General features: G+C 55.5%; 50 protein-coding genes and 1 pseudogene. 31 read left to right on the top strand and 20 right to left on the bottom strand.

Features of this window, described 5'->3' with window-relative positions; genetic code table 11:
* From grpE to B2T33_RS03025, 3 genes are all read left to right on the top strand, one after another.
* A partial coding sequence (grpE, locus tag B2T33_RS03035; RefSeq protein ID WP_286791125.1) for a nucleotide exchange factor GrpE occupies nt 1–651 on the top strand: 651 nt, incomplete at its 5' end.
* 128 nt (nt 652–779) lie between these two features.
* Complete coding sequence (locus tag B2T33_RS03030) at nt 780–1,526, top strand: NAD-dependent deacylase (protein WP_197146298.1); 747 nt, start codon at nt 780–782, stop codon at nt 1,524–1,526.
* Between the two features lie 72 nt (nt 1,527–1,598).
* Complete coding sequence (locus tag B2T33_RS03025) at nt 1,599–2,534, top strand: DUF3800 domain-containing protein (RefSeq protein WP_197146299.1); 936 nt, start codon at nt 1,599–1,601, stop codon at nt 2,532–2,534.
* A 158-nt stretch (nt 2,535–2,692) separates the two neighbouring features.
* On the opposite strand, the gene B2T33_RS03020 is transcribed toward B2T33_RS03025, so the two are convergent.
* Complete coding sequence (locus tag B2T33_RS03020; RefSeq protein WP_197146300.1) at nt 2,693–3,379, bottom strand: ArsR/SmtB family transcription factor; 687 nt, start codon at nt 3,377–3,379, stop codon at nt 2,693–2,695.
* A 90-nt stretch (nt 3,380–3,469) separates the two neighbouring features.
* Here B2T33_RS03020 and B2T33_RS03015 point away from each other — a divergent pair, with 90 nt between their 5' ends.
* Nucleotides 3,470–3,799 carry an NIPSNAP family protein gene (locus B2T33_RS03015; RefSeq protein WP_197146301.1) on the top strand — a complete coding sequence of 110 codons (330 nt, stop codon included), beginning with the start codon at nt 3,470–3,472 and terminating at the stop codon, nt 3,797–3,799.
* Entirely contained in the window at nt 3,796–4,143 is a 348-nt protein-coding gene (locus B2T33_RS03010; protein ID WP_197146302.1) for an antibiotic biosynthesis monooxygenase family protein, read from the top strand. Before B2T33_RS03015 ends, B2T33_RS03010 begins: the two co-directional genes overlap by 4 nt.
* A gap of 23 nt (nt 4,144–4,166) precedes the next feature.
* Here the strand turns inward: B2T33_RS03010 and B2T33_RS03005 are convergent, their stop codons facing one another.
* Nucleotides 4,167–5,129, bottom strand: coding sequence for a DMT family transporter (locus B2T33_RS03005; RefSeq protein ID WP_197146303.1), 963 nt, complete (start codon nt 5,127–5,129; stop codon nt 4,167–4,169).
* 245 nt (nt 5,130–5,374) lie between these two features.
* Between B2T33_RS03005 and B2T33_RS03000 the strand changes: the two genes are divergently transcribed.
* The 9 genes from B2T33_RS03000 (at nt 5,375) to B2T33_RS02960 (ending at nt 13,626) form a co-directional block, all read left to right on the top strand.
* The gene (locus B2T33_RS03000) at nt 5,375–6,313 is read left to right on the top strand and encodes a LysR family transcriptional regulator (RefSeq protein ID WP_008888717.1); all 939 of its coding nucleotides are present in this window, start codon (nt 5,375–5,377) and stop codon (nt 6,311–6,313) included.
* Nucleotides 6,314–6,372: 59 nt separating this feature from the next.
* Nucleotides 6,373–7,383, top strand: coding sequence for a UDP-glucose 4-epimerase GalE (gene galE / locus B2T33_RS02995; RefSeq protein WP_286791124.1), 1,011 nt, complete (start codon nt 6,373–6,375; stop codon nt 7,381–7,383).
* 125 nt (nt 7,384–7,508) lie between these two features.
* Nucleotides 7,509–8,348 carry a glycosyltransferase family 2 protein gene (locus B2T33_RS02990; RefSeq protein WP_286791123.1) on the top strand — a complete coding sequence of 280 codons (840 nt, stop codon included), beginning with the start codon at nt 7,509–7,511 and terminating at the stop codon, nt 8,346–8,348.
* Between the two features lie 166 nt (nt 8,349–8,514).
* Nucleotides 8,515–9,039 (top strand): inorganic diphosphatase, encoded by a 525-nt coding sequence (gene ppa, locus B2T33_RS02985; protein ID WP_008888719.1) that lies wholly within the window; start codon nt 8,515–8,517, stop codon nt 9,037–9,039.
* Nucleotides 9,040–9,210: 171 nt separating this feature from the next.
* Nucleotides 9,211–9,756, top strand: a complete 546-nt coding sequence (locus B2T33_RS02980) for an O-acetyl-ADP-ribose deacetylase (RefSeq protein WP_286791122.1) — start codon at nt 9,211–9,213, stop codon at nt 9,754–9,756.
* Between the two features lie 27 nt (nt 9,757–9,783).
* Nucleotides 9,784–10,326: a L,D-transpeptidase family protein gene (locus B2T33_RS02975; RefSeq protein WP_064787896.1), complete on the top strand. Its 543-nt coding sequence runs from the start codon at nt 9,784–9,786 to the stop codon at nt 10,324–10,326.
* Between the two features lie 69 nt (nt 10,327–10,395).
* On the top strand, nt 10,396–11,370 hold the full coding sequence (locus B2T33_RS02970; protein WP_008888722.1) for a DUF2333 family protein: 975 nt from the start codon (nt 10,396–10,398) through the stop codon (nt 11,368–11,370).
* A gap of 427 nt (nt 11,371–11,797) precedes the next feature.
* Nucleotides 11,798–12,367: a NifU family protein gene (locus tag B2T33_RS02965; RefSeq protein ID WP_008888723.1), complete on the top strand. Its 570-nt coding sequence runs from the start codon at nt 11,798–11,800 to the stop codon at nt 12,365–12,367.
* A gap of 269 nt (nt 12,368–12,636) precedes the next feature.
* Complete coding sequence (locus B2T33_RS02960; protein ID WP_008888724.1) at nt 12,637–13,626, top strand: glucosaminidase domain-containing protein; 990 nt, start codon at nt 12,637–12,639, stop codon at nt 13,624–13,626.
* A gap of 83 nt (nt 13,627–13,709) precedes the next feature.
* Here the strand turns inward: B2T33_RS02960 and B2T33_RS02955 are convergent, their stop codons facing one another.
* The 3 genes from B2T33_RS02955 to B2T33_RS02945 all read right to left on the bottom strand — a co-directional run bounded on the left by B2T33_RS02955 (nt 13,710) and on the right by B2T33_RS02945 (nt 17,749).
* Entirely contained in the window at nt 13,710–14,168 is a 459-nt protein-coding gene (locus B2T33_RS02955) for a hypothetical protein (protein ID WP_286791120.1), read from the bottom strand.
* 289 nt (nt 14,169–14,457) lie between these two features.
* Nucleotides 14,458–16,725 carry an NADP-dependent malic enzyme gene (locus B2T33_RS02950; protein ID WP_008888727.1) on the bottom strand — a complete coding sequence of 756 codons (2,268 nt, stop codon included), beginning with the start codon at nt 16,723–16,725 and terminating at the stop codon, nt 14,458–14,460.
* A gap of 523 nt (nt 16,726–17,248) precedes the next feature.
* The gene (locus B2T33_RS02945) at nt 17,249–17,749 is read right to left on the bottom strand and encodes a hypothetical protein (RefSeq protein WP_286791118.1); all 501 of its coding nucleotides are present in this window, start codon (nt 17,747–17,749) and stop codon (nt 17,249–17,251) included.
* A gap of 173 nt (nt 17,750–17,922) precedes the next feature.
* Here B2T33_RS02945 and mutS point away from each other — a divergent pair, with 173 nt between their 5' ends.
* The 4 genes from mutS to trpS all read left to right on the top strand — a co-directional run bounded on the left by mutS (nt 17,923) and on the right by trpS (nt 26,820).
* Nucleotides 17,923–20,646 carry a DNA mismatch repair protein MutS gene (gene mutS / locus B2T33_RS02940; RefSeq protein WP_286791116.1) on the top strand — a complete coding sequence of 908 codons (2,724 nt, stop codon included), beginning with the start codon at nt 17,923–17,925 and terminating at the stop codon, nt 20,644–20,646.
* A 178-nt stretch (nt 20,647–20,824) separates the two neighbouring features.
* Nucleotides 20,825–23,566 (top strand): [protein-PII] uridylyltransferase, encoded by a 2,742-nt coding sequence (locus B2T33_RS02935; protein ID WP_008888732.1) that lies wholly within the window; start codon nt 20,825–20,827, stop codon nt 23,564–23,566.
* A gap of 540 nt (nt 23,567–24,106) precedes the next feature.
* Nucleotides 24,107–25,657 carry a murein biosynthesis integral membrane protein MurJ gene (murJ, locus tag B2T33_RS02930; RefSeq protein WP_197146311.1) on the top strand — a complete coding sequence of 517 codons (1,551 nt, stop codon included), beginning with the start codon at nt 24,107–24,109 and terminating at the stop codon, nt 25,655–25,657.
* A 161-nt stretch (nt 25,658–25,818) separates the two neighbouring features.
* Nucleotides 25,819–26,820: a tryptophan--tRNA ligase gene (trpS, locus tag B2T33_RS02925; protein ID WP_197147753.1), complete on the top strand. Its 1,002-nt coding sequence runs from the start codon at nt 25,819–25,821 to the stop codon at nt 26,818–26,820.
* Nucleotides 26,821–26,903: 83 nt separating this feature from the next.
* Here the strand turns inward: trpS and B2T33_RS02920 are convergent, their stop codons facing one another.
* Nucleotides 26,904–28,373 carry a hypothetical protein gene (locus tag B2T33_RS02920; protein WP_197146312.1) on the bottom strand — a complete coding sequence of 490 codons (1,470 nt, stop codon included), beginning with the start codon at nt 28,371–28,373 and terminating at the stop codon, nt 26,904–26,906.
* Between the two features lie 171 nt (nt 28,374–28,544).
* A complete protein-coding gene (ribA, locus tag B2T33_RS02915) occupies nt 28,545–29,702 on the bottom strand; it encodes a GTP cyclohydrolase II (protein WP_063086835.1) in 1,158 nt (385 codons plus the stop codon).
* 405 nt (nt 29,703–30,107) lie between these two features.
* Between ribA and B2T33_RS02910 the strand changes: the two genes are divergently transcribed.
* Nucleotides 30,108–30,797: a response regulator transcription factor gene (locus B2T33_RS02910; protein WP_008888737.1), complete on the top strand. Its 690-nt coding sequence runs from the start codon at nt 30,108–30,110 to the stop codon at nt 30,795–30,797.
* A 230-nt stretch (nt 30,798–31,027) separates the two neighbouring features.
* Here the strand turns inward: B2T33_RS02910 and B2T33_RS02905 are convergent, their stop codons facing one another.
* The gene (locus B2T33_RS02905; RefSeq protein WP_197146313.1) at nt 31,028–31,723 is read right to left on the bottom strand and encodes a YggS family pyridoxal phosphate-dependent enzyme; all 696 of its coding nucleotides are present in this window, start codon (nt 31,721–31,723) and stop codon (nt 31,028–31,030) included.
* A gap of 69 nt (nt 31,724–31,792) precedes the next feature.
* Here B2T33_RS02905 and B2T33_RS02900 point away from each other — a divergent pair, with 69 nt between their 5' ends.
* Together B2T33_RS02900 and B2T33_RS02895 are read left to right on the top strand one after the other, a co-directional pair.
* Complete coding sequence (locus B2T33_RS02900) at nt 31,793–32,443, top strand: thiamine phosphate synthase (protein WP_286791113.1); 651 nt, start codon at nt 31,793–31,795, stop codon at nt 32,441–32,443.
* Nucleotides 32,444–32,461: 18 nt separating this feature from the next.
* Nucleotides 32,462–33,682: a glycosyltransferase family 9 protein gene (locus tag B2T33_RS02895; RefSeq protein ID WP_286791112.1), complete on the top strand. Its 1,221-nt coding sequence runs from the start codon at nt 32,462–32,464 to the stop codon at nt 33,680–33,682.
* Nucleotides 33,683–33,794: 112 nt separating this feature from the next.
* Here the strand turns inward: B2T33_RS02895 and B2T33_RS02890 are convergent, their stop codons facing one another.
* Nucleotides 33,795–34,835, bottom strand: coding sequence for a porin (locus B2T33_RS02890; protein ID WP_064780465.1), 1,041 nt, complete (start codon nt 34,833–34,835; stop codon nt 33,795–33,797).
* Nucleotides 34,836–35,378: 543 nt separating this feature from the next.
* Nucleotides 35,379–36,458: a porin gene (locus B2T33_RS02885; RefSeq protein ID WP_286791111.1), complete on the bottom strand. Its 1,080-nt coding sequence runs from the start codon at nt 36,456–36,458 to the stop codon at nt 35,379–35,381.
* A 77-nt stretch (nt 36,459–36,535) separates the two neighbouring features.
* Here B2T33_RS02885 and B2T33_RS02880 point away from each other — a divergent pair, with 77 nt between their 5' ends.
* From B2T33_RS02880 to holA, 4 genes are all read left to right on the top strand, one after another.
* On the top strand, nt 36,536–37,258 hold the full coding sequence (locus B2T33_RS02880; protein WP_339658444.1) for a DUF3576 domain-containing protein: 723 nt from the start codon (nt 36,536–36,538) through the stop codon (nt 37,256–37,258).
* Nucleotides 37,259–37,263: 5 nt separating this feature from the next.
* A complete protein-coding gene (locus B2T33_RS02875; RefSeq protein ID WP_286791110.1) occupies nt 37,264–37,926 on the top strand; it encodes a hypothetical protein in 663 nt (220 codons plus the stop codon).
* The gene (locus B2T33_RS02870) at nt 37,923–38,429 is read left to right on the top strand and encodes an LPS assembly lipoprotein LptE (RefSeq protein ID WP_286791109.1); all 507 of its coding nucleotides are present in this window, start codon (nt 37,923–37,925) and stop codon (nt 38,427–38,429) included. Before B2T33_RS02875 ends, B2T33_RS02870 begins: the two co-directional genes overlap by 4 nt.
* A gap of 61 nt (nt 38,430–38,490) precedes the next feature.
* Nucleotides 38,491–39,522 (top strand): DNA polymerase III subunit delta, encoded by a 1,032-nt coding sequence (holA, locus tag B2T33_RS02865; RefSeq protein ID WP_286791108.1) that lies wholly within the window; start codon nt 38,491–38,493, stop codon nt 39,520–39,522.
* 251 nt (nt 39,523–39,773) lie between these two features.
* Here holA and B2T33_RS02860 read toward each other — a convergent pair whose 3' ends face one another.
* The 7 genes from B2T33_RS02860 to B2T33_RS02830 all read right to left on the bottom strand — a co-directional run bounded on the left by B2T33_RS02860 (nt 39,774) and on the right by B2T33_RS02830 (nt 47,303).
* The gene (locus B2T33_RS02860) at nt 39,774–41,006 is read right to left on the bottom strand and encodes a ParB/RepB/Spo0J family partition protein (protein WP_286791107.1); all 1,233 of its coding nucleotides are present in this window, start codon (nt 41,004–41,006) and stop codon (nt 39,774–39,776) included.
* Nucleotides 41,003–41,830: a ParA family protein gene (locus tag B2T33_RS02855; protein WP_008888748.1), complete on the bottom strand. Its 828-nt coding sequence runs from the start codon at nt 41,828–41,830 to the stop codon at nt 41,003–41,005. The genes B2T33_RS02860 and B2T33_RS02855 overlap by 4 nt, the downstream gene beginning before the upstream one ends.
* Nucleotides 41,827–42,417 (bottom strand): 16S rRNA (guanine(527)-N(7))-methyltransferase RsmG, encoded by a 591-nt coding sequence (rsmG, locus tag B2T33_RS02850; protein ID WP_232308285.1) that lies wholly within the window; start codon nt 42,415–42,417, stop codon nt 41,827–41,829. The genes B2T33_RS02855 and rsmG overlap by 4 nt, the downstream gene beginning before the upstream one ends.
* A gap of 469 nt (nt 42,418–42,886) precedes the next feature.
* Nucleotides 42,887–44,788 (bottom strand): tRNA uridine-5-carboxymethylaminomethyl(34) synthesis enzyme MnmG, encoded by a 1,902-nt coding sequence (gene mnmG / locus B2T33_RS02845; protein ID WP_286791106.1) that lies wholly within the window; start codon nt 44,786–44,788, stop codon nt 42,887–42,889.
* Nucleotides 44,789–44,932: 144 nt separating this feature from the next.
* Entirely contained in the window at nt 44,933–46,306 is a 1,374-nt protein-coding gene (gene mnmE / locus B2T33_RS02840; RefSeq protein WP_197146318.1) for a tRNA uridine-5-carboxymethylaminomethyl(34) synthesis GTPase MnmE, read from the bottom strand.
* A 398-nt stretch (nt 46,307–46,704) separates the two neighbouring features.
* Nucleotides 46,705–47,028, bottom strand: a complete 324-nt coding sequence (locus tag B2T33_RS02835; protein WP_286791105.1) for a (2Fe-2S) ferredoxin domain-containing protein — start codon at nt 47,026–47,028, stop codon at nt 46,705–46,707.
* A gap of 14 nt (nt 47,029–47,042) precedes the next feature.
* A complete protein-coding gene (locus B2T33_RS02830) occupies nt 47,043–47,303 on the bottom strand; it encodes a DUF6489 family protein (protein ID WP_008888754.1) in 261 nt (86 codons plus the stop codon).
* A 342-nt stretch (nt 47,304–47,645) separates the two neighbouring features.
* Here B2T33_RS02830 and B2T33_RS02825 point away from each other — a divergent pair, with 342 nt between their 5' ends.
* Both B2T33_RS02825 and B2T33_RS02820 read left to right on the top strand, forming a co-directional pair.
* Complete coding sequence (locus tag B2T33_RS02825) at nt 47,646–49,685, top strand: thioredoxin domain-containing protein (protein WP_286791104.1); 2,040 nt, start codon at nt 47,646–47,648, stop codon at nt 49,683–49,685.
* A gap of 5 nt (nt 49,686–49,690) precedes the next feature.
* Entirely contained in the window at nt 49,691–50,179 is a 489-nt protein-coding gene (locus tag B2T33_RS02820) for a methylated-DNA--[protein]-cysteine S-methyltransferase (protein ID WP_286791103.1), read from the top strand.
* Between the two features lie 23 nt (nt 50,180–50,202).
* Here B2T33_RS02820 and B2T33_RS02815 read toward each other — a convergent pair whose 3' ends face one another.
* Nucleotides 50,203–50,595: a VOC family protein gene (locus B2T33_RS02815; protein ID WP_286791102.1), complete on the bottom strand. Its 393-nt coding sequence runs from the start codon at nt 50,593–50,595 to the stop codon at nt 50,203–50,205.
* 100 nt (nt 50,596–50,695) lie between these two features.
* On the opposite strand from B2T33_RS02815, the gene B2T33_RS02810 reads away from it, so the two are divergent.
* The 3 genes from B2T33_RS02810 to B2T33_RS02800 all read left to right on the top strand — a co-directional run bounded on the left by B2T33_RS02810 (nt 50,696) and on the right by B2T33_RS02800 (nt 53,005).
* The gene (locus B2T33_RS02810) at nt 50,696–51,154 is read left to right on the top strand and encodes a hypothetical protein (protein ID WP_286791101.1); all 459 of its coding nucleotides are present in this window, start codon (nt 50,696–50,698) and stop codon (nt 51,152–51,154) included.
* Nucleotides 51,155–51,269: 115 nt separating this feature from the next.
* Nucleotides 51,270–52,244, top strand: coding sequence for a quinone oxidoreductase family protein (locus tag B2T33_RS02805; protein ID WP_286791100.1), 975 nt, complete (start codon nt 51,270–51,272; stop codon nt 52,242–52,244).
* 104 nt (nt 52,245–52,348) lie between these two features.
* Entirely contained in the window at nt 52,349–53,005 is a 657-nt protein-coding gene (locus B2T33_RS02800) for a 2OG-Fe(II) oxygenase (protein ID WP_286791099.1), read from the top strand.
* A gap of 59 nt (nt 53,006–53,064) precedes the next feature.
* On the opposite strand, the gene B2T33_RS02795 is transcribed toward B2T33_RS02800, so the two are convergent.
* On the bottom strand, nt 53,065–53,658 hold the full coding sequence (locus B2T33_RS02795; RefSeq protein WP_286791098.1) for an HD domain-containing protein: 594 nt from the start codon (nt 53,656–53,658) through the stop codon (nt 53,065–53,067).
* 101 nt (nt 53,659–53,759) lie between these two features.
* Here B2T33_RS02795 and B2T33_RS02790 point away from each other — a divergent pair, with 101 nt between their 5' ends.
* Nucleotides 53,760–54,065 carry a hypothetical protein gene (locus B2T33_RS02790; RefSeq protein WP_286791097.1) on the top strand — a complete coding sequence of 102 codons (306 nt, stop codon included), beginning with the start codon at nt 53,760–53,762 and terminating at the stop codon, nt 54,063–54,065.
* 107 nt (nt 54,066–54,172) lie between these two features.
* Here B2T33_RS02790 and B2T33_RS02785 read toward each other — a convergent pair.
* Nucleotides 54,173–54,490, bottom strand: a pseudogene (locus B2T33_RS02785) (transcription termination factor Rho); the annotation flags it as partial.

Below are 54,490 nucleotides of genomic sequence, written 5' to 3'. Positions count from 1 at the left end.
AGGTTAGCCATGTCGGAAACCGCAAAGAACACTCCGGAAGATCTGCAGGACGTCAATGCAGAGGAAACCGCTTCTGAAGAGGTCGCAGCAGAGGCGACTGAGGAAGTTGTTGAGGACGCCGCACCCCAGGACCCGATCGCCGCACTTGAAGCCGAAGTCGCGGAACTGAAAGACCGTCTGCTACGCCAGGCCGCCGAGGTGGAAAACACCCGCCGCCGCGCGAAAAAAGACGTCGAGGATGCCGGTAACTACGCCATCACCAAATTTGCCCGCGACCTTTTGGATGTCAGCGACAACCTGCGCCGCGCGCTTGATGCCGCGGGCGATACATCCAATGCCGATCCGGCGATGAAAACCCTGTTTGACGGGGTTGAAATGACCGAACAGGCATTGCAAAAGGCGCTTGAAAAGAACGGCATCGAAAAGCTTGAACCGCTGGGCGAAAAGCTTGACCCGAACAAACATCAGGCCGTGTTTGAACTGCCGCATCCGGAATATCCGGACGGCCACGTCGCACAGGTCATGCAGGCCGGTTACGTGCTTAAGGGCCGTTTGCTGCGCCCCGCCATGGTTGGCGTGACCAAAAATCCGGGTGGTGAAAAACCAAGCCAGACCGACACCCCGGGCGGCAACGTCGATACCTCCGCCTGAGGACATTAAAGACGATAAATCGGTTTTAGCGGATCGGGTTTAAATACAGCCTCGCCAGACATACTTGGCGAGGCTGTTTTATTTGCATTAGGCTACCGGTACTGATCACCAGCACAGGACCGCACACCATGCCGCTTCGCCCCGACCTGATCGACATCCTGCGCGATGAAAAAGCCACGATTGTCATTCTGACCGGGGCTGGCATTTCCAAGGAAAGCGGACTTCATACCTTTCGCGATCCCGATGGCATCTGGGCAAGATACGATATTTCCGAGGTCGCAACGCCCGAGGCCTTCGTGAGTAATCCCAATCTGGTGCATCATTTCTACAACGACCGCCGCGCTGGCTTGCATGACCAGACGGTTCAACCCAATGCCGCCCATCTGGCCCTGGCAAGGCTAGAGGCCGAATGGCCCGGTGACGTGTTGCTGGTCACCCAGAACATTGATGATCTGCATGGTCGGGCCGGGTCCAAAAACCTCATCCACATGCATGGCGAGCTTTTGAAAATCCGCTGTAATTACTGTGATCTGCTCACCGATTGGCCGGGTGACCTTGCCAAGGAAACCCCGTGCCCAAGTTGCGGCAAGGCTGGTGGATTGCGCCCGCATGTGGTGTGGTTTGGCGAAATGCCGCTTGAGATGGAACGCATTTATGCTGCCCTTGGCGATTGCGGGCTTTTCATCTCGATTGGGACATCGGGCAATGTCTATCCGGCGGCCGGATTTGTGCAAGTCGCCCACGAGGAAGCCGGGGCTGAAACGGTCGAGCTCAATCTCGAACCCAGTTCGGGTGCCACACTGTTTGATCACAGCCGCTATGGCCCTGCCACCGAACTGGTTCCGGCCTTTGTTGAGGCACTTCTTACACAATAAAAAGTTTATTGCATATAAACAAAAAACTACCGAAGGTAAGCAGTTAATAATTCAGTGCGTTGCGAGACTTAGATGGAATACTCCTACGTCGCTTATATCGATGAGGCAGGTGACGACGGTCTTAGAGTTGTTAAACCTAACCATCCAAATGGCTCTAGTGAATGGCTGATAATTTCAGCTGTAGTGGTACGAGCAAAGAATGAGAAATCTGTGCCAGTTTGGGTCAGAGATATTCGAGATGGACTTTGGCGACATAATCGACCTGATATCCACTTCGCGAAGTTGACACCAAACAAGAAGAAATTTGTTTGCGAAGAAACAGCGAAACTAGATGCACGCTTTTTCGTTGTAGCCTCGAATAAAAGAAACATGCAGGGCTACAGAAACCCAATGGCTGAGAAGATTCCCTCAAAAAATTGGTTCTACTGCTGGATGACTCGAGTATTGCTTGAAAGAGTTACGGATTTTGTCTTTTGGCATGCAAAGAAGACTGCCAATCCGAACTGCAAACTGAGAATTGAATACAGCGAGCGAGGCGGTCTCTCATACTCACAAATGAAAGCCTACTATTCGTGGCTAAAGTGGAAGAGCGATGCCAGCGCAAACTTCCTGTCTTTGGGAGATTTGAAATGGCCCGTCATGGATGCTGGACTGCTTAAAGTATACAACCACAAACAAAGAGCGGGCTTACAACTCGCAGACATCGTTGCGAGCTCTTTCTTTAAAGCAATGGACGTATACGACACCAAAGAGTGCGATCCACAGTTCGCAAAAGCACTGAAGCCACGAATGGCACATTACAGAGACACAAAAGATGGCTTAATTTCGGGATACGGGCTGAAGCTACTGCCTGGTTTTAAAAGGCTTGAACTGCTACCCGAGCAATCTGAGATTTTCAGATATTACGGCTACCCAAAAGAATGGTGGGACCCGGACCCGTCTAATCCAAGAGCTTATAGGTCATTTTCAAATCGTAACAACCGTCCACATGAACGCCATCGTAATTGATTACGACAACCCGAGCTAACCGGCGCCCCACTTTTTAGAATGTAGCACAAATAAGTGATTCACGCAATTGAATCAGTAACTTAACGAAATCGCTACTAATCACTTGAAAAGAATCGACTAATTCGGATTAACCCGAAAACTGCGAGAACAAGTCATCCTTACTTTTCACTCGTGAGTATTCTTCGGAATGATTTCTCGCCCGCATCACTAAATCGCACAATCCGCGACTCCGGCATCCGTCGGGCCCAACCCAAATCATAGAACCGGTCGAGCAAGGCCGCCCCGAATGATCCGGCCAGATGCGATTGCCGGGCACTCCAATCAAGGCATTCCCGGCATAACGGCCGACGCTTGGCCCGCAAGCCATCCAAATCAATGCCAAACGTGTTGGCAAAATCGATCCCGGCCGGGGTCAGGGCAACACCATTGATGTTGCTTTCAATCAGTTTGCGTTTGGCAAGGCCGTCAAACAGCGCAACCCCCATGTCACCCGCCAGATGGTCATAACAAACGCGTGCCTTGCGCAGTTCCGGATCCTTGGGCCCGGTGCGCACGCGGTTATGCCCGACCCGGTTGGCAATCCCCATCAGGACTTCCAGTGCCTCGACAATATCAGGGCCGCTGAGCGTGAAATAACGATGTCGCCCCTGTTTGCGCGGCACAACAATCTGACCGGCTTCAAGCTTTGCCAGATGAGAGCTTGCCGTTTGTGGCGTCACACCGGCTTCTTGCGCCAATTCGGCCGCAGTTAACGCACGGCCACTCATAAGTGCTGTCAGCATATTTGCGCGCGCCGGATCGCCAAGCAATGCGGCCACGCGGGCGATATCGGGTCCTTCTTTCATAGTTCGATGCTAATCGAAGCATTAATGCGCAGCAATCAGGATAATAGGTCGCGTCACCCAACAAGATGTTTCTCCTGAAAGGACGCTGTCATGATCACCTGCTTCATTCGCTATGAAATCGACCCGTACAAGAAAGACGCCTTCATGGAATATGCCCGAAACTGGGGGCAGGCTATTCCGCGTTGCGGGGCGGACCTTGTCGGCTATTTCGCCCCGCATGAAGGATCGGTCTCGACCGCCTATGGTATCTATCATTTGCCCGATTTGGCATCCTATGAAGCCTATCGTGCGCGGTTGAAAGATGATCACTTGGGCCGCGAGAACTACGAATTTTCCCGGCGCGAGAAATTCATCCTGCGCGAAAAACGCCAGTTTCTCAAAATTGCCTCCACCCCGCATACGGAGCTGATCAAACCATGATTGCCGTCATTTTCGAGGTCACACCGCACGATGGACGCTATGACGATTACCTTGCGATTGCCGGTGATCTCAAACCCGTGCTTGAAACCATGGATGGCTTTATTTCAATCGAACGGTTTCAAAGCCTGACCAATCCCGGCAAGGTTCTATCGCTGTCCTTCTGGCGCGATGAGGACGCAATTGCCGCCTGGCGCAATCTGGGCGACCACCGCACCGCCCAGATCAAGGGACGTCACCAGATTTTTGAAGATTACCGTTTACGCGTGGCTGGCGTGATCCGTGATTACGGCCTTCATAACCGCGATCAGGCCCCGGATGACTCCCGCGCACAACATGATCGCTGATCTGTAACGTCGATTATCGGGGCTCAGGCCTTTGCAGGTTTCGGGGATGCTTCTTCATCCCCGATTTCGCTACTCTCGGCAAATTCGGCAAATTCTTCTTCGACAGCATCTTCGACCGCTTTGGCACCGCCCTTGTAATCAAGCAACATCACGGCCAGCACGACAATGCCTGCCCCGATGAAAATCACCGGCATCGGCAGCATGTCAAAGAAGATCAAATCCATTGCGACCGAAAATGGCAGGGCGGTGTATGCCGCAGGCGACACCACACTGGCATCCGCAACCCGGACAGCACGCAACACCATATAGTTGGTCAGCATGGCAAAGAAACCGGCACCCGACGCATAAAGCCAATCGGCCAATGACGCCGGATACCAGGTGATCATCGCAATCGGCACCCAGATCGCAACCGCGATGATCTGAGGCCAGAACAGCATGGAAAAATTGGTTTCGGTCCGGGTCAGCACCTTGGCAAACAGGGTCTGGGCCGAAAAGCAGAACGCCCCGATCAGGGCCGCGGCGACACCCAGCGGCACACCAAAGCCATCCATGCGCGGGAAACACATCACCCACACGCCAACGAGGCCCAGAAGGGTTGCGATGATTTTGCGCGGGGTCAGTTTCTCGCCCAGAATCACCACCGCCAACATGACGGTCAGCAATGCCTCAATAAACAGATAGGCGTTGACCTCGGCGATGCTCATCTGGCGGAGCGCGAAGAACACAAAGAACAGCGACCCGTACCACAAAACGCCACGCGCAATATGCGCCACCGGGCGGCGCGTTCGGATCTGGCGCGTGCCGATAAACATGGTGATGACCAAGAACACCGCAACGGTGGTCAGAGCACGCATCGCAAGAATCTGCGAGGTTGGCACATCATGCGAGACGAGCTTGGCACAAACATCGACAAAAACGCCCGATGCCATGGCAGCCGTCATCCACAGGACACCGCGGAAATTTCCGCTCAGTCGCGTTGCGGTCATGGTCAATCCCGGTTTCGAGGAATATTGGGGTTTCCGGCAGTTGGGGGGAGGCTGCTTACGTGGTGGCGCAAGGAGGCATAAGTCATTACGGCCGGAAACCCTGTATGACGATGATATTGCCTGCTTGTTTGGAAAAATACGAATGAAGCTTTTTCAGCCATTGTTGAGATTTTTTTGGCCCACTTTTCGATCAGGCCTGATAGACAGAATAAAAGACAGTAATGCTCTCCGGATGGAAACCCACGATGCGCAGAAAGCTCCCACCGTTGCGCGCCCTTGTCGCCTTTGAAGCCACTGCACGCCACCAAAGCGTGAAGGGGGCCGCAGAAGAATTGCATGTCACGCAAAGTGCGATAAGTCATCAGCTCCGCCAGCTTGAAGAAAACCTTGGCGTGGTGCTGTTTACCCGCAAGGGCCGTGGATTGACCCTGACCAAGTCGGCAGAGCTGCTTTTGCCCCGCCTGACAGAGGCGCTTGATGGCATTGCCGATATCACCGGCGAAGTCGGCCCGGACAAGGGCAAGGCAATCCGCATCGGGGCGCTGGCGACCCCGGCCCTCACTGTGCTGTTGTATGAGCTTGATAACCTGCGCGACCGGCTGCCCGCCGATATTCCGGTACAATTTCGCAAGATCGAATTTGATGACGGTCTTGATCCGCTTGAAATTGATCTCGCCCTTCAGATCGCGCCAAAGGACCTGCCCGGTCCCGAAGACTGGATTACCGAGCTTCTCACACCCGAAGTCTATACCGCCTTTGCCGCCCCGGAATGGCTGGCAAAGCGCGGCTATGATGCCAGCAATGTTGACGTCGCGACACTCGGCCCGCGCGATATCCTGTTGATCGACAGTGACAGCGAACAGTTCTCCCAGATCGAACAATGGTTCAAGGATGCCAGCTTCTCGCTCGCGGATTGCTGGACCTTTAGCCACCATATCTGGGCGCTTGAGGCCGCACGTGCCGGTCAGGGCATCGTTGCCAGCACCGATGTTGTTGCCCGCAATTACGTTGAGCGCGGTGAACTGGTGCCGCTTAATTTCCCGGATTTCATTTCGCACTGGTGGTATCGCCTGCTGATCCGCCCGGCCCGCGAAAAAGACCCGATCGTCATCGAAGCCGCCAACTGGATCCGCGAACTGATCAACCCGAAAACCGCATCCCTTGCCCGCAAAAAGGTGATGTGAGCATATTTTTTCCGCGGGTTCTTTCACCCGGCTCAGGAACAAAGTAGTAATTCCATTTCATGCAAAACATTTTGATAACAGGCGGTGCGGGATATATCGGATCGCACATTTGCATCAAGCTTCGCGAAAGTGGCTACCAACCGGTTGTCTTTGATAACCTTTCAAATGGTCACCGCGATGCTGTTTCCCCAGATGTGCCGTTTATCCACGCCGATATTCGCGACAGTGCTGCCTTGAACAAGGCCTTTGACGATTTCAAGCCTGATGCCGTCATTCACATGGCCGCCCTGATTGAAGCTGGCGCGTCAATGGTCGAACCGGCCCGGTTTTATGAAGTCAACACTGTCGGGGCATTGAACCTGCTCGAAGCGATGCGGCGCAATGGCTGCAACCACATTGTGTTTTCGTCAACGGCTGCTGTCTATGGCAATCGGGATGATGGGCTGCTCTCCGAGACGCTCGAGGTCCGGGCGGAAAATCCCTATGGCCGCTCAAAAGCCATGGTCGAAACCATGCTTAGGGACTACGCCGAAATATACGGCTTTCACGCCATTGCCCTGCGCTACTTCAATGCTGCGGGCGCCGACCCGGAAGGCCGTACGGGCGAAAGGCATGATCCGGAAACCCATCTTATCCCGCTGGTTTTGCAAACTGCTGCCGGTCAACGCGACCATATCAAGATTTATGGCACGGACTATGACACGCCAGATGGAACCTGCATTCGCGACTATATTCACGTTGATGATCTTGCCAGCGCCCACGTCAAGGCGCTTTCGCATGTCATCGCGTCCGAGAATGCTGCTTTCGATGCCGTCAATATCGGCACAGGCGAAGGCTGTTCCGTCAAAGAGATCATCGAACTTTGCAAAGAGATCACCGGTCAGGATTTCAGCGTGATAGAAGATGCGCGTCGCCCCGGAGACCCTGCCAAACTGGTTGCAAACCCGGCCAAGGCGCAAAACATGCTTGGTTGGCGCGCCAACTATCCGTCCCCACGCCAGATCATCGCGCATGCCTGGGCCTATTGTCAGAAAAACATGAGAAAACCCGGTAAACCAGACGCTCAGTGATCTTTACAGGCGCGTGAAAGTATCAATTCTGTATTGATCGTCAGAGCAGTCGGAAATACTGTCTGCTCACACTGATTTGGTGCTTCCTGAAGCGGACACCACAAGCAACATTTAGGGGTATTTTAGTGCATAAGGTCTCAGTCATCGTTTCGACCTATAATTGGCCGGAGGCGCTGGAAATGGTTTTGCAATCGCTGATCGACCAGAAGGACGATAACTTCGAGGTGATCGTTGCCGATGATGGCTCAGGGCCGGAAACCGCGCAGACCATTGCCAAGATGCAAAAAAAATCCCCGGTGCCGATCAAACATTTCTGGCAGGAAGATCAGGGATACCGGCTGTCGCGCGTGCGCAACGGCGCCATCGCGATGTCCGAAGGTGACATCATTGTGTTTACCGACGGTGATTGCTGCCTGATGTCGAACTTTGTCTCAAGCCACCGCGAAGCGGCCGAAGCAAACTGCTTTGTGACAGGCAAACGTGTTTTCCTAAAGGAACGCTTTACCAAGCTTGCGATGAAGAACCGTCTCCGGTTCCACAAATGGCCACGTGCGATCCTTTTCATGCTGGGCCTGACGGGCAATTGCAATCGCCCATTTCAGTTCATTCCGATCCCGCAAAGCCAGAAAAGCCTGTGGGAGCACGCCAATTGCTGGAAGAAAGCACAGGGGTGCAATATTGCGGCCTTCAAGGATGATATCTTAAAGATTGGTGGCTTCGACGAAGCCTATGAAGGCCATGGGTTGGAAGATTCAGATTTCGTACTCCGCATGATCCGGGCGGGTATCCGTCGCAAAAATGTTGAATATACCTCTCCTGTCTTGCATCTCTTCCACGGTCGTTCGATACCCAGCCGTCATGCAAACGCATCAAAGAACCCGGGTTATTTCAATAATCTTGAGGCAGAAGCAGACCGCTTCACGCCTGTGAAAAGCTCTTTGCTGCCGGTTGCCGAAACCGCCTAGGGTTTCTGATCAAAAGTATCATTTCCTGCCCCCTTGGAAGCGACGACGTTTCGCGATAAAAGGTCGGCATCATTTTCCTTCGGATGCGTCTTTGCATCTTAGAAGCTCATATCAGCCGCCCTGGTGATCGGGGCATGCGTTCAAAAAGCGAAAGGGATTTTCCCAGATGGATCTCAGCAAGATTGCCGTTGGCAAGGATGTTCCGTGGGACGTAAACGTCGTCATCGAAATTCCGCAGGGCGGACCGGTCAAGTATGAAGTCGATAAAGACTCCGGTGCTGTCTTTGTGGACCGTTTCCTGCACACCTCGATGTATTACCCGGTCAACTATGGCTTCATCCCCAACACGCTTGGCGAAGATGGCGACCCAGTTGACGCCATGGTCATGTTCCGCGAGCCGGTCGTTGCCGGTTCTGTCATCCGTGCGCGTCCGATCGGTGTTCTGATCATGGAAGACGAAGCCGGTCAGGACGAAAAACTGATCTGCGTTCCGCATGACAAGATCGACCCGTATTACACCGACATCAAATCCCACGAAGATCTGCCGCAGATCCTGCGCGATCAGATCCAGCACTTCTTCGAGCGTTACAAAGACCTCGAAAAAGGCAAATGGGTTAAGGTCACCGGTTGGGAAGGTGCTGAAAAAGCTGCCAAACTGATCGAAGAAGGTGTTACCCGCCTCGGAAAATAAGCCGCATTCAACCCGTCTTCGGACAGGTACCGGATTTAAAATGCAACGCTCCGTCAGATTTGGCGGAGCGTTGTTTTTTGACTTATCGGTCGCGTAACACTACTTTGGTGCAGGGGTGCCACCCTTACAGGTTGGTATTGAGGGAAGAATTCACGTTTCAGGATACTATTCGTGACCCACAAAAACGTGCCCGACAAAACCCATGCCATCAGAATTACCGTCGGCGACATCACCACACTTGATGTCGATGCCATCGTCAATGCCGCCAACGAGGCCCTGTTGCCTGGCGGCGGTGTGTGCGGCGCGATCCATCATGCGGCGGGCGCCGAACTGGCAAACGCCTGTCGGCCGCTTGCCCCCTGCCCGACGGGTGACGCCCGAATCACACCGGGATTTAACCTGAAGGCCAAATACGTCATCCACGCCGTCGGCCCGGTCTGGCATGGCGGGGACCATGGTGAAGCCGATCTGCTGGCAAGCTGTTATTGCAATTCAATCTTGCTGGCGGTCGAGAACAATCTGGCCTCTGTGGCGTTTCCTGCCATATCCACCGGGATATTTGGCTATCCGGAAGACCAGGCAGCCAAAATCGCCGTATCAACCATTTGTGAGCTGACTGGCGAATTGGCGCGAATGCCACAAATTTACCTTTGTTGTTTCTCATCATCGGCGCGTCAGCATATTGAAGCTGCGTGCCAGCACTATGCCAGCACATGATCGAATTCGATAAGGTCCATCAATAGAATGCAAAGCGACGCTGCTGCACCTTCGCCGTCCCAACCGCTTGAACTGTTTGCTTCGCCAGACGGTGTGCTGAGCGTGGGTGAACACACATTTCGCTGTGCCCTTGGGATCAATGGCGTGATTGATGCCGACCAGAAAACCGAAGGCGATGGCAAAACGCCGGCCGGTCGCTGGCAGCTGCGCTATGTGATGTATCGTGCCGATCGCCGGCCCAGCCCGCGCACCAAGCTTCCGGTCACCACCATTTCATTTTCCGACGGCTGGTGTGATGATCCCGGTCATCCCGACTATAACTGCCCGGTGCGCCTGCCGTTTGATGCCAGCCATGAAAAGCTGTTTCGCAAGGATGATCTCTATAACATCATCGTCGTTCTGGGCCATAATGATGACCCGCCCGTGCCCGGAAAGGGATCGGCGATCTTCATGCATATCGCCAAACCCGATTATGCTGGCACCGAAGGCTGTGTTGCCTTGGCCGAGAAGGATCTCGAGACACTGCTTGGACTGGCGACCTTTGAAACGTTCATCACCATCACTGCGTAAAATCATGGACTTGCCGTTTGGGTGCACAGCGCCTAGGTTCAATTGCCGGATCAATTCACAGGACAAGTCATGATTGAAGACGATTATCTCTATAAAAAAGGCGGCGTTGCAGGATTTGGTTCCCGACTGAAAGCTATTTTCGGTTCGGGCAAGTTCTGGGTGCGCAGCCTTGGTGTGATCGTTCTGATTGCCGTGATCTATTATCCGGCAGGCATGGCGATTGTGCATCGTATTGACGACAACCCCGACTTTATCGGCAATTACAAGGGCGGCAGTCATGCGGTCAACACCGCCGCAGCCCTGATTGATCGCGAGGTCAACCAGAACCGCTGGACCGCCAACGACCCGTTCTTCCTGCCAAGTGCGGCCCTTGATAACATGCCGAACTTCCAGACCGGGATTGTCTATGCCCTGTCGCGCTTTGCGATCGAGCTTTCCGATCAGATCGGGCGCGCCCGTGGGTCAAGCCAGGTCGACCCGGATCTGGATGACGCCGCCGGCCTTTTGAAATTCCGTGGCGACAAATGGGTGTTTGATCCCAGTGTTTCGCTGCTGCCCGGTGTCACGTCCGAACAACAATACCGTCAGGCAATTCGGTCCCTGCAAAACTACAATACCCGTCTGACCAACGGAAATGCGGTTTTTGAACGCCGTGCCGACAACCTTCAGGAAACACTGAACCGCATTGCCAATGACCTTGGCTCGGCCTCTGCCCTGATTGATGATAAGGTGGAAAATCCGTCGATCTTTGATCGCACGGCCGATGACGTTTTCTATGCCACCAAGGGTCGCCTTTATGCCTATAGCCTGATCTTGCGCGATCTTGGCACCGACTTCGAACAGATCATCAATGAACGCCAGATCGCATCGGTCTGGGCAGAAATGATCGGATCCCTGCAAGCGGCCGCCGCACTTGACCCGATGGTGGTTGTGAACGGCTCGGCCGATGGCATCGTCTTCCCTAACCATCTGGCGGGGCTTGGTTTCTATCTTTTGCGGGCCCGTACCCAGATGCGCGAAATCAGCAGCATTCTGCAACGTTGACGTCAATGTGATTACGAAACACGCCATCCGGAATACCTGAGTTGCGCGCTGCGACTTGATCTTTTGTGGTTTTTGCCCCATTTAGGGCCTAACCAAATGAAATAGAGATTGTTGAGTGGGCTCTAGGGTCTGGACCCGCTGATATATATGCAATGGTTGCTCAGAGTTGTGTGGATACGCGAAGCAAGGCAGCAGGAAGATATGCATCTTGCAATGCCTTGCGACAAAGTAGACCGCGCAACTCCGATCAATCCGAAGGACAGCTACAAGGCTTGCGAACTCCTGCGTCAAACCCCTTGACCGGGATTTCCCGCCCGCTCTACGGGCCTTTCCTTGTATTTCGCAAGCCTTGTAGCTGCCATTACATGTATATCAGCGGGTCCAGATCCTGAAGTCCCGACAATCAGAGTGAGAGGACAAGCCGAAAATGTTCATTCAGACCGAACCAACCCCGAATCCGGCGACACTCAAATTCCTTCCGGGTGAAGAAGTCATGGGCCGTCTTGGCACGGCCAACTTCGTCAAGGGTGACGAAGCCATCAAATCGCCGCTTGCCCGCAAGCTGTTTGAAATTGACGGCATTGCCGGTGTCTTCCTCGGCGGTGATTTCATCACCATCACCAAGGATGACTCCAAGGACTGGCAGACCCTGAAACCGCAGATTCTTGGCGGGATCATGGAACACTATACGTCCGGTCAGCCGGTTCTTGATCAGGATTCCAACGCCGCCACCGGTACCAGCTCTGCTGCCGAAGGTGATGATGAGCTTGTCAGCCAGATCAAGGAACTGCTTGATACCCGTGTGCGCCCGGCCGTGGCACAGGACGGTGGTGACATTGTCTTCCACCGTTTTGAAGATGGCGTGGTTTTCCTTGAGATGCACGGCGCATGCGCCGGCTGCCCGAGCAGCACCGCAACGCTCAAGATGGGCATCGAAAACATGCTGCGTTATTACGTGCCCGAAGTTCAGGCCGTCGAACCGGTCATGGCTGACTGAGCCTGACTTGGTTATCGGACACCTCACCGACAAGATGGCGTCCGACCATCCGGTGAACTGACCGCGCACGGATTTACGAGTCGTTAACAAATTCAGACGCCCGGCGTGAACTTTAACCCGCGCCGGGCGTAAAAATTATGCGCTGAACGAAAAGGTTTTCTTGGCGTTTTCAACTCTCGGAGATATTGCCCGTTGCGATCATCGCGCGCGGCAGGCATAGATAACCTCCACTTGGGATGGACAGTTCGACTGATCCTGGAGATTCAACAATGACTAGCGCAAAAACAAACAGTTACAGGAATGTTGCGCTCGCTTCGATTTTCGGAGCGGTTGTTTTCCTGTATATTGGGCTTTTCGCCGGAATTGATCTTTCTCCAACTCCGGAAGGTTTCGAGACAGAAACCGTCGAAGTCACGGCAGATGAAGCCGTTATCAAAAAGAAGAAAACGGTTTATCGCCGCGGTCCTGAAGTCATCGCACTCAGCCAGTATTTCAAAAGCATCGGCTATCACCTCAATGAGGTAGGCGAAGTTCCGCGCGTCTATATCAAGCGCGTGCCCGAAGGCCTTGGCGAACTGGCATCAGTTGAAGAGCGCAAACAGCTTTTCCTGAAAATCATGTTGCCGCTGGCCATGCGCGTGAACGAAGAAATCACCGCGCGCCGTGAACGCCTGATGGCCATTCAGGCCAAGGGCATTTCCGGCACCCCGGTCAGCCAGGCCGATCAGCAATGGGTCAATCAGCTGATGAAGCGCTATCGCGTGACCGATGGCGGCATCAACGCCCTGCTTGAACGCATTGACGTTATCCCGACCTCCCTGATCCTTGCCCAGTCGGCAGAGGAAAGTGGTTGGGGCACGTCACGCTTTGTGCGCAAAGGCAACGCCCTGTTTGGTCAATGGGCCTGGGGCGACGATGAAGGCATCGTGCCGAAGGATCGCGAAGATGGCAAAACCCACGTCATCAAGGCCTTTGGCAGCCTGATGGACAGTGTGCGGGCCTATGCACGCAACATCAACTCGCACCCGGCCTATCAGGAATTGCGCGAACGTCGCGCAACCCTTCGCGCTGACGGCAAGTTTATCAGTGGCTGGGAACTGGCCGAGACCCTGACAAAATATTCCGAGCGCGGCGAGGAATATGTCGACAGCCTGCATGCGATCATGAGTGTGAACGGGCTGAACGAGCTTGATGGTCTTGATTTTGCGGCAGGCGACGTCCCACCGCCGCCAAAGGTGCTCGCCGCCCTTGAGGAATAATCCCAAGGGACAAAGCCAGAAAACCAAATAAAAAGGGACCCGAACGGGTCCCTTTTTATTTGGTTCGGATATCAGCAGACCCGTTATGGCCGTCCGCGATAAATCCAGCCCTTTTCCGATTTCAGCAACCGGATTTCATCCTCGACCACCCGACGGTCGCCCACCTTGTATTCGCCTTCCTTGAGCGTCAGCATCTTGGTTTTCACCAGATCAAGCGCATCGCGCACCGTGCTGCCAACATCATCCATCGTTCCGGCCGCCTTGCCCTTTTCGGTCACGTCATCGGCAAAGTCGGCAACCGTGCGATCAAACACCAGCTCATAACGCACCATGACAAGCACTTCGTCATCGTCTTCGGAAATGCTGTTGGTTTTGGTCACGTTTTCAACATGGCCGACCTTGGCATAGGGATCATCGCGAAACCGTTCGATCACCGCCGTGGTGATTTCATCGGCTGTCGGTCCGCTGACCTGTTCATCTTCGCAGGCGGCAAGCAGCGGCAAAAACATGATAGCGGCGAAAAACCGGGTCAACTGGCCCATAAGCGATTCCTGTTTTCTGGGTTTTGGCTTGAATTGCGGACTATTGCCTCTGTGATGTGGCAAAAATCGGGTCGGATGTCGCAGAACACGCCCCAAAACGTCTATATGCGCATCCAGCTGTCAGGTTATCACCCATCCACCCAAAATACGCCGACCGAATTATTTCGTTGTGTTGGCTCCGCGGATCGGCGGTCCTGCATGCCCCGCCCGGCAGATCTGGATATCCGAACAAAAAAGGCGGAGCCTGAAAAATCAGCCCCGCCTTTCTGATCTTTGGTTTTGGCTCGGCTTAGCCGTGCTCTGCCTCGTGGGCGGCAAGGGCCGCAAGGTTCACCAGATCGTTCACGGTTGCCCCCATCTGGGCGATCTGGGCCGGTTTTTCCAGACCGATCATCACCGGACCAACCACCGTGCCACCACCAAGCTTATCCAGAAGCTTCGAGGCTGTGGTCGCCGCATGCAGTGCCGGCATCACCAGAACGTTGGCCGGACCCGACAGACGGCAGAACGGATAAAGCTTCAGAAGCTCGGTATCGAGTGCCACATCAACCGCCATGTCGCCATCGAACTCGAAATCGACATTGCTGCTTTCAAGGATGCCCACGGCTTCGCGGATACGGTCGGTATCCTCGCTATACGGGTTGCCGAAGGTCGAGTGCGAAACCATCGCCACACGCGGCTCATGCCCCATCTGACGGGCCTTGGCGGCCGCCTGGATGGCGATTTCGGCCAGTTCCTCTGCATTGGGCAGGTTATGCACACGGGTATCGGCGATGAACACCGTCCGGCCCTTGGCAATCGCGATTGAAAGCCCCATCGGGATTTCACCCGGTTTGGCATCGATCACACCAGCAACATCGGCGAAGCTGCGATTGAAGTTCCGGGTAAGACCGGTGATCAAACCATCGGCATGACCCTGTGCCACCATGACAGAGGCAAAGACGTTGCGCTTCTGGTTGACCATGCGCTGGCAATCACGCCACAGGAAGCCCTTGCGCTGCAGGCGCTGATAGAGGAACTCGGCATATTCCGCATTATGCTTGGAAAGGGCCGCGTTGCTGATTTCAACACCATCAAGGCTTTCAATACCAAGCTTCTTGGCACTTTCATGGATGCGGTCTTCGCGCCCGATCAGGATCGGCGTGCCGTAGCCCGAATTGCGATACGCCACCGCTGCGCGGATCACCGTTTCTTCCTCGCCCTCGGCAAAGGCGATGCGTTTCGGGTGCGCACGGACATAATCGGAAATCAGCTGCAAATGGGCTGCCGTCGGATCAAGACGACCACGCAGCTGATTTTCATATTCTTCCATGTCAATGATCGGACGACGCGCCACACCGCTATCCATCGCGGCCTGGGCAACCGCCTTGGGCACGGCGGTAATCAGGCGCGGGTCAAACGGGGCCGGGATGATGTATTCCGGACCATATTGCAAACGACGCCCGGAATAGGCCGCGGCCACTTCATCTGGCACGTCTTCACGGGCAAGCGATGCCACCGCGTGGGCTGCGGCAATCTTCATGTCCTCGTTGATCGTGGATGCCTGAACATCAAGCGCGCCGCGGAAGATATACGGGAAGCCCAGAACGTTGTTGATCTGGTTGGGATAGTCCGAACGCCCGGTGGCGCAAATTGCGTCATCACGAATAGCAGCAACTTCTTCCGGGGAGATTTCCGGATCCGGGTTGGCCATGGCAAAGATGATCGGCTGTTTGGCCATGCTTTTGACCATGGCGGACGTCACCGCGCCCTTGACCGACAGACCAAAGAACGCATCGGCCCCCTTCATCGCATCGTCAAGCGACCGTGCATCGGTATCCGCCGCATGGGCTGATTTCCACTGGTTCATGCCGTCTTCACGGCCCTTGTAGATCACCCCGCGCGAGTCACACATGATCACGTTGTCATGGGCAACACCCATGCTTTTGACCAGCTCGCAACAGGCAATCGCGGCCGCACCGGCCCCATTGATGACAAGCTTGATGTCTTCAAGTTTGCGACCCGTCAGGTCACAGGCATTGATAAGCCCCGATGCCGCAATGATCGCCGTGCCATGCTGGTCATCATGGAACACCGGAATGTCCATAACCTCGCGCAGGCGCTGTTCGATGATGAAGCATTCCGGCGCCTTGATGTCTTCAAGGTTGATCCCGCCGAATGATGCGCCGAGGAAACGCACGCAATTGACGAACTCGTCGACATCTTCGGTCGACACTTCAAGATCGAACCCATCCACATCGGCAAAGCGTTTGAACAGAACCGCCTTGCCTTCCATCACCGGCTTGGAGGCCAGCGCACCAAGGTTGCCAAGGCCAAGCACGGCGGTGCCGTTGGAAATGACCGCAACGATGTTGCCCTTGGAGGTGTAATCATAGGCAGTCGCCGGGTTCTTGGCGATTTCAAGACACGGCACCGCAACACCCGGCGAATAGGCGAGCGAGAGGTCGCGCTGAGTGGTCAGCGGTTTGGATGCGGTGATTTCGATTTTGCCGGGGCGGCCGCTGGAATGAAACAGCAGCGCTTCACGGTCACGAACCTTGATTTCTGTATCTGACATTGTGTTTTTCACTGACGCTTGCGTGGTGAGATGGAAAGCAACCTGTACGGTCTGTTTTGTTCTTAAGTTCTGATTTTCCTGATCGACAAGTTTGCGGCGTGGGACCGTCTTGTCGGACCGCCCAATAAATCAGGCTTCGCGCCCCGGGTCAAAGGCGACGTTAACGGCAACCGCAAAATTACGTAGCGTTTTCCGTATGTTGCGACGCAACATTGCCCTCTGATCCAAGCCGCTTTACATGCGCAAACGCAATGGCGGATACGCCCACCCCATCGACCAAGCCGCCATGACCGTCAGTAAGTGCTGGTTTTTCAGAGGCGTAATCACGCGTGCGCAAACGGCCCTTGGGATTGCCGTTTTTATTGCGCCGCGCAAACCGACCCGCCGATTGGCACAAATATGAACTTTCCACAATACGAAAAACGGGGGCCAATGCCCCCGTGTTCCTGGTGCCTTAGCGGCAAATTTAATCGTTTTCGGCGGACTCTGTCATGCAGCTGCCCGCAACGCCAAAACGTGCGGATTACTTCGGCGAATGCAGATGGATGTTGGTCGCACCGTTCTGTTCAAGAATGTCACGTGCCTTGGCCTCGGCACCTTCGTGGTCCGGGTCGATCCGCACCCACAGGATGACTGATCCGGCGTCCACCGCGCGGGCGAAATCCTCGGTATGCGGGGTGGAAGTCACTTCTTCGATAAATTCACGAAGTGCGACTGCGCCAACACCGGCCCCGACCGCAATGGCGGCGGCCGCCGTCGCAGCGCCCCCAAACAGGGCAATCGCGCCGGACGCCACCAGCGGCACTTCATATTTGGTTTCACCGACCAGTGCGGTCAGCACATCGGACCAGGACCGACCATCCTTGCCTGCCACATCGATGGATTCGTGGGAGCTTAGAACCGACAGATCGGTGCGTTCAAACCCGGCATCGCGGAGCGCACGCAGAGCCGCATCGAAACCGTCCTTGGTATCAAACAGTCCGACCAGTTCCGGGGCCTGCGGGATGGTCTGTTCTTCTGCCATTTTGTACGCTCCTTGCTCACTGTTATTCTGTCGCGAAAAACGACAGTTGGTTGTTGGTCACGATCTTTATATATTCGCAGAAATTCAGGCGTTGCAATGGCATAGATCAAGTTTTATCACCCCGCCAGTTTCCTGCTCTCGTCTTTGCCTTCAGGGTTTGCTATCAAGTCATCATGAACCAGATCGCCGATAAATCCGATACCACACCGACCGCACCTTCTTTTTCCAGAGACGGCGCGACGCCAATGATGATGCAGTTCCTTGAAATCAAGGAACAGTATCAGGACTGCCTGCTGTTTTATCGGATGGGCGATTTCTACGAGCTGTTCTTTGACGATGCGGTCAAAGCCGCCGAAGCCCTTGATATTGCCCTGACAAAACGTGGCAAGCATCAAGGTAACGAAATTCCCATGGCCGGTGTTCCCGTCCATAGTCACGAAACCTATCTGCAACGTCTGATCCGCAAGGGTTTCCGGGTTGCCGTCTGTGAACAGATGGAAGACCCGGCCGAGGCCAAAAAACGCGGCGCCAAATCGGTGGTCAAACGCGGTGTTGTCCGCCTGATCACGCCGGGCACCCTTACCGAAGACAGCCTGCTGGATGCCCGGCGCCACAATTATCTGGCCGCCGTGTCCGAAGTGCGCGGCAAGATCGGGCTTGCCTGGCTTGATATGTCGACCGGTGATTTCTTTGTGCAGCCGTGCGAGATGGCCGGTCTTGGTGCCGCCCTTGCCCGGCTTGATCCGGGTGAAATCCTGTTTTCGGAAAAGATGCTGAACCGTTCTGAAGTGTTCGACATCTATGCCGAATATAAAAACATCATCACCCCGCAGCCGACCGCACGCTTTGATGCTGAAAATGCCCAGCTTAGGCTTAAGAAGCTTTATGAGGTCGAGGCCCTTGATGCCTTTGGCGGTTTTGAGATCGCCGAGCTTTCGGCTGCCGGTGCGCTGATTGATTATGTCGAACTGACCCAAAAGGGCCAGATGCCCCGCCTTGCCCCGCCAACCCGCGTGGCAGAGGGGGCGGCGATGGAAATCGACGCCGCCACCCGTCGGTCGCTGGAGCTGATCCAGACCCAGTCGGGCGAACGCAAGGGATCGTTGCTGTCCGTCATTGACCGCACCCGCACGGGTGCTGGCGCACGTTTGCTGGCCGCGCGCCTGTCCGCCCCGCTGACCAATGCCGATGAAGTCAATAAACGCCTTGATCTGGTGGAATATTTCCATGATCGCGATGGCTTGCGATCTGATCTGCGCGCTGCCCTTGGCGAATGCCCGGATATCGAACGTGCGTTGTCGCGCCTGTCGGTCGGGCGGGGTGGTCCGCGCGATCTGGCGGTGATGCGCGATGGGCTGTCTTGTGCCTTTGCGATTGGCAATCTTCTGAATAAACCCGATGGCGGCAATGATGGCCTGACTGCACAGCCAGAAGCCCTTTCGGATCATTTGACCATGATGGGCCATCACGGCGATCTGATTGATCTGTTGCGCCGGGCAATCGCCGAAAGCCTGCCGCTTCTCGCACGCGATGGTGGCTTCATTGCTGGGGGCTATCACCCGCCGCTTGATGAGCTCCGCATGCTATCGAGTGAAAGCAAAAAGCTGATCGCCAATCTGCAGGCCCGCTATACCGAACAAACCGGGATTTCCAACCTTAAGGTCAAGCACAACAACGTACTTGGCTATTTCATCGAAGTATCGGCCAAAACCGCGGACAAGATGATGGAGATGGATGAGTTTATCCACCGCCAGACCATGGCCAATGCGGTGCGCTTTACCACCGTCGAGCTGTCCGAACTTGAAAGCAAGGTCTCCAAGGCCGGTGATCAGGCCCTTGCGCTTGAACTTGAACTGTTTGACGAACTGGTCGCAGCCGTTCTGGCCAAGGCCGATGACATCGCCAAATGTGCGAGTGCGCTGGCCGGGCTTGATGTATCGGCTGCTCTGGCCGAACTCGCCCGCGATCAGGGCTGCATTCGCCCGAACATTGATAATAGCCTTGCCTTTGACATCACCGCTGGCCGCCATCCGGTGGTCGAGGCCGCCTTGCGTGAAAATGGCGACGCCCCCTTTGTTGCCAACGATTGCCGCCTTGAAGATGAACAAAGCCTGTGGCTGATCACCGGTCCGAACATGGCCGGTAAATCGACCTTCCTGCGCCAGAATGCATTGATTGCGGTGCTCGCCCAGATCGGCGCGTTTGTCCCGGCGACCAAGGCCCATATCGGGGTGATTGACCGGCTGTTTTCACGTGTCGGTGCGGCCGACGATCTGGCGCGCGGGCGATCGACCTTCATGGTCGAAATGGTGGAAACCGCATCGATCCTTAATCAGGCAACCGATCGTTCGCTGGTGATTTTGGATGAAATCGGGCGTGGCACCGCGACCTTTGATGGTCTGTCGATTGCCTGGGCCGTGGTTGAAAACCTGCATGAAATCAATCAGTGCCGTGGTCTTTTCGCCACCCACTATCACGAACTGACCGCTTTGGCGGCCAAGCTCAAACACCTGTCGTGTCACACCATGCTGATCAAGGAGTGGCAGGGCGAGGTCGTCTTCCTTCATGAAGTCGGCGCTGGCAGTGCGGATCGGTCATATGGCATTCACGTCGCCCAGCTGGCGGGTCTGCCAAAGCCCGTGATCAAACGTGCCGAACAGGTGCTCAAGACCTTGGAAAAGGGCGAACAGGGTGGCGCGGTGTCCAAGCTTGCCGATGACCTGCCGCTGTTTGCGGTTGCCATCGAACAGGCCGCCAAGGAGGAACGCACAAGCGCCCCGGCCCTGTCGGACGCGCAAAAGGCGCTGCTTGATGCGGTTGCCGATCTTGATCCAGATAACATGACCCCGCGCGAAGCCCTTGATGCGCTGTATCGTCTTCAGTCGCTGAAGGGCTGATCACCTGCAAAACAGGCGGCCTATCCCCATATCAGGTGCGTGTCTGCCGATCGAACTTGCGCACGCATTTGATGCGGATAGATGAAATTGGCGCTATGGTGCGGCAACTGTTAAGAAAATTGATATATAAACCCTGTCGCCGACAGACCGCACGCCAGGGCCGAGGAAACCGACCAACGTGACCTACAAGATCAAGAAGCAGCGCGAAATCATCGACCGCAAAAAGGTCTTTGCCGAGCTTGAGGCGATCGCAAACGATCCGGCACTCAAAAGCTTCAAACAGCGCACCGCCGTTCTCAACAAGCTGAAATCAGTACTTGAGGCCGGGCGATCTGTTATCCGCGCACGCTTCGAAGAAAGCAATTCCGGGCAGGACACCGTCTTTTCCAACAGTTTCCTGATGGATCAGATCGTTCGCCTGATCCATGATTTTGCCACCACGTTCGTCTATCCACTGCACAATCCGACCAATGAACAACGCATGTCAGTCGTCGCCGTCGGCGGTTATGGCCGCGGTGACATGGCGCCGCATTCCGATGTCGATATCCTGTTTCTGTTTCCCTACAAACAGACCGCACATGGCGAACAGGTCGTTGAATTCATTCTTTATATGCTTTGGGATCTGGGGCTTAAGGTCGGCCATGCGACGCGATCCGTCGATGATTGCCTGCGCATGGGCAAACAGGACATCACCATTCGTACCAACCTGCTTGAAAGTCGCTTTGTCTGGGGTGATGAGGAAACCTATAAACTGTTTCGCACCCGCTTCATGGAAGAGCTGGTCAAGGGCAGCGGCATCGAGTTTATCGAAAAGAAGCTTGGCGAACGTGATGAACGCCACACCCGCATGGGCGATTCACGTTATGTGGTCGAGCCCAACGTCAAGGACGGCAAGGGCGGGCTTCGCGACCTTCATACCCTGTTCTGGATTGGCAAATACCTTTATCGCGTCAATTCCCCGATGGAACTGGTCGATCTCAAGGTCCTGACCCGCAAGGAAGCACGCGGCTTCTTGAAGGCGCAAAACTTCCTGTGGGCGGTACGCTGCTGGTTGCATTATCTGTCTGATCGCGAAGAAGATCGCCTGACGTTCGATATGCAGCGCGATATTGCCGAACGGCTTGGCTATACCGATCATGCCGGCGCATCGGGCGTCGAACGCTTCATGAAGCACTATTATCTGATGGTGAAACATGTCGGGAACCTGACCCGCATCTTCTGTGCCGCTCTTGAAGAAAGCCATCAGCGCCGCCCGCTGATCCGTTTTCCGGGCAAGCTGTTTGGCACCAAGGAAATTGACGGGTTTGAGCTGCGCAATGAACGCCTGACGGTCGAAAGCCTTGATGTCTTCAAGAACGACCCGATCAAGATTTTGCGCCTGTTTCTGGTTGCCCATCAAAACCGGGTCGGCATTCATCCCGAAACGCTGCGCTGGATCACGCAAAGCCTGAAATATGTTGATCACAAGCTGCAAAACGATCCGGACGCCAACGAGGTTTTCCTTGAAATCCTCACCCAGCGCGACAGCCCGGATGTGACGCTCCGCAAGATGAACGAGGCCGGTGTACTGGGGCGTTTCATCCCCGATTTCGGCCGTGTCGTTGCCCAGATGCAGTACGACATGTACCACACCTACACCGTGGACGAGCACACCATCAGGGCGATTGGCGTGCTTAATCAAATCGAGTCCGGCGAACTTGCCGAAGACGCCCCGGTTGCAACCCGCATCATGGGTCAAGTGATTTCGCGTCGTGTGCTGTATGTCGCGGTATTGCTCCATGACATCGCCAAGGGCCGTGGCGGCGATCATTCCGAGCTTGGCGCCGAAGTCGCCGAAAAGCTCTGCCCGCGGCTGGGTCTGTCGCCGGCCGATACCGAGGCGGTCGCCTGGCTGGTCAAGGCGCATCTGTGGATGAGCCTGACCGCGTTCAAGCGTGATCTCAATGATCCCAGTACCATTCGCGCCTTTGCCGATCTGGTGCAATCGCAGGAACGCCTGCGCCTGTTGCTGTGCCTGACGGTGGCTGACATCCGCGCGGTGGGTCCCAATGTCTGGAACGGCTGGAAGGCCACCCTGCTGCGTGAACTTTACTATGCCACCGATGATATGCTGTCAGGCGGTCTTAATGCCGATAGCCGCGATTCGCGCGTCGAAAATGCGCAAAACGCGCTGCGTGACGCGCTCAAGGACTGGCCCGAACAGGATATCGAGGACTTTATCGAACGCGGCTATCCGTCCTATTGGCTGAGCTTTGATACCGACATCCACGTCCATCACGCCCATCTGACCCGGGACGCCCGAAATTCCGGGGCCGAGATCACGGTCGATGTCCGCATCGATACCGAAATTGATGCCACCGAAATTACCGTCCACACCACGGACCATCCCGGCCTGTTTTCCCAGATTGCAGGCGCAATGGCGCTGTGCGGGGCCAACGTGGTCGATGCAAAGATCCTGACTCTTGCCGATGGCATGGCACTTGATACCTTTTTCGTGCAGGACACCAATGGCGAGGCGTTTAACGACTCCACCAAACTTGATCGCCTGCGCGACACACTGGAAAAGGTCATTTCCGGGCAGATCCGCCCCAGTCAGGAAATCGAACGCCGCCAGACCAAGGACAACAAGCACCGCACCGCGGTGTTCAAGGTCGAACCGAATGTCATTATCGACAACAAGGCCAGCCGCACCCACACGGTGATTGAAATCACCGCCCGCGACCGGCTGGGCCTGCTTTATGACATCACGCGCGCGCTCCGCGATCTTTCGATGCAGATTGCCTCTGCGCGCATTTCCACCTTTGGCGAACGCGCGGTTGACGTCTTCTATGTCAAGGATGTGTTCGGGCTCAAGATCGACAGCCGTACCAAGTTTGTCCAGGTCAAGGAAACCCTGACCCAGGCGATTCGCAACGACTAGCGCGTTTTACAATCGCCGCAAAAAAACAAACCGGATCGATCCAATACCCATGCGCTACCCTAGGCAACGCCACGGTATGGATCAGATCCGGATGTACCGGCCGATAGGGCCAGTAAACTGTTCGAATTATATTTCTTTGGAAATTGTGACGGACGAGGAAGGGTAAAACCAAACCCGACAGCGTGACCTGTTATTCACGGTGCCGAAATCCTCGGAGTGCAGCAGGTTGAGGTGGATACCGTATTTCCCCGCCCGTCCAATATGAGGCTCGCGTCCCAACGAACCCTCAGCGAATGTGAATATGCGGGTGTTGCAACTGTTTTTCTGTGACGGCTGTCACAGGGACCTCAAAAAAATCACCTAATTCAATCACTTTCACAAAAATGCGATATACGCCGCGGTTTTCGGCCTCAAAAATTACGACTATTTTCACCTTCGACTGTCAGATTTCTGTGCATCAAACGTGAAAATACCGCAATCGCACGTCATCACCGGCAGAATCGCGCCCTTTGGTGACGCATAAATACGGAACGCTCTCGAATGTCGCTTGTCCGCTCTATCGCCACGGTGAGTGGCTTTACGCTGTTGTCCCGCCTTCTGGGATTTTGCCGCGATATTCTGATTGCCGGGATGCTTGGGGCGGGCGGCATGGCCGATGCGTTCTTTGTCGCGTTCAAGTTTCCCAACCTGTTTCGTCGCCTGTTTGGCGAAGGCGCGTTTTCCGCAGCCTTCATCCCGCTTCTGGCCGGTGACATTGAAAAACGTGGTATGGACGCGGCCCGCGAATTTGCTGCGCGCGCCATGTCGATGCTGATCCTGATCACCGGTTTTCTGGTGGCGATTATCGAAATCCTGATGCCCTGGGCGATGTATGTGTTTGCGCCGGGCTTTGCCGAAAATCCCGAAAAGTTCGAACTTGCTGTCGAACTGTCGCGCATCACGTTTCCCTATCTTGCCTTTATTTCCGCCGTCGCGCTGATGTCGGGCGTGATGAATACGCTTCATCGCTATGCCGCCGCCGCCGCCGCCCCGATCATTCTCAATATCTGCCTGATTGCGGCCTTGCTCGGCTTGGCACCGGTGACCGAAACCCCGGCCCATGCCTTGGCTTGGGGGGTGGCGATTGCCGGTGTGGCACAGTTCCTGATGCTGGTGATTGCGTGTAAACGGGTCGGTTTCGCCATAAAATGGCAGATGCCGCGTGTTGATGACCGCATCAAGCTTCTGGGCAAACGCATGATCCCGGGCATGATTGGCGCCGGCGTCTATCAGATCAATCTTCTGATCGACACCATGCTGGCCTCCCTCGTCTCGGATGGCGCGGTCTCCTGGCTTTATTATGCCGATCGCGTGCAACAATTGCCGCTGGGTGTGATTGGCATTGCGATTGGCACCGCCCTTTTGCCGACATTGTCGCGCCAATTGCAGGGTGATGATGCCAAAACCGCGATGTATAGCCAGAATCGCGGCATCGAAATTGCCCTTCTTCTGACCCTTCCGGCCGCCATAGCCCTTGGTGTCATGGGCCTGCCGGTGATCAATGTCCTGTTTGAACGCGGGGCATTTGGCGCGGAAGAAACCCTCATGACCGGCATGGCGCTCACGGTCTTTGCCTTTGGCCTGCCGGCCTCGGTTCTGGTCAAGGTCCTCGCACCCGGCTTCTTTGCGCGCGAAGACACCAAAACACCGATCCGTATCGGCATTTCCTGCATGGTGCTCAACATCGTTCTGATCGTGGTACTGATGCCATGGTTCGGGCATCTTGGCATTGCGGCGGCAACGTCTGTTTCGGTCTGGGTCAATGCGACCTCGCTTGGTCTTATTTTGCATCGGCGGGGCGACCTGACCTTTGATGCCCGCCTTGCCCGACGCATCCCGCGCATTCTTGTTGCATCAGCACTGATGGGATCGGCACTCTGGTTTGCGATTGATGCCTTCTGGCAAAATGATGCGCTTTCGATCACACGCATCATCACCATGGCGGTGATTGTAACCGGTGGCATGGCCGTCTATGCGATTACGGCCCAACTGCTTGGTGCGACCAGCTTTTCCGAGCTCAAGGCGACGCTCAAACGCGGAAAACCCGCCTGATCCGAATATTTCCGGGCATTTCCCGAAAGCAGCTTGACCAAATCGGGCCAGACCCTAAACTCGCGCGCTGTTTGCTTGCATGCTCGTCCGCCGGCGGGTGTCCAAAACCTGGCGGAGTATGCAGGCCCTGTTAAACTTAAATTGAAATGGACGACGACGTTATGGAACGTGTGTTTTCGGGCGCTCAGCCCACCGGTAACCTTCACCTTGGCAACTATCTTGGCGCGATCCGCAACTGGGTCGAACTGCAGAAGAAATATGAATGCATCTTCTGCGTGGTCGATATGCATGCCATCACGGTCTGGCAAGACCCCAAGGAACTGCGTTCCAACATTCGCGAACTGGCGGCCAGCATGATTGCTTCGGGCATTGATCCGGAAAATCAGGTGCTGTTTAACCAAAGCCAGGTTTCCGCCCATGCCGAACTGGCCTGGATCTTTAACTGTGTCGCGCGCATCGGCTGGATGAACCGCATGACCCAGTTCAAGGAAAAGGCGGGCAAACATCGTGAAAACGCGTCGCTCGGCCTTTATGCCTATCCGAGCCTGATGGCGGCTGACATTCTGGCCTATAAGGCGACCCATGTACCGGTCGGCGAAGACCAGAAACAGCATCTTGAGCTGGCACGCGATATCGCGTTGAAATTCAACACCGATTACGAGGTCGAAGGCTTCTTCCCGCAGCCGGAACCGCTGATCCTGGGTCCGGCAACGCGTGTGATGTCGTTGCGTGACGGCTCGAAAAAGATGTCAAAGTCCGATGCGTCCGATATGTCGCGCATCAACATGACCGACGATGCCGAAACGCTTGCCAAAAAAATCCGCAAGGCAAAAACCGATCCGGAACCGTTACCATCCGAGGTCGCCGGTATTGAAGGCCGCCCGGAAGCCAAAAACCTGATCACCATCTATGCAGCGCTGACCGACAGCACGGTCGATGCAGTTCTGGCAGAACATGGCGGCACCCAGTTCTCTGGCTTCAAACAGGCGCTGACCGACGTGGTTGTCGAAAATCTGGCACCGATCACCGAAGAAATGGCACGGCTCAAGGCCGATCCGGCCTATATCGATTCCGTTCTGGCCAAGGGTGCCGAGCGTGCCAACGCCATCGCCCAGCCGATCCTCAAAGAGGTCAAGGAAATCGTCGGTTTCCTCAATAGCTGATCGCACCAGACCATCTGAACATCAAAAAGCCCGCCGGTTTAAACCAGGCGGGCTTTTTTGTTTTGATTTCGAAACATGCCTTATCAGATCGCATTTCCAGACGGTGAAGGCTTCTGCTGCATCGCCTGATATTTCTTCAGACCATCCATCATCGTCTGGCTGAACCAAGCACCCACCGGCGCATCGCCATTCAGGTTATCAGACGCCTGCTGCAACAGCGGGTGATCAGCTGGCGCGTCAGCAGCCGGTGCATTGGCGGGAATGGCCGATCCACCCTGATCTTTGTTGGCGACATCGTATCCGTCATAGGCGGTTTCCGGGCGATCATCGGCCACCGCATTGCTGCTGGCGACGGCATCTGCCGCCATGGTTTGTGCCTTGTCACGGCCAAGGGCAGCGTTAAAGCGGGCCGCCATTTCGGCCGCCGACAGTGGCGTGCCATCTGGCGACGTCGTCTGTATTTCGCTGGCCTTGCGTTCTGCGGTCTCGGCCTTCACGGCATTCAGTTTGGCGTATTTGGCTTCATGGGCGGCCATTTCAGCGGAAATGGCCATGCCGTTGGTCTGGCGGCTAAGCCGGCCGCTGCTGGCGGCACGCGCCCATACGGTATTGGCATCACCGGTGCTGGTGACCGGGCGACGCGCGGTCTCGGTTGCCGTCGAATTGGATGCGACGGTCCGGTTGAAGGCAGATACCGGGTTCGCCGTTCCTGCCGATGCCATGGCAACGGTCAGTTCTGCCGGATCGGTTGAGGGCGGGACAGATGCCGAAGCAAGTTCTGCCTCAGGCTGCGTTGTTGGCTGGGTTTGGCTGGCTTGTGCAACCTGTGCAGCCACTGTCTGAGGCATTTGCGCACCTTGTGCCCACGGCACATTCAAATCAGAGGCCCGAACGCCCGTGCTGCCAGCTGCGGCATTCGATGCCAGCATCGCCTGATCAACCGGGGCCGTTGGCGCAGACTGTACAATGGTGGCCTGTTCGGCCGGGCTGACGGATTGTGATTGCGCGCCGGTCATCCAGGGCAGAACCAGATCGCCCTGATAGGCGCTGTTTTGCGCAACCGTGGTTGCCTGATTGGTAGCCGCGTTCGCATTGCCTGCATCGGCCACCGCCGTGCCATCATCAATGCCGCTGCCTCCAAACCCGTCTTCGACCATCGCCATGAAGTGGGTGCCGGTATCGTCGCCGGTGACCGCATCGACCACGGCATCAATCGCCGCCCCGGCAAGGCCAAACACCCCGCCAAACAGGCCGCCGCCCGCAACGCGCGCGCCATTGCCGATCTCATCGCCGGTCAAGGAACGATAAATCATCCCGACTCCGGGAATATGTTGCAAGGGATTGATCACATCGAGGAAATCGGTGAATTCAAAGCCATCCTCGCCAAACATATATTGCGAGAATGTCCGGCCTTCGGATGTGCCAGAAAGCTGGTCGGCAGCATTGGACTGGGCAAACTTGCCGTTTGCCGCCCCATTTGTGCCACCTGCACCGCCCGCGCTACCGGATAGGCTACCGGGCGAAATTTGCCGCCAATTTTCACCAATCGACATGTCTGTCCTCCTCTTGCCATCTGTTTTGCAAAAGGAGTGCCAGTTTTAACGCAGTCTAACGCTTTGAATTATCGATATTTTCTTGGGAAATAATTTCGCCAGACTTGCCTGTCGGAATCTTCTGCCGGGTAGCATCGGCATCTTCAAGACCCGTAAGCTTATAAGAGCGGCTTAGAATAAATGCCCCGCCCGGTCCTTTTTGGTCTGCAGATAAAACTCGTTATGACCATTGGACGGGAATTTATGCGGGACACGCTCGGAAACTGTAACACCCCAGCTTTCAAGCCCGGTCAGCTTTTCGGGGTTATTGGTGAGCAAACGCACGCTTTCAAAGCCCATCTGACGCAGCATTTCGGCCGCCGGGCGATAAACGCGTTCATCGGCGTCAAAGCCAAGCTCCTCGTTGGCATCAAGGGTGTCAAATCCACGATCCTGCAGGGCATAGGCGCGCAGCTTGTTCACAAGCCCGATGCCACGCCCTTCCTGACGCAGGTAAAGCACAATACCACCCTGCCCGCTTTTGGCGATTTCCGAAATCGCACCACGCAACTGCGGCCCGCAGTCACAGCGCAAAGATCCGATAAGATCGCCGGTAAAGCATTCCGAATGCAGGCGAATAAGCACCGGTTTGTCCTTGACCGGTTCATCAATGACGATGGCCAGATGTTCCTGCCCGCCATCTTCCGGGCGAAACGCAATCACAGTCACGTTTTCGGCATCTTCAAGCGGCACACGCGCTTCGCTGACCTGGCGCAAGGATGCGGCCGAGGCATTTTCATAGCCATTGATGCTTTCAGACTGCAAAACCAGCAGGTTCTGTGCGCGGGCAAGGGTTTCAAGCTGATCGGCACTGACCGGCACCGTCACAACCGCGGGCAACAAACGGGCAAGTTTCGCCAACCGAATGGCGGCATTTTCCGCCATGCTGACCGGTCGCCAATCGCCCGCAGGCAACGCATCAAGATCAAGCAACGGATTGGCTATTTCACCCAGACGATTGGCATCAACAGCCGATTGGTCGGCTGAAACAAAGGCGACAAACGGATCATCCTTGGCCGTCTGACCAAGCGATTTGGCCCGCACACGCGGCAGGACAATTGCCGGTGAGGTGTCGCTTCCGGCGATGTCACACAGACGTTGCAGACCATGTTGTGACAGTGGCTCGGCGGCAATCACCGCAACGCTGTGGGCTTCGCCATTATCATGCCCCTGAACCAGGACGATCTCGCCACGGCGCAAATCTGCCACGGCGCGGGAAACCGTTACCAGATCGGTTGCCGGGATCAGATTGCTGTCATTTTGGGCCGTCACGGCAGAGCTTTGGGTCATCGGCATCTTGTCTTTGTGATCACAACATCGCGATCCGGTGGCTATGGGGCTGGATAAAGACCCGGTTTAATTCATATAAGCGCATCAGGCGATGCGAACCTGCTTGGTCGGTGATGCGCAAAATCGCAGGAAGAAGCACATCTTTCAAGATTTTACGACATCACGTTTTAGACAAATCGCCCCTACTACCTAATCCGGTTGGGCCGGGAGTTAAAGGACCAAACAGAAAACAGTTTGTTCTTGAAAATACAACTTAAGATGCTGATCCTATGGTTCAGCGCGGAATACGTAATGCATATATGGCGGGCCGGACCCGAAAGCGCCACAAAAACAAGCCGGTAAAATCAACATCAGGCGCAGACCCCGGATATGACGGCGGATCTGACAAGCAGCAAGGGATGGTGAATGTCGACAGGTAAACAGGTTCTGGTGGTTGAGGACGATGCAGCGCTCAGCCAGTCTTTGACGGAACAGCTCAGACTTCATGAAGATTTCGAATGCGTGGTTGCCAACAGTGGCAAGGAAGCACTCGATCTTGCCAAGGATTCCTATTTTGATGTGATCCTGCTTGATGTTGGCCTGCCGGATATGGATGGCCGCGATGTCTGCAAACTGATGCGGCGCGCCAATGTGAAATCACCGATCATCATGCTCACCGGCGCCAATAGTGACTCTGACACCATTCTGGGTCTGGAATCGGGCGCCAATGACTATGTCACCAAGCCGTTTCGCCTCAATGTGCTTTTGGCCCGCATCCGTGCGCATATCCGCCAGCATGAACAAAGCGAGGATGCCGTCTTTGTTATTGGCCCCTATAGCTTCCAGCCCAGTGCCAAGATCCTGATTGAAACCGCGACCGAGAAAAAAGTCCGCCTGACGGAAAAGGAAACCTCGATCCTGAAATTCCTGTTCCGGGCTGGTGACAAACCGGTCAGCCGTGAAACATTGCTGGACGAAGTCTGGGGCTATAACGCTGGCGTTACCACCCATACGCTTGAAACCCATGTGTATCGCCTGCGTCAGAAAATCGAGAAAGATCCGTCAAACGCGGCGATCCTGATCACCGAACCAGGCGGTTACAAGCTAATCCCCTGATCAGACACTGGTTTTAGAACCCACCAAAAGAAAATCCCGCTGATGCGGGATTTTTTTGTCACAGATGTCGGGTTACGGCGTCTATGTTATCGCCCTGATTATCCACAGAACAGCCCAGTTCATGCAATCTGGCGTTAAATACACAAAACCGACCTAAAATATGGCCTTTTTCACAGGTTTTCGCCCCGAATATCGATTTAGATACCGAAATTTAGGCCTTTTAAGGCCAATCAATAGCCCCGGGAGCCAAAAAGTGCTGTCCCAACCCGCACATGGGTGGCGCCAAACCGGATTGCAGCCTCGTAATCGCCGCTCATGCCCATGCTTTTGATTTTAAGACCATGGCGATCGGCAATCTTGCCAAGCAGAGTGAAATGCGGAGCGGGTTCCTCATCGACCGGGGGAATGCACATCAGGCCAATGATCGGAAGTTTAAGCTCTTCGCGGCACATCTTGATGAAATCATCGGCATCCTTTGGCGCGATGCCGGCCTTTTGCTCTTCCTCGCCAGTATTGATCTGAATGAACAGATCCGGGCAGGCACCGGTTTTATCGCGGTGTTTGGCCAATGCATTGGCCAGCTTCGGGCGGTCCACCGTTTCAATCACGTCAAACAGGGCAACCGCATCCTTGACCTTGTTGGTCTGAAGCGGCCCGATCAGATGCAGCTCGATATCAGGAAACTCGGCACGCAATTCCGGCCATTTCCCTGCGGCTTCCTGCACGCGGTTTTCACCAAACACACGCCTGCCATCCACCAATGCCTTGCGCACATGATCGGCATCATGGTTCTTGCTGACACAGACCAGCGTCACATCACCCGGATCACGACCGGCGGCGTCACATGCCGCATTGATATTGCTCTGGATTTCGGCAAGGTTGTCGGCAACGTCGGTTTTGCCAGATGACAGATCATGATGGCTCATGGAGGGTGGTCCTTCATCGGTAACGCATTCAGGAACGGCAGGTATAGCTGCCAAGTCGGGAGTGTATCAATGGATAAGGCCCTGTTAAAGCAGGCACGCAGGCTCAACCTGCGCAATGGCGGCCCGAATTGCCCGATTCCGCCGATTGTCCTGATGACCGATGATCAAAGATTACCCAACCCGGAACCCGCCATCCGCGCCCTGCCCCGCGACAGCATGGTCATTTTCCGCCATTACGATCATCCAATGCGCGCAAAGCTCGGCGCAAAGCTCCGCACAATCTGCCGCGCAAAGGGCATTCCCTTTCTTGTGGCAAATGACGTTGGGCTCGCACTCCGGCTCGATGCCGACGGTCTACATTTCCCTGAATACCGTGCCCTGGCCGATCCCGGTATTTATCAGCGAATTCCGGTACACTTTATGCGCACATCTGCCTGCCACGCCCCAAAAACGGTTCAATGTCTTGGCCTTCTTCCGGAAACAGCGCGTCCCGACGGTGTCCTGATTTCCCCGATCTTCCCCACCCAAAGTCATCCGGGCGCAAATCTGATGTCACGCGCCGATATCCGCCAGATTTCAAGGATGTGCCACATGCTCGGCATCACACCGATTGGGTTGGGTGGCATAACTGCACAAAAAATCGGAAACCTGCGGACTTCCGCACTTGCCTCCATCGCCGGGATCGGGTTTTCTGTTGCCACCACCCCATCCACCCGTTGACCGGAGTTCTCCCGCAAAATGCCCCGGGCCCCGCACCCATCGCGCAAGACATTCACCCGTTTTGCTTCCAAACAGCCGTTTCAGTTTGGCCTGCCCAATGTCAGTTCCGAACTTAGCCAGAGCTCAGACAACAGCCCGATCTATTTCACTCGGGCAACATCGCTGCTGCGGCGGCAGGTTCTGGCAACGGCGTCCGGGGTCAAGATCAAATCTGACAATTATCGGTTTCAGGTTCTGCCGCGTGATGGCTGGGGCGAACGGGATTTTTCCGGAAAATCAGTGCTGTTTCTGATCCCCGATGACGCGCTGGGCGACTGTGTCGGCATGGCGCTGTTTTTCCGGGCGCTCAAACAACGGTTTGGCGATATCCGGATTGGCGTTCTTAACGCTGGCAGCGCATCGGACATCTTTGCGCTGGTGCAGGGAATCGAGATTTTTCAGCTGTTTATCTCGAGCGCACAGCTCAAACGTTTCGATTACCTAATTGATCTCAGTGAAATGGAAGGCTGGCGGGATATCGCCACCATGCCGGTCAATCCGGAAGAAGCACTCTGCGAGGCCTTTGGCCTCCCCCCGGTCCCACTCGAGAAACGACAGCTACCAAAGGGAACGCGACTTAAAGTCGGGATTGTGCCCATGGCATCCTCACCGTTACGAACCCTGCCCCCCAAGCTCGTCAGTGAAATTACAGCCATGCTGGCCAAACGGGATTGTGACATCACCCTCGTGCTCAATGCCTATCAGGGCGTGATGAAAGCCTACAAGGCCGCACTTGGTCCCCTTGCAGGAAACAGTATTCGGGTTGTCGATGGCTTCAAAACGATTGGCGATCTGGTCTCGTTTGTCGCACAGCAGGATTATCTTGTCGTCGCCGACAGCGGCCCCGCCCACATCTCCAAACTGTTCCAGACCCCAGGAACTGGCATTTACAGTTCGGCCGACGCCAAAACGCTCCAGGGCCGACATACGAATTTACGCGCCTGGCAAAGTGATTTCACGGGACCACATTGCAGCGCCCCCTGCGGGCTGGCAAAACTGCGCGCAACGCCGGATGGCAAAATCGGCTGTATGGGCAGTCTTGGTCTCCCCATCTCGGCACTGCCGGGCACACCGGAAAAAAGTGATCCCGAATTGGCCCGGGCATTGGTCACAAACAAACCGGTGCCCTGCGTTTCCAAGTTGGACGCGGACATTCCAGCAATCAGCGACTTGATATCCCAAGACCTCGCCAAAGCTTGAATCCACCAAAAGCGTAATCCGTTCGCAGTGATCGCGTCGAAAAACATCCAAACAAGCAAAAAGAAAGGGCGACCGAAGCCACCCTTTCAAAGCCCTGCAGAATTCCGAAGAATTAGAAGGTAAGTGCGATACCGGTAACCGCACCGTAGCCGTCGTTGTCGGCGATCGCTGCGTTATCGGATTCGTCATCGAACCAGAAGATTGACGATTTCCATGCAACGCCTGCGCCAAGCGCATAGGACATCCCGAGGTCAACCGTGCTGACTTCACCGGTACCGGACAGATCAACGCCATCAGAGGAGCTGTCGATGTCGCGGTTGCCGTATTCCGCATAACCATAGGTCAAAGAGACGGTTGCTGCATCCATCGCATAGGAGACGCCAACGTCAAATGCGTCGGTGTCGTCACCGGTGCGGGAGTTTTCACCCTGTGCATAATCGTCTTCGATGTGACCCCAGGAGGTACCGACTACGAAGTTGCCGAAACCAACGGTCGCACCAAGGCCATACCAATTGCCTTCGCCCTGGTTTTCACCAGTTGCAGAGAACCCGAGCGCGATACCATCGAATTCGCCCTGATAGTTGATGCCAGCCGAGAGGATGTTATCGCCATCAGTTGCGGTGTCGTTGTTGTTCGAACCGCTATCATCAGCATAAGAGAAACCAAGCTGGAAGCCGCTGATGTTCGGGCTGTAGTAGGTGAAGCGTTTCTGGTCGCCGCTCGAAGGAACGGTATCGATCAGGTATGCATCAACCCAGTTGGTCAGGTCGCCATCGTTGACGCCTACCGGACCAACGGACGGTGCAGTGAAGCCCATCGAGTCAGCAGCGCTGTCGTCTTTGCCGAGGCGTACTTCACCGAAGCCACCATTGATGTACAGGTACTGTTCATCGATCTGGTCAGACGAGGTTTCGCCTTCGAGTTCGATTTTCGCACCAACTTCGATGCCGTTATCAAGCGTGGTTTTGCCCGAGAAGTGAACTTCGGTGTCGGACTGGAAGGCGTTCTTGGATTCGCCAACATCCTGGTCAGCTACACCAGCCCACTGTTCCATGTAACCACCAACCGAAAGCTTGATCGGCTCGGAAGCCTGCGCGGTACCTGCGGCTGCGACAGCGACGAGTGCGCTGGAAGCAAAAAGAATCTTTTTCATAATAACCCTCAATAGAATGACGTTTTGGGACGAAGGGGTTTGAACCGGACGGCCCTTCGTTCTGTCGAGAGTGATATGGCCATTGAAATGAATAAGGGTCAATTATAATAAATGGATTTTGGTCAGTTAAATAACGGTGTGTTGTATTTTTGCAACTGGTTTGTGCCGTTTATATGGGGGATATCGGAACTATTAGGGTATATATCAGTCAGTTACTTATTAGGTAATACGACATTACCCCACATAAGCACACCTAACTAACTTCTGGTCATTTAATGATAGCGTTTCGATTCTCTCACAAATCTGAGTCTTGATATCGATTGATAAGGTGAACCTTGGACGGAGGAAGGCAATGAACAAGACGAACGACGTCTTTGACATCACCCGGATTTTTTGACTACGACCGAGTTTTTAACGCTGTTACGTAGCGCCAAAACTGTGCTCGATGGAGACACGCGTTCGTCTCTGAATTGGCAGGCGGGAAAAAAAAGAAGGGGGTGGAAAATCCACCCCCTTCAATCTGTCGTCCAATCTTAGGAAAGATTAGAAGCCAAGACGGAAGCCGGTAACAACACCGTAACCTTCGTTGTCGTCAGCTGCACCCGGGTTTTCGCCCTGATCGTCGAACCAGAAGATCGACGAACGCCAGCTAACGCCTGCACCGAGGGTATAGTCGAGACCCGCATGCACGGTGTTGATTTCGTCAACGCCCGAAACGGTTGCGGAACCGTCGTTCTCACCATATGCATAGGTAAGGGAAACGGTCGCTGCATCCATTGCATAGGAAACGCCGATATCGAAATCGGTGGTGTCTTCGAGTTTGTTCGCGCCTGCAGCCGGCTTGCCAGCGCCGAATTCGCCATCGGTTTCAGATACAGAAGCGCCAACGGTGAAGTTGCCGAAGCCAACGGTCGCGCCTACGCCGTACCATTCACCTTCGCCGAAGCTCTCACCAACAAGCGAAACACCGAGGGAAACGCCGTCGAAGTCACCACGGTACTCAAGACCACCAGAAACGCGGCTATCGCCGGTCTGGGCAGTGTTGTTGTTTTCAGAGGAGTCGTCGTCTGCGTAGGAGATACCAGCTTTGAAGCCGCCAAGGGTCGGGGTGTAGTAGGTAACGCGTTTGGAGTCACCACCAGCCGGAACGGTATCCGGGACTGCGTTGGTGGTTACCCAGTTACCAAGGTCGCCGTCGTTTGCGCCAACCGGACCAACGGACGGAGCGGTGATGCCCATGTCAGCTGCTGCGCCGTCTTCCGCGCCGAGACGAACTTCACCGAAGCCGCCGCTGACATACATCCAGGATTCGTCAACGGTCGAAGCAGCGGTCGTCACGTTATTGCCAGCAGCGTTCGTAGCGGTAGTTTCACCGTTGTTACCTTCGAACTCGACAGTTGCACCAACTTCGATGCCGTTATCAAGGGTGGTCGAACCCGAGAAGTGGATTTCAGTGTCGGACTGAATTTTGTTTTTGGATTCGAAGCGGTTTTCTTCAGATGCAGCGCCTACCCACTGCTCCATGTAACCACCTACGGACAGGCTGATCGGCTCAGAAGCCTGAGCTGCACCTGCGAAACCAACAGCGACGAGTGCGCTGGAAGCTACCAGAATCTTTTTCATCTTTTCCCTCAACGTCTTTGAATGCGTTTTACGCAATACAAATATTTTGGACAGCTTTTGCCGTCCGGTTCGACGCTATGGAGCCAGCATTTGTCCGTCCCGTCAATCATAGTGTGATCAAAATGCGACATTTGTTCAGAAATGTTGCACAAAAACCACACATGTTTTTATTTGCCGTTTGGCCCAACCGCCTTATAGTGCGGTCACGTATTACAAAGGCATTCTTAAAGAAGGTTCGCAACGTGCAGACTTATCTCGCGAAGTCACTGGGCATTCTCTTCATTCTAACCGTCGTGTCCGGCTGTGCGGGTAAATCAGACCACGCAAACATGCCCGGTTCCGCACCAGGTGATCAACGTGTCAATGGCAGAAGTGCTACAGTCAACGATATTAGGGAACAAGGCTCACTGTTCGGATCGGACGGACTGAGTATTTTCGGCGGTGAAGAGAAGCAAGAAGGCTCCGGTTCCGGCATCGGTGTTAACAGCTTCCTATGGCGTGCGACACTTGATACCCTCTCCTTCATGCCCTTGAATTCTGCTGATCCGTTTGGTGGTGTAATTATTACCGACTGGTACACGCCGCCGGAATCTTCAGATGAACGCTTCAAACTGACAGCCTACATCCTTGGCACAGCCCTGCGCTCGGATGCCATTAAGGTTTCCGTCTTCCGCCAGGTCAATGTCGGGCCTAACCAGTGGCAGGATGCGGTTGTTGAACCGGGAACTGTCACCTCGATGGAAGACGCTATCCTGACCCGCGCCCGTCAACTGCGCATTGACAGTGCGAATTCTCAATAAGGCTGATGTCGCAAGACACACTTTATATATCGTCTGAATACAACCCCCATTCGCTGCAATGCGACTGGGGGTTTATTGTATCGGCAGAACGACGTGATGTTTTTGAGGTGATACCAGACAGTCTTGCGACGATTCGCACTGCACTCTATTTCTCAGTTCTTAAGGCATCACCACCGGATTTTTCGCCGCCCCCGTCTCAGCGCGATCATCCTGCCAAGGTAAAAACCGACGAAACAGTGGGCAATGGCGCACAGCTCTATCATGAAGTCGGGTTCGATATCATGTCACTCGCTTTGCTAGCCGATGTGCCAGCCCACCGACCCTTACACCTGACACAAAACAGCCTGATTGGTCATTGGCGTTGGTTACGTGACGTCTGGCGTGTGGGATACTCGCGCCCACAGTTTACGGCTACCATGGATACCCGGAACGCGGTGACAGAGGTATTACGAAACGGCAAAAACAATCTCGCCATTGCCGAGCTGCGCAATCTGTTCAAAAAGGTGCAGCAGGGTCCGCACAATGCTGAACTGTACATTTCTTTTCTCAGCAGCCTATCTCTGTTTTGCCCTTTTATCGCAACCGAACTATTGTGGCGCCAAGGCCGGATTGAACAGGATCCCATCAGCCGGCCCCGGACCAAAGATAAAGAAGGTATAGCTGAATGACATTGCGCGCGGTTTTTCCGGTTCTCGCACTCCTGGCCCTGACAACGCTCAGCGCCTGCGGATTTCGCCCGCTCTATGCCACAGCGGGTGACGATTACAACACCGCAGCCAATATGGCCCAGGTGAAAGTCGCCCTGATCAATGACCGTGTCGGCCAACTGACCCGCAATGCACTGCTTGAGACGCTGACCCCACGCGGGCAAAGTGCCAACCCGCTCTATGACCTACAGTTGACCCTGAGCGAATCGACAAGCGAGCAAGGCTTTACCAAGGAAAACGAGGCAACGATTGCCGATTTCCTGATTAACGCACAATACGAACTGGTCCGCCGAACCGATACCAAGGTCCTGCGCAAAGGATCGGTTCGCGCCCGAACCAGCTACAACATCGTCGATTCGGATTTTGCCAGCATCGAGGCCAAAAATGCTGCGCGCAGAGATGCCGCACGCAACCTCGCCCAGCAGCTGGCCAACCAGGTGGCGATTGGCCTGCGGTCCCAATAACGTCGTTCTCCGAACCGTTCACACGTCACGCCCACTCCCCTAATGAACCACAAGGCGCATCATGAAGCTCAAGGCAGCACAGGTTGAAAACTTCTTGCGCGCCCCGGATGCGAAGGCGCAGCTGGTCCTGATCTATGGCGAGGACGAAGGCCTTGTGCGTGAACGTGCGACCAAACTGGCCAAAACCGTGGTCGAGGACCTCAAGGATCCCTTCCGCGTGATCGAGCTTGGCACCGCCCAACTCAAGGAAGACCCCAGCCGCCTGCGCGACGAGGCCGCCGCCATGAGCTTTGGCGGCGGGCGCCGTGTGATCCGACTCCGCGATATCGGTGATGCGCAGGCTCCTGTCATTGCCGATTTCCTCGGCGATCCGGCCGGCGATGCCCTGATTGTGATTGAGGCCGGAAGCCTTCCGACTCGCTCCAAACTGCGTCAGGCAGTCGAAAAAGCCGGCAATGGCATGACCCTGCCCTGCTATGCCGATGGCGCGCGCGACATCGAAAGCCTGATCCAGTCGATCATGGAAGAACACAAACTGCGCATTGACCGCGATGCCACCGGCTATCTGGTCGCCAATCTCGGCTCGGACCGCATGATTTCACGAAGCGAGCTTGAAAAACTCGCCCTCTATGCGCTCAAAGACGGTCAGGTCACGCTGGCACACGCCATGGCCTGCGTTGGCGACAGTTCCGCACGCCACTATGACGATGTCATTCAGGCCGTCTCACAGGGCAATGTGGTTAATCTCGATGCCGCCCTGACCCGCCTGGTCGAAGAAGGCCTTAACCCGGTCGGCGCATTGCGCATGATGATCAGCTATTTTCAGAAGCTTCATCTGGTCAAGGGACAGGTTTCCCAGGGTACTAGCGCCGATCAGGCGATGAAATCGCTCCGCCCACCGCTGTTTTTCAAGGCTGCTGATCAGTTTCGCGCCAATCTGAATTACTGGGCGGTTAATAACCTGCAGCGTGCGTTGCGAATCCTGCTGGAAGCTGAAAAGGACTGCAAAAGCGGCCTGGCCATCCCCGAAACCATCGCCCATCGCGCCATGATCAAGGTCGCCGTTGCCCGCCAGAAACAGGTCAGACGGTAACCACCAACCCGATTCGCCAGTCTTCAGCGCCATTGTGCTAACTGAGGCCGTTGCCATATTATTGGCGTGCTAGGACTGGAATGCGTCCAAAACGCAAAAACGCGGTCCGGGATATGATCCCCGCACCGCGTTAAATATCTAAAGGATCCGCTTCACCTCAACCGATTTGCCGGCCGCCTTTGCCTGCTCGGCTTTCAGTTTCTTAAGCTGATCGATCTTGTCGCGATCAAGATCCTTCATGCTGGTTTTGGTTACGGCTTTTTTCCCGTGCCATCTGCAACCTCCTCCAGCACATCTTCGTCGACTTCTTCCTGCGCGATCGGCATATCGCCCTCGGGCTCATCGTCGATCATCAGGCTGTCGTCATCGATCCTGTCAAGATCACGGCCGCCATCAACCGCATCGGCAATCGATTCGAGCTCGCTGGTCAGCGCATCCTCGTCTTCGTTTTCCGCATCATCGACCGATTCGGCTTCAAACTCGTCATCTTCGATAAACATCGAATCGAACTCGTTTTCATCCGGGCCGGGCGCAGCATCAGCATCGGCGTCATCGGAAATGTCGGCGGCCTTGCCATGGGTCAGGCGCTGCAGGATGTCATCAAGCTGCTCAAGCGTTTCATAACGGATCGAGATTTTACCCGCCGATCCGTCAAAGTCGATATTGACCGCCAACCCCAACATGTTGCTGAGGTCGCGCTCCAAAGACACCGTATCTGGGTCTTTCTCGATCGAAGACCGACCTGATGATTTCTTCGGACGCGCGGACTTGCCACCATCGGTTTTGACCAGTTTCTCCGCCTGGCGAACATTCAAACCCTTTTTCACGATCTGGGCCGCAAGCTCGACGGCATTGTCCGCCCCAAGCAATGCACGGGCATGGCCGGAGCTTAGAACCTTGTCTGAGAGCATCTGCTTGATCGGGGCTGGCAGGCCCAGCAAACGCAGGCTGTTGGCAATGTGGCTGCGGCTTTTACCCAGTGCCTGACCAAGTGCTTCCTGCGTGTGGGAAAACTCGCTCATCAGGCGGTTATAGCCCTCGGCCTCTTCAAGCGGCGACAGATCCTGACGCTGCAGGTTTTCAATCAGGGCAATTTCGGCGGTTTCGCGATCATCAAATTCGCGCACCAGAACCGGCACTTCATGAAGCTGTGCCCGTTGCGCCGCACGCCAGCGACGTTCACCGGCGATGATTTCGTATTTGGTTTCACCCGTCGAAGAGGCCCGCACCAAAATAGGCTGAATGATGCCCTTTTGGCGGATCGAGGCCGCCAGATCATCAATCGCGTCATCATCAAAATTGCTGCGCGGCTGAAACGGCGAGGGTTTCAGATCGGTAATCGCAATATGCTGCGTCGTCCCGCCCGGTCCCGGATGGGCCGCCTCGGCGCTATCGCCACTGGCGGCAACCGCAACTTCTTCATCCTCTTCGCCCAGAAGTGCAGACAGTCCCCTGCCCAACCCGCGTTTTTTTGCTTCGCTCATGCTTTCACCCCTTCGCGTTTCAGGACTTCGCTCGCAAGATTCAGATAGGCCCGTGAACCCGGGCACTTCATGTCATAAACCAGCACCGGTGTTCCGTGGCTGGGGGCTTCGGAAACACGGACATTGCGCGGAATCACCGTGCGATACACCACATCCCCGAAATAATCGCGCACATCATTGGCAACCTGGGCCGACAGGTTGTTGCGCTTGTCATACATGGTCAGCACAATGCCCTGGATTTCAAGGTTCGGATTGAACGCCTTCTTGACCCGCTTGATGGTCCGCACCAGATGGCTGACCCCCTCAAGGGCAAAGAATTCACATTGCAACGGTACGAGAACCGCATCGGATGCCACCAGCGCATTCAGGGTCAAAAGACCCAGCGACGGCGGGCAATCGATCAGGACGTAATCAACATCGTGCGGCAATTTGCCAAGCGATTCCTTAAGCTGCATCTCGCGACGGTCGAAATCGACCAGCTCGATCTCCGCCCCCGAAAGATCCATGCCCGACGGCACGATGCTGAGCCGCGGGATCGAGGTTTCCTTGCGTGCCTCTTCCAAGGTATTGCCGTTGATCAGCACGTCATAGGAACTGATTTCGCGGTCGGACGGACGCAGGCCCAAGCCGGTACTGGCGTTGCCCTGCGGATCAAGATCGACAATCAGAACCCGCTGGTTTACCGCGGCCAGTGCAGTTGCCAGATTGATCGTCGTGGTGGTCTTGCCCACACCGCCCTTCTGGTTGGCCACGGCGATAATCCGCGGACGATGCGCGGCACCATCAGATTTCGTCGAAAGCGGCAAATCAATAACATCCGTCACCGGCCCACTCCTTTTAAGATCATCACGACACCGTCCGGATCGACCAGACTGGCATGCGTGGTTACATCAAATGTCCAACCAGCGTCACGTGCGTCCGCCAGCTCATCCTCAAAGGCACGTCCCTTCAGCAGCACATAATGGCCGCCGTCTTTCAAATGGCGCTGCCCCAACTCCAACAGCTTCGGCAAGGGGGCAAAGGCGCGCGCCGTAATCACATCGGCCTGCCGCGGGGCAGCCGCCTCGATCCGCTCACGGGCAATTTCGGTCTTATCCAGCACACCGCAAACCCGGGCGGCTTCCATCAGGAAGACGGTCTTTTTGGTGTTGGATTCCATCAAGGTGACGTTATTGGCGCCAAGGATCGCCAGAACGATGCCCGGGAACCCGGCACCCGATCCAAAATCAACGATTTTGCCGGTTGTGGCGATGTCTTCAACATACGGCCAAAGCTGCGCAGAATCCTGTAAATGACGTCCCCAAACGTCTTCGGCCGTGCTGGCGCCAACGATATTAATCCGTGGCTGCCACTTCACGACAAGGTCTGCATACTGGCTGAGGCGATCCAATGTTTCACGTGAAACATTCAAATCCTGCTCAAACCATGTTTTTACGGGTGTGGAAATTGTCTGCATATTTGAGTTATAGGCCGAGCCCAAAAAACACACCAGTCTTGATTTTCGTCCGTTTGTGTTTTTGGCCGCGTCGGATGCGATAAAACACCTAAAAACAGCGTCGAATGTTTCACGTGAAACATTCCGACACCAAAACGCATCATTCCAGACCCAAAACACCGCACATTCGATGAAGTTTGACTCCCCACCGACACCGCATGGGCGACTCCGGCACCTTGCCCAACCACAATCCCCTGCGACTCGGCAGAAGCCGGTGATGACCAGCCACACTTCCACAAGACCCGGCTGTCTCATCCGCCTGCCCTTACATCCGACGCGCCAGCCAAAACAAAACGCCCGGCCAGTGAATTTGGCCGGGCGTTATAATGGGGATCAGAAGCGTCCGGATCGGACCCATTATATAGTGTGTTTGGACGAAGACCGATCAGGCGGTCTTGCTGACGGCGGCCGTCTGATGCTTGTGGCTTTTAATATGACCGAGCAATGCGGTCACCGCCGCCGGAGTAACACCCGGAATGCGCGATGCGGCGCCGATGGTTTCCGGCTGGATTTCTTTAAGCTTCAACCGGATCTCTGCCGACAGCCCGCCGACCTTATCGAAATCAAGCCCGCGCGGCAGGCGCAATTCCTCGTCCCGGCGGAAGGCCGCGATGTCCGCCGCCTGGCGGTCGAGATAGCCTTTATACTGGGCATCGATTGACACCTGTTCCTTGATCGCCGGGTCAAGTGCGCCCAGCTGCGGCCAGACCTTGGTCAGGGTATCGAAATCAATATCGGGATAGGCCAGCAGGTCATAGGCCGAGCGGCGCACACCATCCTGATTGATCTTGATATCAAACTTGGCCAAACAATTCGGGGTTTCGGTCAGCTCGGATACTTCTGCCTTGGCAGCATTCAATGCAGATTTCTTGGCATCCCATGCCTGCGCGCGTGTCGATGCGATGCAGCCAATATCAAGACCGCGATCCGTCAGACGCTGATCGGCGTTATCGGCGCGTAGCATCAGGCGATACTCGGCGCGCGAGGTGAACATGCGATATGGCTCGCGCGTGCCAAGGGTCACCAGATCATCGATCATTACACCGATATAGGCGTCAGCCCGATCGAGAACGAATTCGCGCTCAGCACCCCCGGCAATCAGGGCGGCATTCACACCGGCAATAAGCCCCTGCCCAGCGGCTTCTTCGTAGCCGGTGGTGCCATTGATCTGACCGGCAAAGAACAGGGCCGCGACCTTTTTGGTTTCCAGCGTATGACGCAGCTCGCGCGGATCAACAAAGTCATATTCCACCGCATAGCCGGGACGGAAGATCTCGACCTTTTCCAGACCCGGAATGGTGGCGAGCATGGCAAGCTGGACGTCTTCGGGCAGCGAGGTCGAAATGCCGTTCGGATAGATGGTCGGATCGTCGAGCCCTTCGGGTTCGAGGAAAATCTGATGCTGATTTTTCTCGGCGAAGCGGACGACCTTGTCTTCGATGGACGGGCAATAGCGCGGACCGCTGCTTTTGATTTTGCCGCTATACATCGGCGCACGGTCGAGATTGGCGCGAATGATTTCGTGGGTCGCCTCGGTCGTCCAGGTCATATGACACGGAATCTGCGGCACGGTAATTTCGCGGGTCAGGAACGAAAACGGCTCTGGCGGCGTGTCGCCCGGCTGTTCCTGCAAACTTGCCCAATCAATGGTCCGGCCATCAAGGCGGGCCGGCGTTCCGGTTTTCAAACGGCCTAATCGGAAATCATATTTTGCCAGCGTCTCAGAAAGTCCGGTTGCCGGGGCGTCGCCCATGCGACCTGCCGGTTCGGATTTCTCGCCAATATGGATCAAACCATTAAGGAACGTGCCCGTGGTCAGCACCACCGCACCGGCAAGGTATTCGGTGCCATCGCCAGTGACGACGCCCTTAACACGATTATTGTCATCAATGATCAGGTCCTCGACACCGCCTTCAAGAATGGTGAGGTTTTCCTGTTCAGCCAAGATATCCTGCACCGCCTGGCGATACAGCTTGCGATCTGCCTGCGCACGCGGCCCACGGACTGCGGGGCCCTTGGAACGATTGAGCATACGGAACTGGATACCCGCGCGGTCAATCGCGCGGCCCATCACGCCGTCAAGCGCATCAACTTCGCGCACCATATGCCCCTTGCCCAGACCACCGATGGCCGGGTTGCACGACATTTCCCCGATGCGATCCGCACGGTGGGTGACCAGTGCCGTGGATGCGCCCATGCGCGCGGCGGCAGCAGCGGCTTCGCATCCGGCATGGCCACCGCCGACCACGATCACGTCAAAGCGGTTATTTGGCACGTTCTGTGACATCGACTTCCTCACTCAATCCCCACTGCTTGTCACGCGGCGGGTGTGAACCCTGTTTGGTTCGAATAGGTGTATATGGTCAACCTTGTGACGAATGTTTCACGTGAAACATTCTCGGGAGACAAGTCTAACGACTCTTCCCTAACTCTATTTGCCGATACAGAAATCCCCGAAGATAATATCGAGCAAATCTTCCACATCGACACGTCCGGTAATCTTGCCGATTTCGCGGACAGCGAGCCGTACATCCTCGGCCGCCAGTTCTGCGATATCGGTCTGCAATCCGCGATCCAGATGATCGCTGGCACTTTCAAGTGCCCGCCGATGGCGCAGCCGTGTCAGCGGCACGGGCCCGGCAAAATCGAGCCCCTCTTTTACGCGAGTCTCCAGCAGTTGCAAGAGGCTTTCCATCCCCTGCCCGGTCATGGCCGATATGGGTAAAACGGGAAGCTCCAGCGCCCGACCATCGACCGACGTTCCCTGCCAGCTTGCCGGAATGGCGCTGCTATCGGTCGCATCGACCTTGTTGATCAGGATCAGCGTCTTGTCATCTATCAGGCGGGCAGCCTCCGGATCAATCTTCGGCCAGTCATTGCGATCAATCACCACCAGACGCAGATCGGCATTTTCCGCCCGCTCGGTCGCACGGCGCACACCCTCGGACTCAATCACATCGCCGCTTTCGCGCAGGCCCGCGGTATCGACCATGGTGACCGGAAAGCCCCCCAGATCGAGATGAACCTCGATCATGTCGCGCGTGGTCCCCGCGATCTCGGACACAATGGCGGCATCTCGCTGAGCCAGCCGGTTAAGCAGGCTCGATTTGCCGGCATTGGGCGCGCCCAAAATGACAATCTGGAACCCTTCGCGCAGGCGCTCACCACGGCGGTTATCGGCCAGATGGCGTTTGACCTCGTCATTCACCGCGCGCAAATCGCCATGCACCACCGGCACGATGCCATCGGGCAAATCTTCGTCGGGGAAATCAATATCGGCCTCGATATGGGCCAAGGCCTTCATCAGGCGCGCACGCCAGCCTTCATACAGCGTGCCCAGCTCGCCTGCCATCTGGCGCACCGCCTGGCGGCGCTGGGCGGCGGTTTCGGCGTCAATCAGATCGGCGATCCCCTCGGCCGAGGTCAGATCCATCTTGCCGTTTTCAAACGCACGCCGTGTGTATTCACCCGGGTCCGCCACGCGCAGACCGTCCTGACGCGACAGGCAATCCAGAACCCCTTCGATCACGGCCCGCCCACCATGGACATGCAGTTCAACCACGTCTTCACCGGTAAAGCTTGCCGGACCCTGGAAATAGATCGCCACCGCATCATCAAGCCGCTCACCCGATTGCGGATCGCGGATCGGGGCATAGATCGCATGGCGCGGCTTGGGCATTGTATCGCGGCCCAATAACGCACACAGCACCGCCCCCGAACGCGGCCCGGATAATCGGATCACGGCAACACCGGCACGCCCCGCGCCGGAGGACAGGGCAAAAATGGTTTCTCGGCTGGCAATCATGGCGGATCCGTCAATTCTGAAAATGCGGTTGCGTGGCAGAGGAGGATATCGTCCAGACAGGCGCAAAGGTCAACATATGGCAGAAAATAACCAACAGGGGTTTAATGACCTTTGTGTTGGTGGCGCGGATCATCGGGTGCGCGTTGGCAGCCGCCCTCGCCCCGTCATGGACCCCCCGCCTGCGCGGGGGTGACGGGATTGCAGACGGCAGCTAGATATCGTTTCTGCTGCGGGCATCCAGCCTCATCTTGGGCCACAATGCCCAAAAGACCCATCATGCCCGCACAGAGTCTGTGCGCGCGGCGGCGGGTACGGGCATCCCTTGCAGTAGGGCACAAAAAAACAGGCCACACATATATTGCGGGCCGGTTTGATTACGCAAGGTCACGCAGGGGCGCTTATTGATCGGGATTAAGCTTTAAGCGTTCAACGATCTTGCCACCGATCAGATGATCATTGAGGATCGCCTCGATGTCTTCCATCGTCTCATAGTGATACCAGGTACCTTCGGGATAGACCACCATCACCGGGCCCAGTTCGCAGCGATCGAGACAGCCGGCGGTATTGATCCGGGTCTGTGGCAGGCCAAGTTCCTTGGCGCGCACCTTCATGTAGTTGCGAAGTTTGGTCGCGCCCTTGGAATAGCAGCATCCGCGTTCATGGCCGGCGGGGCGTTCGTTCTGGCACACGAAGACATGTGCCTGATAGTAGTGTTCACGCATGATAGCGGGTCTGCCTAGCCTTTGTCCTTGTCACCGGTACCGCCGGTACCCGCATTGAACTGGCCCCAGAAGGCTTTCTGAAGCTGTTCCCAGTTCTGAATGCCCTGTGGCAGCCAGGTATTAAGCATGGTTTCCGGATCCATCGCCGCCAGGTTGGCTTTCATGCGGTCTTCGATATCTTGCATCATCGCCTTTTGCATCGGCTGAACATCAGGAAGACCAAAGAAGGTCCGTGCCTCTTCCGGCGTGCAATCAATGTTCACGGTTACTTTCATCGCCCTGGTCTCCTGATCTGTTTTGTTTTTTGGTCTCTGTCACTTTATGTGACTGGCTGTTTGCATGGCTGGCCCATTATCCCCACCAGAACCGCCTTCGCAATCACAATAACGCCAACCAGCCCCTACCATATGGGAAGCAAGAGCATGCGGCGACCGCAACTTTCACAATATTGCGATAAAAGATTTCGGCCATTTGCCTTTATGAATGAGGCCATAACCCTTAGAATCACGCAAACAGCCTTATAAAGCATTGCCAGCACTGATGACTGGCGCGTGATTGCAGATCGCGCTACCGCAAACGATAAAGCCATCGGCTTAATGGATGGCACAGGACACAAAATGGAACTCGCACGCAATAATCTTGGTTCGGAAACCAGCCCCTATCTTGTTCAGCATCGCGACAACCCGGTGCATTGGCAGCCCTGGAGTACCGAAATTCTCGCCAAAGCCAAGGAATTGAACAAACCGATCCTGCTGTCGGTCGGGTATGCTGCGTGTCACTGGTGCCATGTCATGGCGCATGAAAGCTTTGAGGATGAGGGTATTGCGGCCCTGATGAACGAGCTTTTCATCAATATCAAGCTCGACCGCGAAGAACGCCCGGACCTTGATGCGCTTTATCAGAATGCGCTGGCCCTTCTGGGCCAACAGGGCGGCTGGCCACTGACGATGTTTTTGACCCCGGATGGCGAGCCGTTCTGGGGCGGCACGTATTTCCCCAAGGAAGCGCGATATGGCCGGCCGGGATTTGGCGATGTGCTTAAGACCGTTGCAAAGATTTATGCCGAAAAACCCGATGATGTCCGCCACAATGTCAGCCAGATTTCCAATGCCCTGATCAAAATGAACAGTGCGGCGGTTGGCGCGGTCCCCAGTCTTGAGATGATTGATCGCTGCGGTCATGGCTGCTTGCAGATCATGGACGGGGAAAATGGCGGCACATCCGGCGCGCCGAAATTCCCGCAGCCCAGCCTTTTATCCTATATCTGGCGGACCGGTGTGCGCACCGAGGATGACGGGCTGAAACGCATCGTCAAACACAGCCTGGATCGCATGTGCCAGGGCGGCATTTATGATCATCTGGGCGGCGGTTTTGCCCGCTATGCCGTCGATGACCAGTGGCTGGTGCCGCATTTCGAAAAGATGCTCTATGACAACGCCCAGCTGATTGATCTTTTGTGTGATGTCTGGCGGGTTGATCCCAATCCGCTTTATGCCAAGCGGGTCGAGGAAACCATTGGCTGGATCTTGCGCGAAATGCGCATTCCCGGGGGTGCCTTTACCGCAAGCCTTGATGCCGACAGCGAAGGGGTCGAAGGCAAGTTCTATGTCTGGTCCGAGGATGAAATTGACCAGATCCTTGGCAGTGATGCCGAACTGTTTAAGAAATTCTATGACGTTTCCAAGGGTGGCAACTGGGAAGGCCATAATATCCTTAACCGCACCGCCTCGGGGCTCGAGCTTGCCGATGACGCGACCGAGGAAAGGCTGGTGGAGCTTCGCGCCAAGCTTCTGACCGAACGGGCCAAACGCATTCGCCCGGGCTGGGATGACAAAGCACTGACCGACTGGAACGCCATGACAATTGCCGCCTTTGCCGAGGCCGCGATGACCTTCCACCGTGCCGACTGGCTGGATTATGCCAAGCTTGCCTATGGATTTGTCATCAACACCCTGATGAAGGATGACCGCTTCCTGCACAGCTATCGTAATAGTCGCGTGCAGCATGCCGGGATGCTGGAAGACTATGCGCATATGATCCGCGCGGCCTTGAGGCTTTATGAATGCTTTGGCGAGGATGCCTATCTTAATGAAGCCATCCGGTGGTCGGCCGCGGTCGAAACCCTGTTTGCCGATGCCAAGGGCGGCTATTTCCAGTCGGCATCGGATGCCAGCGACCTTGTCGTGCGCCAAAAACCCTTCATGGATAATGCCGTGCCATCGGGCAATGCGATCATGGCTCAGAACCTGGCCAAGCTTTATGCCCTGACTGGCGATGCGCAATACCGCGATCAGGCGGAAATCACCCTTGCGGCCTTTGGCGGGCGGATCAGCGAGCAATTCCCGAACATGCCGGGCCTTATGATGGCGGCCGAAATGCTGCAAAATCCGGTGCAGATCGTGCTGATCGCCAACGAGCGCAGCCAGACCTATCTTGATATGCGGCGTGCCATTTTTGGTGCATATCTGCCCAACCGGGCGATCACGATCCTGTCTGATGGTGATCCCCTGCCCGATGGCCATCCGGCCCAGGGCAAGACCGCGATTGACGGCAAGGAAACCGCCTATATCTGTCAGGGGCCGGTATGTTCGGCACCCGTCACAGGCGTCGAAGAATTAACCGAAATGCTGGCAGATTTGCCGGCCAAAGCGGCCTAGCCCCGATGCCGCAAATCTCGCTCAACAGCCCCGTCGGCGCACTCACGGTTTTCGCATTTGAAGATCAAATCGTTGCGCTTGACTGGGGATTTGTTGACGAGATTGAAAGCACACCGTTGCTTGAAGAAGCCCAAAAGCAGCTGAACGCCTATTTCGCAGGGCGCTTGCACAGCTTTGATTTGCCACTCGCACCTGACGGGACGGATTTCCAGAAAACCGTCTGGCAAGCAATGTGCGAGATCCCGATGGGCAAGACTGCGACCTACAAGGAACTGGCCACCATGGCCGGATCGCCCAAGGCATTTCAATCGGTTGGCACGGCGTGCGGCCTTAATCCGATCCCGATCCTTATTCCCTGCCACCGCGTTCTGGCAACCGGCGACAAGCCGGGCGGCTATTCCGGCCATGGCGGGCTTGAAACCAAGCGCGCGCTTTTAAAGATCGAAGGTGTGGATTTGCCGCTGCCGAGTGATCAGGGCGCTCTTCCGTTTTAGTCCTGTTTTTCAAAGACTTAATATTATTCTTCGGCGTAGCACACGGCTTGCAGCTTGTTGCCATCCGGATCACGGACATAGGCGGCATAATAGTTTGGCCCGTAATGCGCGCGCAGGCCGGGCTGGCCTTCATCCATGCCACCATGTTCAAGCGCCGCTGCGTGAAAGGCATCGACATGATCGCGATGGTCTGCCTGAAACGCGATATGAGTACCATTGCCCCACGTTGCCGGGCGCCCATCTGCCGGGCTGTAGATATAGATCGTTGGCATCTGTCCATCCCGTTCATAAGCCAGCGGCTTTTCGGGCGGTTTTGGCAAGCGGTCAAAGCCCAGCGCGCCCAGTACGGCATCGTAGAAACGCGCGGAACGGGCCTTGTCATTGGTTCCGAGGGTGATGTGGCTGATAACTGACATGGGGCAATCCGGGTTATGGGCATTGGGCTTTTGGTCTGTTCACTATTGCATTAATCCATGCGGTTGCATAGAACATAAAGTGAACAACCGGAGAACCATGATGGACAGCCTGCAGGGATACACCGCCAAATCCGGGACACTTGTGCCGGTTTTCACCATCGAGGTGCAGACATTGCCCGAAGATACGGATCGCATTCTTGACGAAGTTATGAAGGTCCATCCGCTTGGCTTTGGACGGTATCAGCGCAATGCGAGCATTTCCGCAGTGGGAAAAGAAACCGCGCAGCCAGAACCGGGATCGACCACCACAACACATGTTGACGGATTTGCGGCCGGTTCGACTGAGACCTACCCGATGGTCGAGCTCAAAATCTCGATTGATCGCGACCAGAAGGCGCTCGCCAAAGTCATGGACGCGATCATCTATGCGCATCACTACGAGGAACCGGTGATCTTTGTCCGTGAGGACTGGGCAAGTCGCGCCGCCTACAATCCGCAAAGTGACAACCCCAATCGCTGGTGGAACAACGGCAAAGGGTTGCCCGATCGGATTGATTAATCACGTCGTTTCGGATGGAATTCTTCCAATCCTGTGCTGCAAAGCAATCGCGATTAACCTACACTCCTCCCATTAACGAAACAGGCGTTGGAAAACGCAGAAAGGGAGGTCTTCCATGACCAAAGCATTCCGATTTTACGAGACCGGCGGCAGTGATGTCCTGAAATTTGAAGACGTCGACGTCGGCACCCCGGGCGAAGGCGAAGTCCGTCTGGCGCAAAAGGCCGTTGGCCTCAACTATATCGATATCTATTTCCGTTCCGGCGTCTATCCCGCACCCAGCATGCCATCGGGCCTTGGGCTTGAAGGGGCTGGTATCATTGAGGAAGTCGGTCCGGGTGTGACGGATCTGGCCGTGGGCGATCGCGTGGCGTATGCCGCACAGCCACTTGGTGCCTACGCCGAGGCGCGCGTGATGCCGGCCAAGGGTCTGGTCAAGATCCCCGATGATGTCAGTTTCGAACTGGCCGCAGCCGCCATGCTTCAGGGCATGACCGCGCAATATCTTTTGCGCCGGACCTATAACGTCAAAAAGGGCGACACCATCCTGATCCATGCGGCGGCTGGCGGGGTTGGCCAGATCGTTTGCCAGTGGGCCAAGCATCTGGGGGCGACCGTGATCGGAACGGTCGGGTCCAAGGAAAAGGCCGAGATTGCCAAGGCCAAGGGATGTGACTATCCGATCCTCTATCGCGACGAGGTCGTCTCAGAGCGGGTCAAGGAAATCACCAATGGCCAAGGCGTTGAAGTTGTTTACGATTCGGTCGGTAAGGACACGTTTGAGGATTCGCTTAAGTGCCTCAAACGGCTTGGCATGATGGTGAGTTTTGGTCAGTCTTCGGGTGCAGTTCCGCCGGTATCGCTGGCCCAGCTTGCCCCGGGCGCCTATTTCCTGACCCGACCGAGCATCTTCCAGTACAACGCCACCCGTGAAGAGCTTCTGGCCAGTGCGAATGAGCTGTTTGAGGTTTTGAAATCGGGCATTGTCACGATTGACATCACCGCGACCTACCCGCTTGCCGATGCTGCCAAGGCGCATGACGACCTTGAAAGCCGCAAAACCAACGGTTCGATCGTCTTTACCGTCTGATAAGGCATCAATCCTGACGCGAAAAGTATAGGACACTTGATAAAAAGCCGATACATTGCGCGATCGGCTTTTTTCTTGTGCCTTCGCATATCGGAACCTCTGCAATGTCTGTTTCAAAAGTACAACAATCTGTCATCGCCGCCTTCAAATCGGCGAAAACCTATCAGGATCCTTATCAGCACTGGTTCCTTGAAGACGTCTTGCCAGAAGGCATGGCAGAGGCCGTTTGCGCCCTTCCGATTGATGCGCCGTTTCTTGAAGTTGATGATGCCGGCACGCGCGAAGCCAACAATTCAAGCCGTCGTTACTTCGATCAGGAAAACATTGCGAAATTCGAGGCCGCCAATAATATCGCGCAGGCTTTCCATTCCCGCGAAGTTGTCGACACGGTCGAGGAAGTGTTTGGTGCCGATCTGAGTGATTCCCGCATTCGACTGGAATTTGCCCAGGATCGCGATGGTTTCTGGCTGCAGCCGCATACAGATATCGGCGTAAAGCGCTTTACCATGTTGCTCTATCTTTCCGACGAGCCGGGGCATGAAAACCTGGGTACCGATATCTACAAGGATGCCGATACCCATGTCGGCGCATCACCGTTCAAGCCGAACTCGGCCCTGATTTTTGTGCCTTCCAACAATACCTGGCACGGCTTTGAAAAACGGACCATTCCGGGTATCCGGAAGTCGCTGATTATCAACTATGTCACGCCGGACTGGCGGGCTGTTGAACAACTGCCCTTCCCCGATAGCTACGTCAAATAACGTTCAAAGCGACATCAAGTCAGCCTTGGAAACCCGGTAAATGTTGAATTACCGGGTTTTTAGTTGCCGTGGGTCATCCGCACATCGCGCGCAATCGCGTCAAAGCGGTCTGAAAGGCCTTCGCTTACTTCGCGGCACGGGGCGATGACGGCTTCGGCCCAGTCGACATAGGCCAGTATCTGCCTTTCATCCCAGCCAACCGGCGTGTCGGTCAGCATCGCACCGACATTGGCGACCTTATCGGCCAGTCGCACAAGCTTGGCACCGTTGGTAAGGTTGGGGGCGGTTTCGATCTGCTTTGCCTTGCGCTCGTCCCTTGGCAGGGCCTTGTCATCACTGACTTCGAGCACGATATCGGCGATGATGTCGTTAAAACAGGCGGCGATTTCATCGCGGGTCGCCCCGCAATCCTCGATCACGTCATGCAGAACGGCGGCACAGAGAATATCCTCGTCCGTCCCCGGTTCGCATTCAACAATCAGGCGGGAAACCTCGATCGGGTGATTGATATAGGGTTCCTGGGCAGCGCCTTTGCGACGCTGGTCGCGATGGGCACGGGCGGCGAAATCAACGGATTTGAGTAGAAGCTGCATAAAGCGCGATATGATCGTGAACGGGTTGCCCAGAGTCCCACGGCTTTTGCGCGGTTTCAAGCCTTGATCCGTTCCGCCCGATGAAAATCATGCAGAGCCGTGAAAAACAGCGGCAAACAGGATAGACTGACAGCAAAGCCATGACCCGGGAGAGGCCAATAATGTCACAGGAAATGCGCCTGAAACTGACCTTGTGGAATGAAAACGCCGAGACCCCGCTGCATCTGAGTGCCCTTGCCCCCAAGGATGGCTGGCAAAGCGCCCCGCCCAACCGGATCGAGGCCGGTGAATCGGTGGTGTGCGAGATCACGGCTGCCAACACATTGGCGATTACGCTCAATTACGGCACGCATCATATCGGCATTCATCTGAGCGACGACAATTTTTCCATCGAGCCGGGTGATGCCCGTGTGGATAGGCAGAAACTGGGGAGCGGTCTGGCAGAGGTGACACTGGCCCTTGGATAGAGGTTGTTTAACGGTTATTTCGATATTGAAATAAAAAAACGGGACCACAGAGGGTCCCGTTTGTTTTTTACGATCCAGTACATCGGGCCCATCAGGCCCGCGCGGCATCAGCCGTTCATGGAATCGAAGAAGTCGTCGTTGTTCTTCGTACCCTTGAGCTTGCCAAGCAGGAATTCCATCGCGTCCTGCGGACCCATCGGGTTGAGGATACGACGCAGCACCCACATCTTGGACAGAACGCTCTTGTCGACCAGAAGCTCTTCCTTACGGGTACCCGATTTGAGGATATCAATCGCCGGGAAGATACGTTTGTCAGACAGTTTGCGATCCAGGATAAGCTCGGAGTTACCGGTCCCCTTGAATTCTTCAAAGATGACCTCGTCCATGCGCGAACCGGTATCGATCAGGGCGGTTGCGATGATGGT

The organism is Thalassospira sp. UBA4513 (genome assembly GCF_002388495.1).
Lineage (GTDB): Bacteria > Pseudomonadota > Alphaproteobacteria > Rhodospirillales > Thalassospiraceae > Thalassospira > Thalassospira tepidiphila.
Note: the sequence above shows the minus strand (reverse complement) of the source record. Positions and strands in the feature narration are given on the sequence as shown.

Bases quoted from the DNA above. Each gene is read 5' to 3' on its own strand.
- mnmE (WP_197146318.1), bottom strand. From the start codon at position 46,306: ATGATTGCCAGCCGAGAAACCATTTTTGCCCTGTCCTCCGGCGCGGGG.
- B2T33_RS02905 (WP_197146313.1), bottom strand. From the start codon at position 31,723: ATGAGCCATCATGATCTGTCATCTGGCAAAACCGACGTTGCCGACAAC.
- B2T33_RS02975 (WP_064787896.1), top strand. From the start codon at position 9,784: ATGCAAAGCGACGCTGCTGCACCTTCGCCGTCCCAACCGCTTGAACTG.
- B2T33_RS03025 (WP_197146299.1), top strand. From the start codon at position 1,599: ATGGAATACTCCTACGTCGCTTATATCGATGAGGCAGGTGACGACGGT.
- B2T33_RS02960 (WP_008888724.1), top strand. From the start codon at position 12,637: ATGACTAGCGCAAAAACAAACAGTTACAGGAATGTTGCGCTCGCTTCG.
- trpS (WP_197147753.1), top strand. From the start codon at position 25,819: ATGGAACGTGTGTTTTCGGGCGCTCAGCCCACCGGTAACCTTCACCTT.
- B2T33_RS02815 (WP_286791102.1), bottom strand. From the start codon at position 50,595: ATGTCAGTTATCAGCCACATCACCCTCGGAACCAATGACAAGGCCCGT.
- B2T33_RS02880 (WP_339658444.1), top strand. From the start codon at position 36,536: ATGGAGCCAGCATTTGTCCGTCCCGTCAATCATAGTGTGATCAAAATG.
- B2T33_RS02800 (WP_286791099.1), top strand. From the start codon at position 52,349: ATGTCTGTTTCAAAAGTACAACAATCTGTCATCGCCGCCTTCAAATCG.
- B2T33_RS03000 (WP_008888717.1), top strand. From the start codon at position 5,375: ATGCGCAGAAAGCTCCCACCGTTGCGCGCCCTTGTCGCCTTTGAAGCC.
- B2T33_RS02920 (WP_197146312.1), bottom strand. From the start codon at position 28,373: ATGTCGATTGGTGAAAATTGGCGGCAAATTTCGCCCGGTAGCCTATCC.
- B2T33_RS02955 (WP_286791120.1), bottom strand. From the start codon at position 14,168: ATGGGCCAGTTGACCCGGTTTTTCGCCGCTATCATGTTTTTGCCGCTG.
- B2T33_RS02870 (WP_286791109.1), top strand. From the start codon at position 37,923: ATGACATTGCGCGCGGTTTTTCCGGTTCTCGCACTCCTGGCCCTGACA.
- B2T33_RS03015 (WP_197146301.1), top strand. From the start codon at position 3,470: ATGATCACCTGCTTCATTCGCTATGAAATCGACCCGTACAAGAAAGAC.
- B2T33_RS02910 (WP_008888737.1), top strand. From the start codon at position 30,108: ATGTCGACAGGTAAACAGGTTCTGGTGGTTGAGGACGATGCAGCGCTC.
- mutS (WP_286791116.1), top strand. From the start codon at position 17,923: ATGAACCAGATCGCCGATAAATCCGATACCACACCGACCGCACCTTCT.
- B2T33_RS03005 (WP_197146303.1), bottom strand. From the start codon at position 5,129: ATGACCGCAACGCGACTGAGCGGAAATTTCCGCGGTGTCCTGTGGATG.
- B2T33_RS02885 (WP_286791111.1), bottom strand. From the start codon at position 36,458: ATGAAAAAGATTCTGGTAGCTTCCAGCGCACTCGTCGCTGTTGGTTTC.
- B2T33_RS03010 (WP_197146302.1), top strand. From the start codon at position 3,796: ATGATTGCCGTCATTTTCGAGGTCACACCGCACGATGGACGCTATGAC.
- B2T33_RS02860 (WP_286791107.1), bottom strand. From the start codon at position 41,006: ATGAGCGAAGCAAAAAAACGCGGGTTGGGCAGGGGACTGTCTGCACTT.
- B2T33_RS02965 (WP_008888723.1), top strand. From the start codon at position 11,798: ATGTTCATTCAGACCGAACCAACCCCGAATCCGGCGACACTCAAATTC.
- holA (WP_286791108.1), top strand. From the start codon at position 38,491: ATGAAGCTCAAGGCAGCACAGGTTGAAAACTTCTTGCGCGCCCCGGAT.
- B2T33_RS02810 (WP_286791101.1), top strand. From the start codon at position 50,696: ATGGACAGCCTGCAGGGATACACCGCCAAATCCGGGACACTTGTGCCG.
- B2T33_RS03020 (WP_197146300.1), bottom strand. From the start codon at position 3,379: ATGAAAGAAGGACCCGATATCGCCCGCGTGGCCGCATTGCTTGGCGAT.
- B2T33_RS02825 (WP_286791104.1), top strand. From the start codon at position 47,646: ATGGAACTCGCACGCAATAATCTTGGTTCGGAAACCAGCCCCTATCTT.
- ppa (WP_008888719.1), top strand. From the start codon at position 8,515: ATGGATCTCAGCAAGATTGCCGTTGGCAAGGATGTTCCGTGGGACGTA.
- B2T33_RS02835 (WP_286791105.1), bottom strand. From the start codon at position 47,028: ATGCGTGAACACTACTATCAGGCACATGTCTTCGTGTGCCAGAACGAA.
- B2T33_RS02970 (WP_008888722.1), top strand. From the start codon at position 10,396: ATGATTGAAGACGATTATCTCTATAAAAAAGGCGGCGTTGCAGGATTT.
- galE (WP_286791124.1), top strand. From the start codon at position 6,373: ATGCAAAACATTTTGATAACAGGCGGTGCGGGATATATCGGATCGCAC.
- murJ (WP_197146311.1), top strand. From the start codon at position 24,107: ATGTCGCTTGTCCGCTCTATCGCCACGGTGAGTGGCTTTACGCTGTTG.
- B2T33_RS02830 (WP_008888754.1), bottom strand. From the start codon at position 47,303: ATGAAAGTAACCGTGAACATTGATTGCACGCCGGAAGAGGCACGGACC.
- B2T33_RS02890 (WP_064780465.1), bottom strand. From the start codon at position 34,835: ATGAAAAAGATTCTTTTTGCTTCCAGCGCACTCGTCGCTGTCGCAGCC.
- B2T33_RS02945 (WP_286791118.1), bottom strand. From the start codon at position 17,749: ATGGCAGAAGAACAGACCATCCCGCAGGCCCCGGAACTGGTCGGACTG.
- B2T33_RS02950 (WP_008888727.1), bottom strand. From the start codon at position 16,725: ATGTCAGATACAGAAATCAAGGTTCGTGACCGTGAAGCGCTGCTGTTT.
- B2T33_RS02805 (WP_286791100.1), top strand. From the start codon at position 51,270: ATGACCAAAGCATTCCGATTTTACGAGACCGGCGGCAGTGATGTCCTG.
- B2T33_RS02895 (WP_286791112.1), top strand. From the start codon at position 32,462: ATGCCCCGGGCCCCGCACCCATCGCGCAAGACATTCACCCGTTTTGCT.
- B2T33_RS03030 (WP_197146298.1), top strand. From the start codon at position 780: ATGCCGCTTCGCCCCGACCTGATCGACATCCTGCGCGATGAAAAAGCC.
- B2T33_RS02900 (WP_286791113.1), top strand. From the start codon at position 31,793: ATGGATAAGGCCCTGTTAAAGCAGGCACGCAGGCTCAACCTGCGCAAT.
- mnmG (WP_286791106.1), bottom strand. From the start codon at position 44,788: ATGTCACAGAACGTGCCAAATAACCGCTTTGACGTGATCGTGGTCGGC.
- ribA (WP_063086835.1), bottom strand. From the start codon at position 29,702: ATGACCCAAAGCTCTGCCGTGACGGCCCAAAATGACAGCAATCTGATC.
- B2T33_RS02875 (WP_286791110.1), top strand. From the start codon at position 37,264: ATGTCGCAAGACACACTTTATATATCGTCTGAATACAACCCCCATTCG.
- B2T33_RS02820 (WP_286791103.1), top strand. From the start codon at position 49,691: ATGCCGCAAATCTCGCTCAACAGCCCCGTCGGCGCACTCACGGTTTTC.
- B2T33_RS02790 (WP_286791097.1), top strand. From the start codon at position 53,760: ATGTCACAGGAAATGCGCCTGAAACTGACCTTGTGGAATGAAAACGCC.